Origin of the sequence: Pseudomonas sp. NPDC087639 (genome assembly GCF_044743385.1) — a bacterium.
GTDB lineage: Bacteria > Pseudomonadota > Gammaproteobacteria > Pseudomonadales > Pseudomonadaceae > Aquipseudomonas.
In genome coordinates this window covers 16,590-60,772 of the sequence record NZ_JBIUWI010000033.1, presented here as the reverse complement: position 1 = coordinate 60,772, position 44,183 = coordinate 16,590, and the positions used below count along the sequence as shown (strand labels likewise).

The 44,183-nt window shown below is 59.8% G+C and carries 36 protein-coding genes; 15 read left to right on the top strand and 21 right to left on the bottom strand.

Annotated elements, in window-relative coordinates:
* Positions 1–129: 129 nt before the first annotated feature.
* Both ispA and ACIOVB_RS15590 read right to left on the bottom strand, forming a co-directional pair.
* Complete coding sequence (ispA, locus tag ACIOVB_RS15595; RefSeq protein ID WP_401269078.1) at positions 130–1,017, bottom strand: (2E,6E)-farnesyl diphosphate synthase; 888 nt, start codon at positions 1,015–1,017, stop codon at positions 130–132.
* Positions 1,014–1,256 carry an exodeoxyribonuclease VII small subunit gene (locus ACIOVB_RS15590; protein WP_003228627.1) on the bottom strand — a complete coding sequence of 81 codons (243 nt, stop codon included), beginning with the start codon at positions 1,254–1,256 and terminating at the stop codon, positions 1,014–1,016. The genes ispA and ACIOVB_RS15590 overlap by 4 nt, the downstream gene beginning before the upstream one ends.
* Positions 1,257–1,632: 376 nt before the next feature.
* Between ACIOVB_RS15590 and ACIOVB_RS15585 the strand changes: the two genes are divergently transcribed.
* The 6 genes from ACIOVB_RS15585 to ACIOVB_RS15560 are packed head-to-tail and all read left to right on the top strand — an operon-like array spanning position 1,633 to position 11,818.
* A complete protein-coding gene (locus ACIOVB_RS15585; protein WP_401269076.1) occupies positions 1,633–2,424 on the top strand; it encodes a YfaP family protein in 792 nt (263 codons plus the stop codon).
* A 38-nt stretch (positions 2,425–2,462) separates the two neighbouring features.
* A complete protein-coding gene (locus ACIOVB_RS15580) occupies positions 2,463–4,175 on the top strand; it encodes a DUF2138 domain-containing protein (RefSeq protein ID WP_401269074.1) in 1,713 nt (570 codons plus the stop codon).
* Positions 4,160–4,810, top strand: coding sequence for a DUF1175 domain-containing protein (locus ACIOVB_RS15575; RefSeq protein ID WP_187678839.1), 651 nt, complete (start codon positions 4,160–4,162; stop codon positions 4,808–4,810). The genes ACIOVB_RS15580 and ACIOVB_RS15575 overlap by 16 nt, the downstream gene beginning before the upstream one ends.
* Positions 4,807–9,381, top strand: coding sequence for an alpha-2-macroglobulin family protein (locus ACIOVB_RS15570; RefSeq protein ID WP_401269071.1), 4,575 nt, complete (start codon positions 4,807–4,809; stop codon positions 9,379–9,381). The genes ACIOVB_RS15575 and ACIOVB_RS15570 overlap by 4 nt, the downstream gene beginning before the upstream one ends.
* Position 9,382: 1 nt before the next feature.
* A complete protein-coding gene (locus ACIOVB_RS15565; RefSeq protein ID WP_401269069.1) occupies positions 9,383–11,002 on the top strand; it encodes a DUF2300 domain-containing protein in 1,620 nt (539 codons plus the stop codon).
* Between the two features lie 3 nt (positions 11,003–11,005).
* A complete protein-coding gene (locus ACIOVB_RS15560) occupies positions 11,006–11,818 on the top strand; it encodes a YfaP family protein (RefSeq protein ID WP_401269067.1) in 813 nt (270 codons plus the stop codon).
* Positions 11,819–11,897: 79 nt separating this feature from the next.
* On the opposite strand, the gene ACIOVB_RS15555 is transcribed toward ACIOVB_RS15560, so the two are convergent.
* The 11 genes from ACIOVB_RS15555 to ACIOVB_RS15505 form a co-directional block, all read right to left on the bottom strand.
* Positions 11,898–12,194, bottom strand: a complete 297-nt coding sequence (locus ACIOVB_RS15555; protein WP_401269065.1) for a type II toxin-antitoxin system RelE/ParE family toxin — start codon at positions 12,192–12,194, stop codon at positions 11,898–11,900.
* Complete coding sequence (locus ACIOVB_RS15550; RefSeq protein WP_122608099.1) at positions 12,184–12,423, bottom strand: type II toxin-antitoxin system RelB/DinJ family antitoxin; 240 nt, start codon at positions 12,421–12,423, stop codon at positions 12,184–12,186. The genes ACIOVB_RS15555 and ACIOVB_RS15550 overlap by 11 nt, the downstream gene beginning before the upstream one ends.
* 429 nt (positions 12,424–12,852) lie before the next feature.
* Positions 12,853–13,599, bottom strand: coding sequence for a helix-turn-helix transcriptional regulator (locus tag ACIOVB_RS15545; RefSeq protein ID WP_401269062.1), 747 nt, complete (start codon positions 13,597–13,599; stop codon positions 12,853–12,855).
* A 222-nt stretch (positions 13,600–13,821) separates the two neighbouring features.
* On the bottom strand, positions 13,822–14,349 hold the full coding sequence (gene ppa, locus ACIOVB_RS15540; protein ID WP_045881121.1) for an inorganic diphosphatase: 528 nt from the start codon (positions 14,347–14,349) through the stop codon (positions 13,822–13,824).
* A 112-nt stretch (positions 14,350–14,461) separates the two neighbouring features.
* Positions 14,462–15,274 (bottom strand): zinc-dependent peptidase, encoded by an 813-nt coding sequence (locus ACIOVB_RS15535; RefSeq protein ID WP_401269059.1) that lies wholly within the window; start codon positions 15,272–15,274, stop codon positions 14,462–14,464.
* 4 nt (positions 15,275–15,278) lie between these two features.
* A complete protein-coding gene (locus ACIOVB_RS15530; protein ID WP_187678801.1) occupies positions 15,279–15,929 on the bottom strand; it encodes a DedA family protein in 651 nt (216 codons plus the stop codon).
* Positions 15,930–16,159: 230 nt separating this feature from the next.
* Positions 16,160–16,621 (bottom strand): N-acetyltransferase, encoded by a 462-nt coding sequence (locus tag ACIOVB_RS15525; RefSeq protein ID WP_007910890.1) that lies wholly within the window; start codon positions 16,619–16,621, stop codon positions 16,160–16,162.
* Between the two features lie 115 nt (positions 16,622–16,736).
* Complete coding sequence (gene eutC, locus ACIOVB_RS15520) at positions 16,737–17,570, bottom strand: ethanolamine ammonia-lyase subunit EutC (protein WP_401269057.1); 834 nt, start codon at positions 17,568–17,570, stop codon at positions 16,737–16,739.
* Positions 17,567–18,961 (bottom strand): ethanolamine ammonia-lyase subunit EutB, encoded by a 1,395-nt coding sequence (locus tag ACIOVB_RS15515; protein WP_064392162.1) that lies wholly within the window; start codon positions 18,959–18,961, stop codon positions 17,567–17,569. The genes eutC and ACIOVB_RS15515 overlap by 4 nt, the downstream gene beginning before the upstream one ends.
* Positions 18,962–19,013: 52 nt before the next feature.
* Complete coding sequence (gene eat, locus ACIOVB_RS15510; protein WP_187678803.1) at positions 19,014–20,465, bottom strand: ethanolamine permease; 1,452 nt, start codon at positions 20,463–20,465, stop codon at positions 19,014–19,016.
* A 211-nt stretch (positions 20,466–20,676) separates the two neighbouring features.
* The gene (locus ACIOVB_RS15505; protein ID WP_401269054.1) at positions 20,677–22,197 is read right to left on the bottom strand and encodes an aldehyde dehydrogenase family protein; all 1,521 of its coding nucleotides are present in this window, start codon (positions 22,195–22,197) and stop codon (positions 20,677–20,679) included.
* A 299-nt stretch (positions 22,198–22,496) separates the two neighbouring features.
* On the opposite strand from ACIOVB_RS15505, the gene ACIOVB_RS15500 reads away from it, so the two are divergent.
* From ACIOVB_RS15500 to ACIOVB_RS15485, 4 genes are all read left to right on the top strand, one after another.
* Positions 22,497–24,410, top strand: a complete 1,914-nt coding sequence (locus ACIOVB_RS15500; protein ID WP_401269052.1) for a sigma-54-dependent Fis family transcriptional regulator — start codon at positions 22,497–22,499, stop codon at positions 24,408–24,410.
* 255 nt (positions 24,411–24,665) lie between these two features.
* Positions 24,666–26,015, top strand: coding sequence for a UDP-N-acetylmuramate:L-alanyl-gamma-D-glutamyl-meso-diaminopimelate ligase (mpl, locus tag ACIOVB_RS15495; RefSeq protein WP_187678806.1), 1,350 nt, complete (start codon positions 24,666–24,668; stop codon positions 26,013–26,015).
* On the top strand, positions 26,012–26,659 hold the full coding sequence (ubiX, locus tag ACIOVB_RS15490; RefSeq protein ID WP_187678807.1) for a flavin prenyltransferase UbiX: 648 nt from the start codon (positions 26,012–26,014) through the stop codon (positions 26,657–26,659). Before mpl ends, ubiX begins: the two co-directional genes overlap by 4 nt.
* Entirely contained in the window at positions 26,652–26,936 is a 285-nt protein-coding gene (locus tag ACIOVB_RS15485) for a YceK/YidQ family lipoprotein (RefSeq protein WP_401269049.1), read from the top strand. Before ubiX ends, ACIOVB_RS15485 begins: the two co-directional genes overlap by 8 nt.
* A 61-nt stretch (positions 26,937–26,997) precedes the next feature.
* Here ACIOVB_RS15485 and ACIOVB_RS15480 read toward each other — a convergent pair whose 3' ends face one another.
* From ACIOVB_RS15480 to ACIOVB_RS15470, 3 genes are all read right to left on the bottom strand, one after another.
* On the bottom strand, positions 26,998–27,639 hold the full coding sequence (locus ACIOVB_RS15480; protein ID WP_187678809.1) for an oxidoreductase: 642 nt from the start codon (positions 27,637–27,639) through the stop codon (positions 26,998–27,000).
* Between the two features lie 27 nt (positions 27,640–27,666).
* On the bottom strand, positions 27,667–29,394 hold the full coding sequence (locus ACIOVB_RS15475) for a C13 family peptidase (RefSeq protein WP_401269046.1): 1,728 nt from the start codon (positions 29,392–29,394) through the stop codon (positions 27,667–27,669).
* Positions 29,395–29,505: 111 nt separating this feature from the next.
* Entirely contained in the window at positions 29,506–29,961 is a 456-nt protein-coding gene (locus tag ACIOVB_RS15470) for a MaoC family dehydratase (RefSeq protein ID WP_134828222.1), read from the bottom strand.
* Between the two features lie 193 nt (positions 29,962–30,154).
* On the opposite strand from ACIOVB_RS15470, the gene ACIOVB_RS15465 reads away from it, so the two are divergent.
* Genes ACIOVB_RS15465 through ACIOVB_RS15455 form a run of 3 tightly spaced genes read left to right on the top strand, consistent with a single transcriptional unit; the run spans position 30,155 to position 31,834 of the window.
* Positions 30,155–30,517, top strand: a complete 363-nt coding sequence (locus ACIOVB_RS15465; protein ID WP_401269043.1) for a CidA/LrgA family protein — start codon at positions 30,155–30,157, stop codon at positions 30,515–30,517.
* On the top strand, positions 30,517–31,233 hold the full coding sequence (locus tag ACIOVB_RS15460; RefSeq protein WP_401269040.1) for an LrgB family protein: 717 nt from the start codon (positions 30,517–30,519) through the stop codon (positions 31,231–31,233). The genes ACIOVB_RS15465 and ACIOVB_RS15460 overlap by 1 nt, the downstream gene beginning before the upstream one ends.
* 10 nt (positions 31,234–31,243) lie before the next feature.
* Positions 31,244–31,834 carry an LON peptidase substrate-binding domain-containing protein gene (locus tag ACIOVB_RS15455; RefSeq protein ID WP_401269039.1) on the top strand — a complete coding sequence of 197 codons (591 nt, stop codon included), beginning with the start codon at positions 31,244–31,246 and terminating at the stop codon, positions 31,832–31,834.
* A gap of 250 nt (positions 31,835–32,084) precedes the next feature.
* On the opposite strand, the gene ACIOVB_RS15450 is transcribed toward ACIOVB_RS15455, so the two are convergent.
* The 5 genes from ACIOVB_RS15450 to ACIOVB_RS15430 all read right to left on the bottom strand — a co-directional run bounded on the left by ACIOVB_RS15450 (position 32,085) and on the right by ACIOVB_RS15430 (position 42,254).
* The gene (locus ACIOVB_RS15450) at positions 32,085–34,061 is read right to left on the bottom strand and encodes a hypothetical protein (RefSeq protein WP_401269037.1); all 1,977 of its coding nucleotides are present in this window, start codon (positions 34,059–34,061) and stop codon (positions 32,085–32,087) included.
* Positions 34,062–34,174: 113 nt separating this feature from the next.
* Positions 34,175–37,675, bottom strand: coding sequence for a calcium-binding protein (locus ACIOVB_RS15445; protein WP_401269034.1), 3,501 nt, complete (start codon positions 37,673–37,675; stop codon positions 34,175–34,177).
* Between the two features lie 118 nt (positions 37,676–37,793).
* Positions 37,794–39,848 carry a hypothetical protein gene (locus ACIOVB_RS15440; RefSeq protein WP_401269032.1) on the bottom strand — a complete coding sequence of 685 codons (2,055 nt, stop codon included), beginning with the start codon at positions 39,846–39,848 and terminating at the stop codon, positions 37,794–37,796.
* Positions 39,849–40,200: 352 nt separating this feature from the next.
* The gene (locus ACIOVB_RS15435; RefSeq protein ID WP_401269029.1) at positions 40,201–41,517 is read right to left on the bottom strand and encodes a bifunctional DedA family/phosphatase PAP2 family protein; all 1,317 of its coding nucleotides are present in this window, start codon (positions 41,515–41,517) and stop codon (positions 40,201–40,203) included.
* Between the two features lie 41 nt (positions 41,518–41,558).
* Complete coding sequence (locus ACIOVB_RS15430) at positions 41,559–42,254, bottom strand: DNA-3-methyladenine glycosylase (protein WP_401269079.1); 696 nt, start codon at positions 42,252–42,254, stop codon at positions 41,559–41,561.
* Between the two features lie 178 nt (positions 42,255–42,432).
* On the opposite strand from ACIOVB_RS15430, the gene ACIOVB_RS15425 reads away from it, so the two are divergent.
* Entirely contained in the window at positions 42,433–43,704 is a 1,272-nt protein-coding gene (locus ACIOVB_RS15425) for a glutamate-5-semialdehyde dehydrogenase (protein ID WP_401269028.1), read from the top strand.
* On the top strand, positions 43,673–44,183 hold a 511-nt coding region (nadD, locus tag ACIOVB_RS15420), incomplete at its 3' end, for a nicotinate-nucleotide adenylyltransferase (protein WP_401269026.1). The genes ACIOVB_RS15425 and nadD, both read left to right, overlap by 32 nt.

Genomic DNA, 44,183 nt, shown 5'->3' with positions numbered 1-44,183 from the left:
GGGCGCTTGCGGGGAATCTCATGAAACGTCGTGGGCATCAGGCGAATCGTTATAGGTATAAAAGATGCGGCAGTTTACCTGATGCATCGCCCCCTGCCCACGCGTTGGTCTTTTTTGGCTGAATCGCCGTCAGTTGCGCCGATCGACGATATACCGGGCCAGCTCGCGCAAAGGCTCGGCCGCCGCGTCAAACGGTCGCAGGGCGTGCAGCGCCTGATCGCGCAATTCCAGGGCATAGGCCTTGGCGGCGTCCAGACCCAGCAGGGCCGGGTAGGTTGGCTTGTCGCGGGCGATGTCGGCACCCTGGCGTTTGCCGAGGGTCGCGGTATCGCTTTCGACGTCGAGAATGTCGTCCTGCACCTGAAAGGCCAGGCCAATGGCCTGTGCATAAGTTTGCAGGGCTTTCAGTTCATCCTTTTCGGCACGGCCGCTGGCCAGGGCGCCGAGTTTGACGCTGACTTCGATCAACGCGCCGGTCTTGTGCCGGTGCATCTGTTCGAGGGCTTTCTGATCGAGTTTGAGGCCGACCGAACCGAGATCGATGGCCTGACCACCGACCATACCCGCCGGGCCTGCGGCTTGAGCCAGAGCCGTGACCATTTGCAGACGGATGTCGGCGTCGAGATTACTCAGATGCGGATTAAGCAAGGCGCTGAACGCCAGGCTCTGCAAGCCGTCACCAGCGAGGATTGCGCAGGCTTCATCGAATTTTTTGTGGGTAGTCGGCTGGCCGCGACGCAGATCATCGTCGTCCATCGCCGGCAAATCGTCGTGAACCAACGAATACGCGTGGATCAACTCCACCGCGCACGCTGCGCCGTTGGCTTGCTCAGCCTTGCCACCGAGCGCTTCGCACGCGGCGTAGGCCAGCAGCGGACGCACGCGTTTACCGCCGTTCATCACGCTATAGCGCATGGCCTCGTAGAGACGCGCCAGCTCTGGCAGCGGGGCGTTGAACAGGCTTTCCAGCGCCGCGTTGACTCGGGCCTGGCTGGTCGCCGAATACGCTGCAATCATTCTGGCTGTTCCGCGTCGAAGGGTTCCTCGGCGAGTTCGCCATCACGCTCCAGCAGCACTTGCACCTTCTGCTCGGCCTGGGCCAGCGCTGCCTGGCAATCACGGGTCAGCCCGATGCCCTGCTCGAAAGCGGTCAGCGAGTCTTCCAGCGACAATTCACCGTTCTCCAGACGCTCGACCAATGTTTGCAGGTCGGCGAGGGACTGTTCGAAATCCAGTGCAGCTTTTTTGCGGGCCATGGCGGCAGTTTCCGGTTGACGTTAAACCGGCGCGACACTAGCAGATAGGGGGTTTATGGGCAAATGAGCGGGTCTTGCGGGGATGATTCTCAGGGGCCAAAGATGACCTTGTGCCAATGAGCCAGTAAGCGTGGCGTTTATTCGGCTCATTTTGTGAGCCGAATAAGTCGGCTATTCGGCTCACGCTCAATAAATGTGCGTGATTCTTACCGCAAAAGCAGATGTATCCGATTGTTAAAAAACTGCCAAATCGCTAATCTTCGCGCCTTCTACGACCCGACAGTCACGGGTCTTTCAGACGAAACGCAGTTTCCACCGCTGTGAAGTACCGAGGATCGGGTGCAAGGTTTCGTTCAGGCATGGCAGGAGGCATCACATGCGTTCATTTCTTATGCTGCTGATCGGCCTGGTCTGCGCGCCTGCGCTGCTGGCCGCGCCGACAGCAGAGATGTCGGAGCCGGTGGGCGGCTGGCGCTACCACGGCTTGCTCGATCGCACGGAAAACCCGCAAGTCGCCTATCCCACGCCGCCGATCGATCGCGGCATCCAGCGCAATCGCACGATGATCCAGGGCCAGCTCAAGGCTCTCGGGCATATGCGCCCGCCGCACAGTCTCGCCGTGAACGGCAACCCACTGAATCTGTACACCGACGACCAGGGCCGTTTCGCCCGGCCCTATGCGTTCGGCGCCGGTTCCAACAGCGTCGAGGTGATCAGCGCCGAGGGCCAGTCGCTCAAGCGCGTGCAATTTTATGAAGCAAATAACCTGCGCACGCCGGCGAAAATTCGTCTTGTCTTGGGATGGGACGATCCGAAAGCCGAGCTCGATCTGCACATTGTCACGCCCGATGGCCAGCATGCCTTTTGGGCGCGGCCGGCGCTGAGCAATGGCGGCGGGCTCGACCCGGATGGCGTCGATGGTCCCGGCCCGGAAATGTTCACCATGACCGCGCCGCTGCATGGCACCTATCTGGTTTACGTCAACTATTGGGGCAACTTTGGCAACGGCGGCTATAACTTCGAGGAGACCAGCAACCAGAACGAGGTGATCACCTCGCAAATCACGCTGGTGCTCAACGAAAACACCGTCGACGAAAAACGCGAAACGTTCATCGTGCCCCTGCGGGCGATCGGTGATCTGCTGCTGGTCAAGACTTTCAACTATTAAGCATCCCGCTCCACGGATGAACTTCGGGTTTTGTGAACATGAGTGATAACGCTGCTTCTCCGGCCGTCCCGACACCTGCCGGCAAACCTTCCCGGCGCTGGCCGGTACTGCTGATCGGATTGGTCCTGGTGGCCGGCGTGGCGGGAGGTTTTGGCTGGCTGCTGCTCAAGCCCAAAGCGCCGCCGGCAGAGCTTGCCAGTGACAAACTCGGTCTGAGCCGCCCCGACGCCTTGCTGGAAACGCACTCCCTGAGTCAGTTGCCCAAGGACTTGCTGACGGTGCCGTTCCTCAAGGCCACGCTCACCGAAGATTTCGTCTTCTATTACGAAACCCACGCCGATCGCCTGGGCTTGATCGGCAGTCTGCGCCGGATCATCTACGAGCATGACCTGAAGTTGCAGGACAGCCTGATCGAGCAGCTTTTCGATCAACCGGCAGACGTCGCGCTGTGGCGGGGGGCTGATGGTCGCTTGAAGGATTTCCTGTTGGTGATGGATCGCGGCGGGTTGGCGAAACTGCTGGAGCCGTTGGCGAAAGTGGCGCTGGATGATTCGCAGCTAAGCGTGTTGGGCAATCTCAAAATCGGTAGCGACGAGGTGCCGCTGTACCAGCTCAGCTACAACGCCAGCAAATCGCTGCTGTTCGCTTCGCGCGGCGACAAACTGGTGGTGCTCTCCAATCCGAACAAGTACTACGACTCTGACAGCGGCACCCAAGAGGAGCCGGGCCACGTCTCTTCGCAAGCGCTGGCAGCACTGCTCAACGGCGAAAAACTGTTCCCCGAAGCCTTCGGCCTGCCTGCCAAAACCCCTGAAATCAAACAACGCCTGTCGGTTAATTTCAGCGTCCTCGCCATGGGCTACCAACGCTTCATTCCGAACTTCGCCGGCCTGCGTTTCGACATGGACGACAAGGGCTGGCACAGCTACCTCGCCATGGATGAGCTGGACAACCAGCCGGACTTCGATTTCAAACCGGTCTGGCAAGCCATGCCGCTGGGCGCGAGTGCCTGCGTGACCCTGCCGATAGCAGCCGAACCGCAGAAACCGTTGCTGGTGAAACTCGGTGCCGAAGACGCCGTAGCGCAGACACTCACCGAACACGTGGCCGGCGCGGCCGGGCTGTGCTGGTACGCCGATTCGCGGCTGTACACGCCGTTGCTGGTGGCCAGTCTGAAAGACGAGGACAGCAGTAAACTCGATGGCGATCTCGGCAAACTGTTCGGTTCGATGGTCGGTGCCTTCGAATCCAACGTCGAAGAAAACGTCTTTCCGGTGGTCGAGAAGCAGGAAGGCCAGAGCCACGTCTGGCAGCGCCAGGTCAGCTCCAATTTCGGCCCGTACGCCGCCAAGACTGCCGATAATCCGGACGCCATCAGCGGCAAGGCTTTCATGAAAGTCAGCCTCGCGCGTCACGGTTCGACGTTGCTGTTTTCCCTCGACGACAAATTGGTCGACAAAGCCCTCGGCACCCTCGACAAGCGCTTCCCGCCGATGGCCGACGTACTGCCCAAAGATGTGCTGATGCCGATCTACTTCGGCCCGGATTCCATGGCGCAACTGATGCAGCAGGAAACCCTCGACAGCCTGCCGCAGGACATGGAGCCGGTGTTTTACAACGCCGCGCAAACCTACCTGATCCCGAAACTGCGCACCCTCGGCGGCTACGGCAAATATGCCCTGACCCTGCCTGAGGGCAGCGAGCCGGACGGCCACTGGCAATGGCTGCCGCTGGAATGGAAAGCGCTGTGACGGCACTGATTCGCAGCCTCGGCCTGCTTGCGCTGTTGCTTGGCGCGGGTGCTCGCGCCATGGAAGCCCCGGCGCTCGATCCGGCGCAGTCACAGGTTTTCCGCGCCTGGTTCGTGCGTATCGCCCAGGAGCAACTGAGCCAAGGCCCGAGCCCGCGCTGGTATCAGCAGGATTGCGCCGGGCTGGTGCGTTTCGCCGCCAACGAAGCGCTGAAAGTCCATGACGACAAGTGGCTGCGCAGCAATGGCCTGTCCAATCGCTATCTGCCGCCGGAGCTGTCGCTGAGCGACGATCAGCGCAAGCTCGCCCAGCAATGGCAGCAGGGCGGCGGCAAGGTCGGGCCGTACGTCAACGCGATCAAACTGATTCAGTTCAACAGTCATCTGGTCAGCCGCGACGTGTCGCAGGCGCGGCCCGGTGACCTGATGTTCTTCGATCAGGGCGACGACCAGCACCTGATGATCTGGATGGGCCGTTACATCGCCTATCACACCGGCACCACCACCCCCACTGACAACGGCATGCGTTCGGCAAGCCTGCAGCAACTCATGACATGGAAGGACACCCGATGGATACCCGACGCAGCCAACCCCAACTTCATCGGCGTCTATCGACTGAACTTTCTCTCCCAATGACCGGTGCCCGCATGTTGCGACTCTGCGCAAAAATTCCTCTGTTGCTGGCACTGCTGGTGCCGCTGGCGACTGTTAACGCCGAAGATTCGGTGGAGCCGAGCGGCTACACGCCAGTGTCCGGTGAAAGCTTTTTCCTGCTGGCGGACAGCAGTTTCGCCGCCGACGAACAGGCGATGGTGCGCCTTGAAGCACCTGGCCGCGACTATCGCCGTTTCCGCATGGAGCCTTACGGCGGCGCCGATATTCGCGTGTACCGCATCGACAAGCCATTGGACTTCCTCAAGCGCCAGAAGAACCTGCATCGCGTGGTCAGCGACGGTCAGTTCAAGGGCGAAGGCCTGTCCAACACCCTCGCGTATCTGTGGGACAACTGGTACCGCAAATCCCGTCGGGTGATGCAGCGTGCGTTCTCCTATGAATCGCGCAAACAGGTCACCGAAGAAGTGCCGGAACTGAAGATGGGCGACGCCATCGCCGCACCGACACCGTATGACGCACAGCCTCAATTCGCACTGATTCCGGGTCTGCCGGTGGTCAGCCAGTTCCGATATCCGCTGTGGCAGGCCAAACCGATTCAACCACCGGCCGGGGTCAATCTGGCCGGGTCTTCCAGTGACTTCGTCAGCGTCGCGCCGGGCAACGTCTACATTCCGTTGGGCAACCTGAAACCGGGTCTGTATCTGGTCGAAGCGCTGATCGGCAAGTACCGCGCCACCACCATGGTGTTCGTCTCCAACACCGTGGCGGTGAGCAAGATTGCCGGTGATGAATTGCTGGTCTGGGCCGCGCGCAAACACGAAGGCAGTTCGGTGCCGAAGGTCAATTTGCTGTGGACTGACGGCCTCGGCGTAATGAGCAGCGGTGCCACCGATGCGGACGGTTTGCTGCGTCTGAAACACGTCAGCCCCGAGCGTTCGTTCGTGATTGGCGAGGACGAGGAGGGCGGTGTATTCGTCTCCGAGAACTTCTACTACGACAGCGAAATCTACGACACCAAACTCTACGCTTTCACCGACCGGCCGCTGTATCGCCCGGGGGATTGGGTATCGCTGAAAATCGTCGGTCGCGAGTTCAAGAATGCGCGCGACTCGGTGCTGCCGGGTGCGGCGGATGTCAGCGTCAGCGTGCTCGATGCCACCGGCACCGAACTGCAACACCTCGATCTGAAACTTGATTCGAAGGCCGGTACTCAGGGCCGTTTCCAGTTGCCGGACAACGCCGTGGCGGGTGGGTACGAGATTCGCTTCAACTACAAGGATCAGGCCTACAGCAGCGCCTTCCGTGTGGCGGAATACATCAAGCCGCACTTCGAGATTTCGCTGAACCTGGCCAAGCAGGATTACCGCACCGGCGAGCCGGTCAAAGGCAGTCTGGTGCTGCTGTACCCGGACGGCAAACCGGTGGCCGACGCCAAACTGACCCTGAGCCTGCGTGCCCAGCAATTGTCGATGGTCGACAACGAACTGCAATACCTCGGGCAATTCCCGGTGGAATTGACCAGCACCGAACTGACCACTGACAGCAAGGGCAACGCGACCCTCGATCTGCCGGCCGCCGACAAACCGAGTCGCTACATGCTCACCGTGTTCGCCAGCGATGGTGCGGCGTATCGGGTCAAGACCACCAAGGAAATCCTCATCGACCGTGGTGCCGCGAGCTTCCGCTTGAGCGCGCCGCAACGCTTCAGTGCGGTGAACGACAAGGTCGCGTTCAGCTATGCCAACGAGGGCGGCACCGAGCAAAGCAAAGCGGTCACGCCGAGCAGCTACAGCTGGGTGCGTCTGGAAGATCAGAGCACTGGCGAAGGTAAACTCGCGGCGACGGATAAAGGCTTCAGCCTCGCGTTTGAACGTCCAGGCACCTACAACCTGACTCTGAAGGATCAACACGGCCGTGTCCTCGGTGCCACCGGTCATTCGGTCACTGGCGACGGCGTCAAAGCCGTGCCGGGCACCGTGGAAATCGTCCTCGACAAGCCTGAATACAAGGCCGGTGATGAAGCGCTGGCGCTGATCACGTTCCCCGAACCGGTGAGCGATGCCTTGCTGTCGCTGGAACGCGACAAGGTCGAAGCCACCGCGCTGCTGGCCAAGGGCGGCGACTGGTTGAAACTGGAAAAACTCAGCGACACCCAATACCGCGCGCGCATTCCGGTGAAGGACAACTTCGCGCCGAACCTGACCTTTTCCGTGCTCTACACCAAGGGCGGGCAGTACAGCTTCCAGAACGCCGGGATCAAGGTGATTGCGCCGCAGATCGACGTGGCGATCAGCACTGACAAAGCGGTGTATCTGCCGGGCGATACAGTCACTGTTGATCTGACCACGCAGTTCGCCGGCAAAGCCGTACCGGCGCACCTGACCGTCAGTGTCGTCGACGAAATGGTCTACGCGCTGCAACCGGAAGTCGCGCCGACCATCGACCAGTTCTTCTACCACCCGCGCCGCAACAATGTGCGCACCAGCGCCAGTTTGTCGTTCATCAGTTACGACGTAGCGTTGCCGGGCAGCCCCGGTGCGCCGGGCAAAGCCAATCGCAGCGAACGCGGGGTGAAAGTGCTGGAGCGTCCGCGTCGTGAAGACGTCGATACCGCCGCATGGCAGCCAGAATTGTTGACCGGTGCCGACGGCAAAACCCGTTTCACCTTCAAGATGCCGGACTCGCTGACCCGCTGGCGCATCACCGCGCGGGCGATTGCCGATGACGGTCAGGTCGGGCAGAAGAAACAGTTCGTGCGTTCGGAAAAACCGCTGTACCTGAAGTGGAGCGGGCCGAGCAAGTTCCGCAAGGGCGATCAGCCGCAACTCGGTGTGTTCGCTTTCAGTCAGGCCGAGAAACCGGTCAAGGCTGAACTGGTCACTCACTACGCTGGCGCCGAACAACGCCTGCCGGTGACCCTGAACAACGGCATCAACTATCTGCCGCTGCCAGCATTTGCGCTAGCTTCGGGCGAGTGGACGGCGGAACTGGTGCAGGACGGCAAAACCGCTGATGCCTTGGCCGTGCGCTTGAGCGCGACCGGTGATGGCTGGCAAGTGACGCAGACTCAGAATCTCGATGTGGCAAGCGGCGATACGGCGCTGAGCCTGCCGGCAGACGCCACCAACATTCGTCTGCGTCTGGATGACAGCCCGCAAGCGCTGTTCCGTTCCGCTCTTGATGATCTGCTCAGCTATCCATATGGCGGCGTCGAACAGACAGCCAGCCGTTTGCTGCCGCTGAGCATTGTTTATCCGTCGCTGGCATCGAGCCCGCAGATCCGCGATCGCTTGCGTCTGATCATGCAGAACAGCCGTCTGCGTCTGGTGCAAATGGCCGGGCCGTCCGCGAGCTTCACCTGGTGGGGTTACGACGGTGAGCCGGATGCGTTCCTCACCGCTTACGCCTATTACGCCGACTGGAACGCCAGTCAGGTGCTGGAACTGACCCTGCCGCCGGAGCACTGGCAGCGCGTGCTGGAGGTGTACGCCAAGCAGGCGCCGAACACGCCATTGCTACAACGTGCGCTGATTCTGTCGTTCGCCAAACAGATGCATTTGCCGGTCAACACATTGCTCAGCGGTTTGATGGACGATCTGGCCAAGGCCGGGGAAGGCAATGCTGAAACGCTGATGGACGATGGCGCAGACAGCTTGGTGATGAGCGAGCCGGATTCGGCGCTCGGTCTGGCGGCGGCGAGGGTCTTGACCGCTTCGCTGGCCACTCAGGCAAAAGTCGCGTTGCCGGATGCCTTCAATCGTCAGGTCGGCGCTGCGCAACAGCGTCTGGCAGTGAGCTCGCAGCCGTTTGCCGAGGCGCTGAACCTGTCCCTGCAACCGTTTGATCAGGCGCGTGCGACGGCGTTGTTGCAACGTCTGCTACCACAGCAATCGACCCTCGAACGCGCGCTGGCGCTGACGTGGCTGCAACGCAGCATCGCCCAGGCTTCGCCGACCATCGCGCTGACACCGGGCGATGGCTGGAAGAAAAATTACGGCGCGACCGGTGAGATGTACTGGACGTGGCAGGGCGCGACCCCGGTGCCGAGCGTGTTGACAGTTTCCGGGACTCAGGAGCGTCCGCTGCGTGCGGCGTTGAGCTTCCAGACTCAGCAACCGGCAGTTGATCCGATGGCCGTGACCATCACCCGTCGCCTGTCGCGACTGGTGCCGGGGGATGAAGCATTCACCTTCAAACTGGAGCCGGTCGGCACTAAACCGCTGTCCAGCGACAGCCTGTATCTGGACGAAGTGATCCTCACCAGCAAAGCGCCGAAGCCGCTGCGCTACGGCATGCTCGAAGTGCCGCTGCCACCGGGCGCCGATGTCGAACGCACCACGTGGGGCATCAAGTTGCAGGGCAAGGACGGCACCGAGCCGACCTCGCTGGAGAAGGCGCGTTTCGAGCCGGGGCAACTGGCTTACGCGGTGCCGGTGGATGCGCTGAGCGGCGAATTGCGCCTGCGCCATCTGGTGCGTTTCTCGCAGAAAGGCCAGTTCAATCTGCCGCCAGTGCGTTTCACTCAGGTTTACGCGCCGCAGCATCAGGCCCAGGAAGCGAAAGCCGCTCTCGGTCAGGTCACGGTCAACTGACATGACCCGGCCGCTGCTGTGGCTGCTGATGTGTGTGATTCCTGCGCTGGCGACGGCGCAGGATGAGCCGTTGCGCGTGGCTTACAAGGGTGAGTTGTTGTCGTTGAGTCAGACGCAGATGATCGCTCGCGAACCGTTGCCGTCGTCGTTGGATACGCCACTGGGCAGTCTGTGGAAGCTGTTTGTCTACGCGTGGCTGGTGGATACCGGCGCGCGGGAACCGGCTTATGAATGTCGCGGGCAGTCGAAAGAGGAAGTCTATTGCTGCTCGGCGGGCGGCAAGATCGAGCGTGATCAGGCGCTGGTGAAGTCGTGCGGGTTGTATTTCGAGCCTGCGCGACTGGGGATTTCTGCCAGCGAATGGCGCACTTACTGGCAGGCGCGAAAGGCGCCGTCGTGGTTGCTGGATTTGCCGTCGGTGCAACCGGCCACGCGGGTTCCTGTCGCTGACTTGCTAACGGTTTTGTCTGCGCTTCCCGCTCAAGATCAGATGCGCCGTGTGCTGCTCGACGTGGTGTTGAACGCCGCCGACGGTAATGTCGTCGGTGAGCTCGGCGGTCGCCTGCGGGTGAAAACCTGGAGCTGGCTCGGCGATCAGGACCCGCAATCGCGGCAGGGCGGGTTTGCCGGTTGGACGGCGGACGGTTCGCCTGTGTGGGCGGGTGGGCGTGGCACCAGTCAGATGGTCTTGCGTCATTACGGTGCTGCACTGGCGACGGTGTTACCGGCGGCGTGGCCGTCAGATACGGGGCGTTGCGTTGAGGTCGGCCTGTTCTCGCGCTATCCGGTCGTGCGGGTTTTGGCTGGTGACCGTGCGGTGACTTCCGGCCCGCTGCAGGGCGACTACCGCGTCGAATTCGCCAACGGCAATGCGCTGGATATCCACAGCGACGGCGAACTGTTTCTGCTCAACGACAAACTCGTCGCAAGGCTTGATCGCGAAGAATACGTCGCCCGTGTCCTTGAGCGCGAAGCCAAACCCGAACCTGCTGAAGCCGCGAAGGCCCTCGCCGTGGCGATCCGCACCTACCTGCTGCAAAACGCCACACGCAACGGCGACTGCCTGAGCATCGACGACAGCAGCAATCGCCAGCGGGTCGCACCGCGTCCGGCGTCCAGCGAATCACGCAACATCGCCGCATGGACCGCGGATCTGGTCCTTGCCGGCAGCACCGTCACCTATCACTCCGATCAACCCGGCCCGGACAAACTGGCGTGGCAACAAGCTGTCGAACAAGCCAACGCCGGCCAACGCTACGACGCAATCCTGCTGCACGCCTATCCACGCGCCAGCCTCAGCCGCTGGGACAACCCGGTCGCCTCCTGCGAAGCGCTGCCCGCCGCGCAAGACTGGCTGCAGAAGCAGCGTCGCGGCTGGCGCCCGAAGCTCGAAAGCGAAACTGGCTACAACGAAGTCAGCACGTTCGCGGTGTGCAAACTCGCTTTTGGCCGACCTTTCGTCGACCGCGAACGCCAGCGCATTTACGTGCGCGGCGTGCTGACCCTGCAGGATCGCCTCGACCTGACTCACGAATATTTGCACCTGGCCTTTGAAGCACATCCCAACGGCCAGGATGAAACCTACATCGAAGGGCTCGCCCGTCACCTCTTGCTGGAATAGACCATGACACTCCGTTATCCACAGGTCTTGCTGCTGCTCTGCACGTTGACCGCGCTATCGCCGGCAATCGCCGCTGACAGCGTCAAACTCGACACCCCGGTCGGCGGCTGGCGCAGCGGAGCCCCCGAAGGCGAGGGCGAAAGCTTCCGCCAGGCCGTCAACTACCCGGCCTCATCGGTAAACACCCCGATCGGCCAGGCCAACACCGCACGCATCAGCGGCGAAATCAAAGCCACACCCAAGAGCAATGAACCCGGTCGCCTGATCGTCAACGGCGTCAGCATGCCGCTGAAAATCGACGACAGCGGCCGCTTCGACCGCCCGTTCTCCTTCCCCAACGGCAGCAACAGCGTCGAAGTCCGCAGCCCAGACGGCAAGCAACGCCACCGCACCCAATTCCTTAACACCAGCGGCGGCGCCACCCCGGCCAAACTGCGCGTCCTGCTGGCCTGGGACAGCGACGGCACCGACCTCGACCTGCACCTCGTCACCCCCGACGGCGCCCACATCTGGTACGGCAACCGCACCGCCGCCAACGGCGCCGCCCTCGACGTCGACGTCACCACCGGCTACGGCCCGGAAATCTTCGCCATGCCGGCGCCTATCAAGGGGCAGTATCTGGTGTATGTGAATTACTTCGGTGGTGGTTATCGCGGGGACGATGAGGGTGGGGATGAGGCGGTGCAGGCGCTGACGACGGCGCAGGTGACGGTGATTACTGAAGAGGGGACACCGAGCGAGAAAATGGAGACGTTTTTGATCCCGATGCGGGCGGTGGGGGAGTTGACGTTGGTGAAGGCGTTTAGTTATCCGTGAGGGGGCGAGGCGTTCTGAACAAATGAATAGGTCAGCAGGCTGCTGACCAATTTCAGAGCATCTCAGTCATTGAGTTGCCTCAACTCTGGGGTGACAGTCGGTCTTGCGCAACCTCGTAAGCAGCCTCTCGCTCTCTCTTCCCGATAGCGACTACGAACACCACGATCTCCTGGTCAAGCACCTGATAGATCAATCGATAGCCAGCGCTTTTCAGCTTCACTTTGTAGCAGTCCGGCAGCTCGCGAAGTCGATTGGCTTCTATTCGAGGATTCTTCATTATCTCAGCCAGCTTCTTCTTGAACTGTTGGCGAACCGTATCGCCCAGTTTGTTCCACTCCTTTAACGCACGACGATCAAATTCAAGGTTATAGGTCATCCAGACTTACCTTGACTCGCTGAGGAGCGGCGAGACGTTCGGTGACTACGGCGATGAGAGCTTCATCTTCCTCGCTGATTAATGCCGCTTTGAACGGCAGCTTGCCCCGCTCGGCGACGTATTGAAGTGTCTGGCGCAGAAGCTCTGACGGAGTTACGCCGAGCTTTTCCAGCTCGGCGAAGGAGCGCTGTTTCAGCTCATCGTCGATGCGGATATTGATGGAGGCCATGATGAGATACCTGTAATGACGTTTGTCGTTACGGTAGCAAGGTGCTTCCCTATTCGACAAGCGCGAATTCACGTTTCAGACGGCAGGACAGGTTTATTTCAGGCATTAAAAAGCCGGCTTGTGGCCGGCTTCTCGGGGACTGGCTTGGTTCATTTTTGGTAAACCGCGCCAGCCTTCAAAATGTACACCCGGATCTGCGTCCGGCTGTGGGACTTGGCAGACGTTGGTCTGCCGCGTCGGGCGTCATCTGAGCCGCGGGAGCGGGTCGATGCGCGAATGTGGGGCGCAGGATACTGAGTTTTGCTTTGGATTCCCAGTGTGAAGTGCGGGTTAGAGCGATCTCACTGGCCAAAATCCGAGATTTGTACTGTCTATCCGGGCCTCATCGCGAGCAGGCTCATTCCTACGGGGGAGGAGCAAGCCTTCGGGTTAGAGAAACGGTACCACCGGCCGTCTCTTGCTCAGCGTCGACCACCAGAACACCCAGCCCAATATATGAATCCGCTGCTCTTCAATCTGTGCTGGGCGAAAGACTTCGTCCGGGTATTCGGCGCTGTTGTGGCTGCGCAGGCGCAGGCCGTTGCCGGGCATGCGATGCAGGTATTTGATGCGCAGCATGCCGTCGTGTTCGATGGCGTAGATCTCGCCGTCGACGACCTGGGTCAGGCCGCGGTCGATGGCGAGTATCGAGCCGTCTTCGATGCGCTCGGCCATGCTGTTGCCGATCATGTGGGCGCAGATGGCATCGCTGTGGCGCACTTCCAGTTGGTCGAGGTGGGCGCGGGGCAGGCGGATGGTTTGATCCGGATCGAGGATGACGTGGGTTTTGCCGGAGTCTTTGGTGAGCGGCGTTTCCTTGAAGAACGCCAGGTCGATGTCGTTGGGGTCGATAACGGTGTACGCGCCGCGGATGGCGTGGGCGTCAAAGGTGTCACCATTGCTGGCAGGCGGCGTCAGGCTCGGCGCCTCTTTGGTGCCTTCGCCGGTTTTCAGCCATTCGCTGTTGACGGACAGCAGGCGTGAGACTTCTTCCATGCGATACGCCGGGACGCCCCGGGTGTACCAGTTGTGGACATTTTGGGCTTCCGTGCCCCAGAACTTTGCGAAACCCGTGGTAGAGATGTTCGCTTTTTCCAGGAGTGCCTTGAATCTTGGACCGCTAGTGTTCTTTCTCATAAACACGGAGTCTACGGCCGTGCCAGAGCGGTTTGAATAAACCGGGCGTTCAAAAACGGGCTGAATTTTGCGACGGGATGTAAGACGTTCTTGTGGGAAATTAAACAAGTTAAAACCGCGTCGCGCGGATTTTAAACGTCCTGTTTAAGGAAGCTGATTTCGCGCATAAAAAACCCCGGATCAACCGGGGTTTTCTGCAAGCATCACGCAGGTCGCAAGCGCTTAGCCTTTGTAGGCAGCAACCGACTTGGTGATCGCTTCGCGGGCGGCGTCTGCACCGGCCCAGCCTTCGATCTTGACCCACTTGCCTTTTTCGAGATCTTTGTAGTTCGCGAAGAAGTGCTCGATCTGCTGGATCAGCAGAGGAGGCAGGTCAGTGTATTCCTTCACGTCGACGTACAGCTGGGACAGCTTGTCGTGTGGCACTGCGATGACTTTGGCATCGCCGCCGCCGTCGTCGGTCATGTTCAGGACGCCGACTGGACGCGCGCGGATCACCGAGCCTGGTGCAACCGGGTAAGGGGTCACAACCAGCACGTCGAGGGGATCACCGTCGTCAGCCAGGGTGTTCGGGATGAAACCGTAGTTGGCCGGGTAGAACATTGGGGTGGCCATGAAACGGTCAACGAACAGGCAATCGCTGTCTTTGTCGATTTCGTATTTGATCGGCGCGTGGTTGGCCGGGATCTCGATCGCGACGTAGATGTCGTTCGGCAGGTCTTTGCCAGCCGGAATCTTGCTGTAGCTCATTGGGCGTTGCCCCCGTAGTTGACCAAAAACACTTGGCCGGATTGACCAAAAAGTGGCGGCGATTATAGGCATATTCTGCAGCCTACGCCATGTACTGAGCGTCGTTCGGCGCTCAGTCTTGCGCCTGATAGACCGGGTCTGTGGCCTGAAGTTGCTGCAACCTGCCCAACGGATCCTGCCGGTAGAAACGCTTGAGTTGCAAGTAGACCTGTGGATAAGCCTCGTACAGCAGATCCGGTGCGCTGAAGAAATACTCGCTGGTGACGGCAAAGAACTCGGCCGGGTTCTCGGCGGCGTAGGGATCGATGGCGGTTTCGGCGTCAGGGTTGTCATCGAGTTGCAGATTGAGGTCGTCGTAGGCCTTTTGCATCACCTCGGCCCAGTCGCTGACGCGCATGTCGGCGTGCAGCGGCGGCAGGCCGTTGGCATCGCCATTGAGCATGTCGAGTTTGTGCGCAAGTTCGTGAATCACCAGGTTGTAGCCTTCCCAGCCACCACTGGCCATCACGCCTGGCCAGGCCAGAATGATCGGCCCCTGCTGCCAGGCTTCGCCGCTGTGTTCGCCATCCCATTCATGCTCGACGCCGCTGGCATCGCGATGGCGCTGCGGGCTGAGGAAGTCGTCGGGATAGAGGACGATCTCGTGAAAGCCCTGATACCAGTTCAAGTCGCCCAAGTGCAGAAGGGGTAATTGCGCTTGTGCGGCGAGCAGCAGGCGTTGTTCCTGATGCAGTTCGACGCCGGGCAGGGCGCTCAGGTGTTTGTCGTCGAGGAACAAGACGCAGGCCTCGCGCAGCCACTGGTCTTCGGCGGCCGTGATGCCGTCAAGAAAACTCAGGTGATGGCGCACCCGTTGCCACAGGTCGTCGGCAATCGGGTGCTTCGCCAGAATGCGCCGGCGTCGCCAGGCGCTGAGCGACCACACAGGCTTAGTGCGATTGGGCTTTGGTGCCGCCGAAACGGCTGCGAACCACGCCGATGATCATCGGCACCAGCGACAGCAGAATGATCGCGACCACCAGCAATGAAAGGTTCTTCTTGATGAACGGTACATTGCCGAAGAAATACCCCAGCGTTACCAGGCCGCCAACCCAGAGAATGGTGCCCAGGACGCTGAAACCGAAAAAGCGCGGGTAGGGCATCCTCGCAACGCCGGCGACGAATGGAGCAAAGGTGCGGATGATCGGCAGGAAGCGCGCGAGGGTTACGGTTTTACCGCCGTGCTTGTCATAGAAATCGTGAGTTTTCTGCAGATAGTCGCGGCGGAAGATTTTCGAGTTCGGATTGCTGAACAATTTTTCCCCGGCCGTTCGTCCGATCACGTAGTTGGTGCTGTCACCCAGGATCGCCGCGAGCATCAGCAGACCGGCCAGCAACACCGGGTCCATGCCACCGCCAGCCGCAACGGCGCCAGCGATGAACAGTAGCGAGTCGCCCGGCAGGAACGGCATCACCACCAGACCGGTTTCACAGAAAATCACCAGAAACAGGATGGCGTAGATCCATGGCCCATAGTTGTTCACCAGCAAATCGAGGTAGACGTCGAGATGCAGGATAAGGTCGAGCGGGTTGAAATCCATGGAGGCACCTGTGGTGATGGCCCAGCTCTGCAGGCCCGTGCGAATGACTTCGTGTAAGCCTACAAGCAGGTGTAGTTTTTCTTACAAGCCGGAAAGCTCGGGATTATACGGTCTGAAGGATGAAACGCGCGTTGGTTTTGTAGCGAGGAATGTCGGGGTGTGAACAATTGTCAGGTAGGCATTCTTTGTGGCGAGGGAGCTTGCTCCCTCATCACAGACTGCCAACGCCGTCAGAGCTCTTCGCTGATCGGCAACACGTAGTTCTTGAACTCGGTGTCTTCCTTGAATCCGATGGACTCATAGGTTTTCTGCGCGACTTCATTGTTACTGCTGGTGGAAACGCGCATGCGCACGGCCTGGGTTTCCTTGGCCATTTTCTTCGCGGTGCGGATCAGGTTGTCGGCGACCAATTGGCGTCGGGCATCTTCGGCGACATAGATGTCGTTGAGGATCCACACGCGTTTGAGTGACAGCGAGGAGAAGCTTGGATACAGCTGACAGAAACCCATGAGTTTCTTGTCGTCATCATCGGCCAGGGCCAGATAGATCACCGACTCTTTGCGGCGCAGGCGTTTTTCGAGGAACGCGCGGGAAGAATCCGGGTAAGGCAGGGAACCGTAGAACTCGCGATACTTGACGAACAACGGGGTCAACAAATCCAGATGTTCGAGGGTCGCTTGAATAATCCGCATGATAGGTCTCGTCTTCAAGTGGCTGTCTTCAACTGCTCTGACGGCGATGGGAAACCCTGGCGGCCGTGCATCGATCCTGCCTGAAACCTTCGCAGAAACGCAATGCGGAAACGGTTCAGGTTGGGGGCGGACCGAGTAGGAAGTTTCCTTTCATGTCCGCCCCTGCGTCCGACTCCAACGTCTGAACCTGTGCTTCGTCCTTCAGGTTGACTCCCGACAGCTGCCGCCGACAGGCTTCGCGCATCAGATACAGCAAGCGATGCGCCGCCATGCCGTAGCTCAAGCCCTCTAGCCGCACGTTGGAAATGCAATTGCGGTAGGCATCGGTCAGTCCGATTTTTGGATTGTAGGTGAAATATAAACCGAGGCTGTCTGGCGAACTCAGGCCAGGGCGCTCTCCAATCAGCATCACGACCATTTTTGCGCCGAGCAGTTGACCGATTTCATCACCGACGGCGACCCGTCCCTGTTCCACCAGAACGACGGGCGCAATGGACCAGCCGTCAGCACTCATCTGATCTTCCATGCGAGTGAGAAACGGCAACGTATGCCGATGCACCGCCAGTGCTGACAAACCGTCGGCCACGACAATCGCCAGATCGACGCCGCCCGGATGCGCGGCTGCGTAATCGTGCAAGGTCTGCGCTGACTCGTCACTGAGCTTGCGCCCCAGATCCGGACGTTGCAGGTAACTGTTGCGATCCACCGCTGCGCTGTGCAAAAGCAGGCTTTCACGCCCGCGTTCACTGAGTTGCGCGCTGAGTTCTGCATGATCGAACGGCAGATGCACCGCATCCCGCGCCTGTGCGTGGGCAAACTGAAAATCAAGCTGGGCGCTGGTCGGCAAACTGGTGCCGGTGCGGCCAAGAGCGATCCGTGCCGGGGTCAGGCGGCGCAGTTCCAGCCATGGGTTTTGCGGGTCGACGGGCGGTTTTTCCATAAGGCTCATCCCAGTTGCGCCAGGGCCTGGCGGAAGGCCGGCGGCAGGTTGTTGCCGAAGCGGACCTTGCCGTCAGCCTGAGTGAAGATGCCCATGTTGGCCAGCCATTGTTCGAACTCAGGTGCCGGTTTCAAGCCCAGAGTCTGGCGTGCGTAGAGGGCGTCGTGGAACGAAGTGGTCTGGTAGTTGAGCATGATGTCGTCGGAACCGGGGATGCCCATGATGAAGTTGATCCCGGCCACACCTAATAGGGTCAGCAGGGTATCCATGTCGTCCTGATCGGCTTCGGCGTGGTTGGTGTAGCAGATGTCGCAGCCCATCGGCACGCCGAGCAACTTGCCGCAGAAGTGGTCTTCGAGGCCGGCGCGAATGATCTGTTTGCCGTTGTAGAGGTATTCCGGGCCGATAAATCCTACGACGGTGTTCACCAGGAACGGCTTGAAATGTCGCGCCACGGCGTAAGCCCGCGTCTCGCAGGTCTGCTGATCGACGCCGTGGTGAGCGTTGGCCGACAGCGCGCTGCCCTGGCCGGTTTCGAAATACATCAGGTTCTGCCCGAGGGTGCCGCGATTCAGGCTCAACCCGGCGTCATAGCCTTCCTGCAAGACATTCAGGTTGATGCCGAAACTGGCGTTGGCCGCTTCGGTGCCAGCAATCGACTGGAACACCAGGTCCAGCGGCACGCCACGGTTGATCGCTTCGATGGAGGTGGTGACGTGGGTCAGCACGCAGGCCTGGGTCGGGATGTCGTAGCGCTGGATGATCGCGTCGAGCATTTCCAGCATCGCGCAGATCGAGGCGATGCTGTCGGTGGCCGGGTTGATGCCGATCATTGCGTCGCCGTTGCCGTAGAGCAGGCCGTCGAGAATGCTCGCGGCGATGCCGGACGGCTCGTCGGTCGGGTGGTTCGGTTGCAGTCGGGTCGACAGGCGTCCACGCAGCCCAAGGGTGCCGCGAAATTTTGTGACGACGCGGATTTTCTGCGCGACCAGCACCAGATCCTGCACGCGCATGATCTTCGATACAGCAGCGACCATTTCCGGGGTCAGGCCGGGGGCGAGGGCGCGCAGGCTGGTTTCATCGGCGGCGTCGCTGAGCAGCCAGTCGCGGAAACCGCCGACGGTGAGGTGGCTCACTACGGCGAAGGCTTGTTTGTCGTGGGTGTCGATGATCAGGCGGGTGACTTCATCGGACTCATAAGGGATCAGCGCTTCTTGCAGGAAATGCGTGAGCGGGATGTCGGCCAGCGCCATTTGCGCGGCCACGCGCTCGCCGTCATTGAGCGCGGCAACCCCGGCGAGAAAATCCCCCGAACGTGCTGGGCTGGCCTTGGCCATGACGTCCTTGAGGCTGTCGAAGCGGTAGGTCTGGGCGCCGACCGTGTGAGCGAAACTCGCCATACAGAATTCTCCGTGACGGCGCAGGCGAGGCCTGCGCCGTGGTTTTCGACCGTCAGTGCAGGGCTTTTTCAGCGTTCTGAATCGCCGCGAATTCCTCTTCCGGCGTACCTGCTACCAAGTGATGTCGACTGTAGAAAGCAAAGTAAGCAATTAACACTCCATAGATGATAGCGGCGCCGATCACGACCCGCGGATCGACCAGGAAACCCGCAATCACGGCGATGCAGGCCAGCACCAGCGCAACACCCGAGGTGAAGATGCCGCCGGGCGTACGGTACGGACGATCCATTTTGGGGCGGCGGATGCGCAGGGTGATGTGCGCGGCCATCATCAGCACATAGGAAATGGTCGCGCCGAACACCGCCACCAGAATCAGCAAGTCGCCCTGGCCGGTCAGCGACAACCCGAAACCGATGATCCCCGGAATCACCAGCGCCAGCACCGGTGCCTTGCTTTTGTTGGTCTCGGACAATTTGCGCGGCAGGTAGCCTGCGCGGGACAAGGCGAAAATCTGCCGCGAATAGGCGTAGATGATCGAGAAGAAACTGGCGATCAACCCGGCCAGGCCCACGAGATTGACGAAACCGCCCATCCAGGTCGAGCCGCCGTAGGCTTTGCTCAACGCTTCAACCAGCGGGTTGCCCGACGTCAGCAGCGAGTTGGCACCTGCGCCGCCCGGCCCGACGATCAAAATCAGCAGGGCAAACGCCAGCAGCACCAGCATCGCGCCGATGAGCCCGCGTGGCAGGTCGCGCTTGGGGTTTTTGGTTTCTTCTGCGGCCAGCGGCACACCTTCCACCGCGAGGAAGAACCAGATCGCGTAAGGAATCGCCGCCCACACGCCGACATAGCCGAACGGCAGGAAACTGCTGGCGCCGGTAGCGTTGCTCACTGGGATGTCGAGCAAATTGGCGACGTCAAAGTGCGGCACCATGGCCACCAGAAATACGCCGAGCGCCAGAGCAGCAATGGCCGTGATGACGAACATCAGCTTCAACGCTTCGCCCACCCCGAAAATGTGGATGGCGATAAAAATGATGTAGAACGCCAGATAAATCATCCAGCCGCCGATGCCAAACAACGATTCGCAATAAGCGCCGATGAACACGGCAATCGCAGCAGGGGCGATGGCGTATTCGATAAGGATCGCGGTTCCGGTCAGGAAGCCGCCCCACGGGCCGAAGGCACTGCGGGCAAATCCGTAACCGCCACCGGCAGTAGGAATCATCGAGGACAGTTCGGCCAGGGAAAAGCACATGCACAAATACATGGTGGCCATCAGCAGTGTCGCGAGGAACATGCCGCCCCACCCGCCCTGAGCGAGGCCGAAGTTCCAGCCGGCATAATCGCCGGAGATCACATAAGCGACCCCAAGCCCCACCAGCAGCACCCAGCCGGCGGCGCCTTTTTTCAGTTCGCGTTGTTGGAAGTAGTCCGAACCGACTTTTTCGAAGTCGACGGAAGAGCCAGTCGCCGGAGCGCCAGCAGGGGATTCGCTAGGCATAGGGTTCACCATTCTTATTGTTTTATTGGCCCAGTTGCGGGGCCGGGGACCATTGGGTTGAATCGCACATCGCTTTCGCGAGCAGGCTCGCTCCCACATTGGATGTGTGTCGAGTCGAGCATTGCGGGGGCACGCAGTCCCTGTGGGAGCGAGCCTGCTCGCGAAAGCGGTCGAAAGGGCGAGGCAGAAATATCTGCCTCGCCCCTATGCTTTAGAAGAAGCCCAACGGATTGATGTCGTAGCTCACCAGCAGGTTTTTGGTCTGCTGATAGTGGTCGAGCATCATCTTGTGGGTTTCACGGCCGACGCCGGACTTCTTGTACCCCCCGAACGCGGCATGCGCCGGGTACAGGTGGTAGCAGTTGGTCCACACGCGACCGGCCTTGATCGCGCGGCCCATGCGGTAGGCGCGGTTGATGTCGCGGGTCCACAGGCCGGCGCCAAGGCCGAACTCGGTGTCGTTGGCGATGGCCAGGGCTTCGGCTTCGTCCTTGAACGTGGTGATGCTCACCACCGGGCCAAAGATTTCTTCCTGGAACACGCGCATCTTGTTGGTGCCCTTGAGCAGGGTCGGCTGGATGTAATAGCCGGTCGACAGGTTGCCCTCGAGTTTTTCCACCTTGCCGCCGGTCAGCAGCTCTGCGCCTTCGCCCTTGGCGATTTCCAGGTAGGACAGGATCTTGTCGAATTGCTGCTCGGACGCCTGAGCGCCAACCATGGTGTCGGTGTCCAGCGGATCGCCACGTTTGATTTGCAGGACTTTCTTCATGACCACGGCCATGAATTCGTCGTAGATCGATTCCTGAACCAGTGCGCGGGACGGGCAGGTGCAGACTTCGCCCTGGTTGAAGAACGCCAGCACCAGACCTTCGGCAGCTTTCTCGATGAAAGTTGGCTCGGCCTGCATGATGTCTTCGAAGAAGATGTTCGGCGATTTTCCGCCCAGTTCCACGGTGGACGGGATGATGTTTTCGGCAGCGCATTTCATGATGTGCGAGCCGACCGGGGTTGACCCGGTGAAGGCAATCTTGGCGATGCGTTTGCTGGTCGCCAGCGCTTCGCCGGCTTCTTTGCCGTAGCCTTGAACAACGTTCAGCACGCCCGGCGGCAGCAGGTCGCCGATCAGTTCGACCAGCACGGAAATACCCAGCGGAGTTTGCTCGGCAGGTTTGAGCACCACGCAGTTACCGGCGGCCAGGGCTGGCGCAAGTTTCCACGCGGCCATCAGGATCGGGAAGTTCCACGGGATGATCTGGCCGACCACGCCCAGCGGTTCATGAATGTGATAAGCCACGGTGTTGCCGTCGATTTCGGCAGCGCTGCCTTCTTGGGCGCGGATGCAACCGGCGTAGTAGCGGAAGTGGTCGGCGGCGAGCGGGATGTCGGCGTTGAGGGTTTCGCGGATGGCTTTGCCATTGTCCCAGGTTTCGGTGATCGCCAGCAGTTCGAGGTTGGCTTCGATGCGGTCGGCGATTTTCAACAGGATCAGCGAGCGCGCCTGCACGGAGGTCGCGCCCCACGCATCGGCGGCAGCGTGGGCGGCGTCCAGTGCCTTGTCGATGTCTTCGGCAGTGGAGCGGGGGAATTCGGCAATTGGCTGGCCGTTGACCGGCGAAGTATTGGTGAAGTACTGACCTTTGACAGGCGCGACGAACTCGCCGCCGATGTAGTTACCGTACTTGCTCTTGAACGAGACTTTGGCGCCTTCAGTACCGGGGTGAGCGTAACGCATGATGTTCTCCTTGGCTTTGTACTTATTAGAGAAACGCGCAAGTGCGCTTGCTATAAGCGTAGAGCAAAGGTCGGGCCACCGCCGTGCAGGTCAGGTAAATCAAGGCCTTGCGCGGTTTGTGTCGGACGGGTGGATGAAGGCTGTGACGGTTTCGGTACAGATGCGGTGACAGTTTGTACCGCTTTTGGCACAGTCAGTGACCGGGCAGTCTTGCCAGCATTGCAATGCGCCGGTGGCTGGAGGATGCTGGGCGTCACCTCAAGCATTGGGCCACCGAGCCTCGGGGAGAACAATAAGAAATGCACGACAACCATTTGAGTCGCCATGCCCAACAGGTTCTCACCGCCACCCAGGGCAAACCTCACCTGCACGGGCCCGGAGCTGATCCGTCAATCGCCCGCTCATGGCTGCGCTGTCTTGAGGATTATCATCTCGACCCCGCGTTGAGCATGGCGCCCACCGTGCTTGAACACGGGCGCGTCCTCGAAAGCCGCGAACGTCTGCAGCAGGTCTTGCAGATTGCCGGCAATGAAATGAGCAGCCTGCATCAACAACTCTCCGGCGCCGGCCACGCGGTGCTGCTGACCGACGCGCGCGGGGTGATCCTCAATTGCGTCACCGCGCCGGCCGAACGCAAGATTTTCGAACGCGCCGGCCTCTGGCTCGGTGCCGACTGGAGCGAAGCCTGTGAAGGCACCAACGGCATCGGCACCTGTCTGGTCGAGCGTCAGGCGCTGACCATTCACCAGGACGAACACTTTCGAGGGCGCCATACGGGCCTGACTTGTTCGGCGAGTCCGGTGTTCGATCCGCACGGCGAGTTGCTGGCCGTGCTCGATGTGTCCTCGGCGCGCCACGACGTCTCGCGCCAGAGCCAGTTCCACACCATGGCGCTGGTCAATCTGTCGGCGAAGATGATCGAGAGCTGCTACTTCCTGCGTTGCTTCGATAACCAATGGCTGCTGCGTTTCCACCTCCAGGCCGAATCCGTAGGGCTGTTCAGCGAAGGGTTGTTGGCGTTTGACGGGGAAGGGCGGATCAGTGCGGTCAACCAGAGTGCGCTGAACCTGCTCGGACATATCCGCGGTGGCTTGCTCGGCAAACCGGTGGAGGCGTTTTTCGACTGTTCACTGGACGAGCTGCTTGCTCGCGCCAGTGCCCATGCCAGCGCCAGTTGGCCGTTGCGCACCCGCGATGGCCGGCAGCTGTTTGCCGTGTTGCGTGGCGAATCGCGCAAGCCGCCGCCGATCATGCGTTCGCCAGTTGTCACCGAGGCACCACGCTTGTCGGGCATCTGCCTCGGTGATGCGACGCTGCAAGCGAACTTCCGCAAAGCCCTGCGCGTTTTCGAGCGTGATGTGCCGCTGTTGATCAATGGCGAAACGGGCTCCGGCAAAGAAGCTTTCGCCAAAGCGGTGCATCAAGCCAGTCAGCGGTCGAACAAGGCGTTCGTCGCACTCAACTGTGCAGCAATCCCCGAGAGCCTGATCGAAAGCGAGCTGTTCGGCTATCGCGGCGGTAGCTTCACTGGTGCTCGCAAGGACGGCATGCGCGGCAAGTTGCAGCAGGCCGATGGTGGCACGCTGTTCCTCGATGAAATCGGCGACATGCCGCTGGCCTTGCAGACTCGCTTGCTGCGGGTGCTGGAAGATCGGCAAGTGGTGCCGATTGGCGGGGAACCGGAAGCGGTTAATGTGCGGATCATCAGTGCGACCCACCGCAATCTGCTGGAGCGGGTTGCGGACGGCAGCTTCCGTGAGGATCTGTATTACCGGCTCAATGGGCTGGAAGTGGCGTTGCCGGCGTTGCGTGAGCGCAGTGATAAATCGCAACTGTTGGACTTCCTGCTGGCCGAGGAGGCTGGCGGCGAAACGATATTGATTGAACAACCTGCGCGTGAGGCGCTGCTGGCGTTCAACTGGCCGGGCAATGTGCGGCAGTTGCGCAATGTGCTGCGCACGTTGGCGGCATTGTGTGATGAAGGGCGGATCGGGGTGGAGGATTTGCCGGCGATGATTCGGCAGGCGCGGGTGGCGGTTTTGCAACCTGATGTATCTGAGCATCCATTGGAAGATGCTGAGCGGGTTGCGCTGCTTAAAACGCTGGAACAGACGCGGTGGCATATGACGCATACGGCTGAGCAGTTGGGGGTTAGTCGTAATACGCTTTACAGGAAGCTGCGTAAACATGGCATTGAGCGGCGGGTCAGTTAGAGCCCTCACCCTAGCCCTTTCCCAGAGGGAGAGGGGACTGACCGAGGTGTTCTGGCGATTTACGCCGACCTGAATCATCGACCTGAACTCAGCATTTGAAAGCAACCGAGATCGGCTCCCTCTCCCTCGGGAGAGGGCTGGGGTGAGGGGCGACAATCCACAGCCGAACACAAATGCCATTCCCGCCCCATCACCTAAAGAGTGCGAATTCCCCCTCCCTACGCTAACCTGCGGCCATGTTTTACGAGGTCGACTATGCACATTCATATTCTGGGTATCTGCGGGACTTTCATGGGCTCGATGGCGGTTCTGGCCAAAGAGCTGGGCCACCACGTGACCGGTTCCGACGCCAACGTCTATCCGCCGATGAGCACGCAGCTTGAAGCCCAGGGCATTCAGCTGACGCAGGGTTACGACCCGGCTCAGCTCGATCCGGCGCCGGATCTGGTGGTGATCGGCAACGCCATGTCCCGCGGCAATCCGGCGGTGGAATATGTGCTGAACAAAGGCCTGCCGTACGTTTCCGGCCCGCAGTGGCTGGCCGATCACGTGCTGCAAGGTCGCTGGGTGCTGGCCGTCGCCGGTACCCACGGCAAAACCACCACCAGCAGCATGCTCGCCTGGGTGCTGGAACACGCCGGCATGAGCCCAGGCTTCCTGATCGGCGGCGTGCCGCAGAATTTCTCGGTGTCGGCGCGTCTGGGCGGCACGCCGTTCTTTGTGATCGAAGCTGACGAGTACGACAGCGCGTTTTTCGACAAACGTTCGAAATTCGTTCACTACCGCCCACGCACCGCGATCCTCAACAATCTTGAGTTCGATCACGCGGACATCTTCCCGGACCTGCCGGCGATCGAGCGACAATTCCACCATTTGGTGCGCACGATTCCGAGCGAAGGCCTGGTGATCCACCCGACAACGGAGCCTGCGTTGCAGCGAGTGATCGAAATGGGCTGCTGGACTCCGGTGCAGACCACCGGGGCCGGCGGTCAGTGGCAGGTCAAATTGCTTAGCGAAGACGGTTCGGCATTTGAAGTGATGTTCGAAGGCGTATCCCAAGGCACGGTCGAGTGGGAGCTGACCGGTCAGCACAACGTCGCCAACGCCTTGGCCGCGCTGGCGGCAGCGCGTCATGTCGGCGTGGTGCCGTCGATGGGCATTGCCGGGTTGAGTGCGTTCAAGAACGTCAAACGTCGCATGGAGAAAGTCGCTGAGGTTCGCGGTATCACCATTTACGACGACTTCGCCCATCACCCGACGGCGATTGCTACCACCCTCGACGGTCTACGCAAACGCATCGGCGATGCACCGCTGATTGCGATCATCGAACCGCGTTCCAACTCGATGAAGCTCGGCGCGCACCGCGACGGTTTGCCAGCCAGCGTGGTCGATGCCGATCAGGTGATCTGGTACGCCCCGGCCAACCTCGGCTGGGATCTGGGCGCGACCGCTGCGCTGTGCACCGTGCCGTCGATTGTCAGCGATTCGCTGGAAGGCATCATCGAACGCGTGAAGAGCCAGGCTCAGCCCGGCACTCACGTGGTCATCATGAGCAACGGCGGCTTCGGCGGCCTGCACGGAAAACTCGCCGAGGCGCTGCAATGAACACTCGTCTGGAGAGCAATGGCCCCGAACGCATCACGCTGGCGATGACCGGCGCTTCAGGCGCGCAGTACGGTTTGCGCCTGCTCGATTGTCTGGTGCGTGAAGATCGCGAGGTGCACTTCCTGATCTCCAAGGCTGCGCAACTGGTGATGGCCACCGAGACCGATGTCACGCTGCCGCCCAAGCCACAGATGATGCAGGCGTTCCTGACCGAATACACCGGAGCTGCCGCCGGGCAGATCCGCGTGTACGGCAAGGAAGACTGGATGTCTCCGGTGGCTTCAGGCTCCGGCGCACCAGCGGCGATGGTCGTGGTGCCGTGCTCCACTGGCACGCTGTCGGCGATTGCCACCGGCGCCTGCAACAACCTGATCGAACGCGCCGCCGACGTGACGTTGAAGGAGCGTCGCCAGTTGATTCTGGTGCCACGCGAGGCGCCGTATTCGAGCATTCATCTGGAGCACATGCTCAAGCTGTCGAACATGGGCGTGACCATCCTTCCTGCGTCGCCGGGTTTCTATCACCAGCCGCAGACCATCGATGATCTGATCGATTTCGTTGTCGCGCGGATTCTCAATCTGCTGGGCATTCCTCAGGACATGCTGCCGCGTTGGGGCGAGCATCATCTGAGCAGCGATGAATAAGCTGCTGGTGATTTGTCTGGCGCTGCAACTGAGCGGGTGCGCCACTGCGCGCACGCTCGATGCGGCGAAGCCTGGGGCGCCAGTGGTGTATTCGGGGACGCGGCTGGATTTGTATGCGCTGAATGGCGGGTGTTGTGCGATGGATCGGTTTGGCGCTGAAGCGCCGAGCTATCCGGGGGTGGATCTGCCGGCGAGTGCTTTGCTCGATACGCTGCTTTTACCGTTGTCGTTGCTGACGGTGATTGGCGTGGGGTTTCAGGCGACTGGCGGATTGTAGTCGGGTGTTCTGATCGTTCCCACGCTCTGCGTGGGAACGATCAATTCCAGACACCGCTGGATTATTTACCGAGTTTCCTCAAATCATCCGACTCGATCACCCGGACCCCATCCTGTTCTTCCAGCGCCAGCCGCCACATCGCCCGGGCCAGTTGGCAGGCCTCGATGCCGCGATACTTACCGGGAATCAATTTTGAAAACGGTGCTGCTAGCTGCTCGCCCAGACGCGGCTCGGTACGTTCCCCAAGCAACAGCGACGGCCGGCAGATGGTCAGTTGCGGCCAGTCCTGCGCGCGCAATGCCTGTTCCATTTCCCCTTTGACCCGGTTGTAAAAAACCGAAGATTTCGGATCGGCCCCGATTGCACTGATCACGATCAGATGCCGCGCACCCATTTCCCGCGCACGTTTGGCGAACGCCACGACCATGTCCAGATCCACCGCGCGAAACGCAGCTTCGGAGCCGGCCTGTTTGATCGTCGTGCCGAGGCAGCAATAGGCGATGTCGACGCGACCGCTGAGTTGCGGCAGAAACGCCTGTGGGTCGCCAACCGGGTTTTCCAGATGTGGATGCTCGGCCAATGGTCGACGGGAGGGGGCGAGCACGCGGGTAATCGTTGGCTCGTTGAGCAAACGGTCGAGTAGATGTTCACCGGTCAAACCGGTGGCTCCGGCAAGCAATACGTGCTGAGGCGTCAAGTACATAGTGTCTCTCCCTTGATACTGTTCAGCTTAGTTGCTCTTTATCGCTCCGTCGTTCAACGCAGCACTTTGCAAAGCTTTTCTCGCTTGCTGTTTACGCAGCAGTTGCCAGTGCGACAGCACGGTTTTCGGCGCCCAGATCTGCGGCTCCGAGGCTTCGAAATTATCCGCCAGTTCGCGCTCGGCAACGGTAGCCTTGGCCAGTTTGAAAGCTTGTTCGAGATCGTCGGTCTGGTTCAGCGCCTGGGCGAACAGTGCGTCACCGAAGTAGGTGAAGTTGGCCTCTTCCGAGCAGCCGAAGGACACCCGGTCGGCGCGCGACGCGGTCATGATCAGCGTGCGTTCGTCTTTGAGCGCCGGGATGAAACCGCCGGAGTAGCACGACGAAATCACGATGATCTTGTCGCGGTTTTTCAACGGCGCCAGCACCGCGGCGAGTTCGTCGGCGGGCAGGTCGGCCAGCTCCATGCGCGGCTGGTCGAGCACCAGTTCGTGTTCGGCGGTGCCGTGGCTGGTCAGATAGATGAACAACAAGTCTTCCGGGCCGCTGCGTTCAGCCAGGGTTTGCGCGGCGCGGCGCAGGTTCTCGCGGGTGGCCATCGGCCGGTCGCCGAGGTGGTCGCGGTGGTTGACCAGACGGATCTGGCCATAGGCGCCGAAGCGGGTGTTGAGCATGTTGGCGACGTAGTCCGACTCGCGCAGGAACACGCTCTGCTTGCCGTCGCCGCCGAGGGTCAGGGTGTACAGCTCAACGGCCGGGGTCGAAGCCGGGATCGCGGCCAGTGCGTCGTCGAGTAGACGACCCTGAGCGAGCAAACCGAGTTCCAGAGTGTCGGGCAGCAACTTGCCGTCGGCATCGCGCACGCGCTGGCCGTTGATCCAGGTGCCGCTCATCACGCTGCCATCGGTGAGCACCAGTGTGCCGCGTCCCGAATAACTGTCGCTGTCGAATCCACCGACATAGAAGCTGCCATCGGACAAATTCAAACGGCCCTGACCGCTGAAACGCCAGTCGCTGAAGGTGCCGACGTAGTGGCTGCCGTCGGCGCCGATCAGTTCGCCCTTGCCGGTCAGCGCGCCTTCCTTGAACTGGCCGAGCCAGACGTCGCCGTCAGCGTTTTCGTAGCGGCCCTTGCCGTGCAACTGATTGTTCTTGAAACCGCCGACATAGATGTCGCCGTCCGCGCTGTTGAAGGTGCCGTTGCCTTCCAGTTGGCCGTTGACGAAATGGCCGGTGAACGAATTGCCACTGGAGTCGCCGCGCTGGCCTTCGCCATTCGGTTTGCCGTGGGCGAACTGGCCTTGATAGGAACTGCCGTCATCCATTTCCAGACGGCCGAGCCCGGAATATTGATCAGCCTTGAATTCGCCACGGTAAGTCATGGCGTTTTCTTTCAGGGTGCCTTCGCCATCGCGTCGGCCCTGCTTGAAGCTGCCGGTGTAACTGCTGGCATTGGTAGTCAGGCTGCCCTGACCCTCGAACAGCCCTTGCTGGAACTGGCCGCGATAGATCTCGCCATTACTGCCATGCCATTCGCCCTGACCATGCCACTGCCCCTTGTCGAACTGCCCGGCGTACCAACTGCCATTGGGATAGTCGACCCGTCCCTGACCTTGCAGCAAGCCATCGACCAGTTCGCCGCGATAGCGTCCGCCATCCGGCAGTCGCGCATCGGGAGGCAGCAGCGATTCGCCGTCGCCGCAAGCGGCAAGCATCAGGGTCAAGGCAAGGGGTGCAAGACAGGCGAGTGAGCGCATAGCGGGATCCGGGCAATTAGGCGACCGAGTATGCCGCAGCTATGTGACCTTATACAGCCGCTGGAACGGGAGTGGATGCGAAACAGCGTGCGCTGCTTCGCATCCCGGCGCTTAAACGAAGCAGAGCGACAGTGGCTCGGCGATATAGGCCGGTTTATCCGAGCCTTCTATCTCAAGTGTTGCGGTGGCTTTGAGCAGCCATTGGCCCGGTTTTTTCTCGGTCACTTCGCCCAGATCGACCTTCAGGCGCACTCTGGAATTGACCTTCACCGGCTGGATGAAACGCACGCTGTCGAGGCCGTAGTTGACGACCATCTTCACGCCTTGCGGCAGGATCAGGATGTCTTCCATCAATTTGGGGATCAGCGACAACGACAGGAAACCGTGGGCAATGGTGCTGCCAAATGGCGTTTGCGCGGCTTTGACCGGGTCGACATGAATGAACTGATAATCACCGGTGGCTTCGGCGAACAGGTTGATGCGTTCCTGATCGATGGTGAGCCATTCGGAACGTCCGAGTTCCTTGCCGACATAATCTTTGAGCTCTGCAACTGGAACATAGGGCATTGAGACTCTCCTTGGGTTCATCGGTTTTATAGTTTTTCAGGTGGGGGATATGACCGCCCTGCGAACCACTGTAGATCATCATGGCGAATTGCTCCGGTCAACCGACCATGCTTTTGGCGAATGCCGATCCATAGCGCAGGCGTGCTTATAATGCCGTCCACTTGCAGGGTGAAAAGTAAGACGGAGATGTCGGATGTTGCTACGTGGCCTGACCATGCTGGTGCTGTTTCAATTGCTCGGCACTGCGCTCAATCATTTGCTATTGCCAGTGCTGCCGGGGCCGATCATCGGCCTGCTGTTGTTGCTGGTGTTCCTGATCATTCGCGGCGAAGTCGGCGAGCCGTTGAACCAGGCGGCCAGTAGCTTGCTGCGCTATCTGCCGTTGCTGCTGGTGCCACCGGCGGTGGGCGTGATGGTTTATGCCACGGCTATTGCCGCCGATTTCTGGGCGATTGTCGGCGCCCTCGTGGTGTCGCTGATTCTGTCGATGGCCTTCGCCGGCGTGCTGATGCAGCGCCTGGTCAAGCGTCACGCGCCACCGTCGGAGGAATCCTGATGCTCTTCGATTGGCACGGCGCCTGGACGTCGGTGATTCACCATCCGCTGTTCGGCATCGGTATCACCCTCGGCGCTTATCAGTTGGTGCTGGCCGCGTTCGAGAAAACCCGCTGGATCTTTCTGCAACCGGTGCTGGTCTCCATGCTGTTGGTGATTGGCGTGCTGGTCGGCTGCGGCCTGACGTACGCCGAGTACCGCAAGAGCACCGAGATCCTCAGCATCCTGCTCGGCCCGGCGACCGTCGCCTTGGCGGTGCCGCTATATTTGAACTTGCGGCGTATTCGCCAATTGTTTTGGCCGATTTTTACTACGCTGGTGATAGGCGGAGTGGTCGCCACCGGCATGGGCGTGGCGCTGGGCTGGTGGTTCGGTGCCGATCACATGATTTTGATGACCATGGCGCCGAAATCGGTGACTTCGCCGATCGCCATGCTGGTGGCCGAACAGATCGGTGGCGTCGCGGCGCTTGCGGCGGTTTTCGTGCTGATCACCGGGGTGATTGGTGCGATCTTCGGCCCGACGCTGTTGACCCGTCTCGGCGTGCACAGTCCCGAAGCGCGCGGCATGGCGCTGGGCATGACCGCCCACGCGGTCGGCACGGCGGTGGCGATGCAGGAAAGTGAGGAGTGCGGCGCCTTCGCGGCGCTGGCGATGAGTCTGATGGGCGTAGCCACGGCGGTGTTCCTGCCGTTGGCGGTGTCGATGGTGGTGTAAGGAAATGACTATGAGTCTGCCGCTTTTCCCGCTGAACACGGTGCTGTTTCCCGGCTGCAACCTCGACTTGCAGATCTTCGAGGCGCGGTATCTGGACATGATCGGCCGCTGTATGAAACAGGGCGGCGGCTTTGGCGTGGTGTGCATCCTCGACGGCCATGAAGTCGGCGTCGCCCCTGAGGGTTTTGCCCTGGTCGGCTGCGAAGCGCGTATCACCGATTTCCAGCAACAGGACAACGGACTGCTCGGTATTCGCGTGCAGGGCGGCCGGCGCTTCAATGTGCTGCGCACGGAAGTGCAGCGCGACCAGTTGATGCTCGCCGACGTCGACTGGCTGGACGATGAGCCCGAGCAGCCGTTGCAGGACGAAGACGCCGACCTGGTGGCGCTGCTCAAGGCGCTCGCCGAGCATCCGATGGTCGAGGCGCTGAACATGGGCACTGATGCGCTCGGCCAGCAATCGTTGGCGAATCAGTTGGCTTATCTGCTGCCATTCGCTGAAGAAGACAAGATCGACCTTTTGCAGCTCGATGACCCGCAGCAGCGTCTCGATGCCATTCAGGCATTGCTCGACGAATTGCAGGGCGAACTGTTCGCCTAGTTTTACTTTGAATTAACTCGGGGCGCTTGCCAGCCTTGTTTTGATTTTTTTCTTTGGCATAACTTCAAGTTGTCCGCAGGACGCGGGTAACTTGAATAATGATAAGGAAAATCATGACTGTTTATGAAGATGAATGGGCGTTTTTGGATGATGGAGGGGACGAAATTATCGCTCAGATGAGCTTGATGTCAGACGCCATTCATTTGTGAAATGAATGGCGTGATTCAAGTCTTAAAGGGGTTGTGGCGGGTCACGGTCTGTAATGTTCGGGGACGGGCCACACAATGTCATTGGCAAATGTATGTTCGCCTTTTTGTAAATCCAGTATCACTCCCCCGGTATCGGCAACTCGATTGATCAACTCGTCGTAAGGGGTGTAGCCGTAGCGCCACATAGCGCTGGCGTCAGTGCCTGCCCAGGTTGCTTTTTCGATTCCATCGGCGTCTTCGTCGGCTTCACGAAAGATATCTTCAACCCGGGCAGCCCGTTTTAAGTCCGATTGCACCAGCCAGATCCTCTCGGCGCTGATACCTCGCGTAGGCATTGATATCCGGCCTTCCAGTGTGTCCCCGAGAAAATGCATGTTGTTCAGATAAATGTTTTCCGCTTGAGGGACCACCTCGATGCCGCGGGTGTCGATGACATAAAGGAAGCCAAGTTTCTGTTCGCGCCGCAGTAATGGATAGTCTCGCGAGTCGTCCATCTCAAACGACGTATCAGATTCCCCATCCGTGCTATGTCGACGTCCGCTAGACGAATCGCTGTCACTCAAATGCCCTGGATACCGGTTGGCCTGGCTGTTGTAGTGCCGTGGATTGGAATAGTAGTTAAATCCCATGTAGTTCAAGCCATCGGCCAGACTAAATGTCGCACTGAACGCCCGTTTGGTCGTGGAGTCGGACGGGTTGCCTCGTAATTTCACCAGGCGTTCGTCCCGAGCCAGTTCAAAAGGCGTGCGCAGATCGGCCCGGAACATGGCAGGGATGTCGGTTCGGTATATGAAGCCGTGTACATTGCGTTTGTAACCTGCATGTTCCAGATAGCGGTTAAGAAACTCGCTTTCATATCGCTCTTCAACGTCGGGTAATGAGTCGCGCAGACGCTCGCCCTCATTTCTCAGTCTGAGAATGTACGGCTCCAGTTCTTCAGCGATTTGCTTGAATCGCTGATCGTCATTGCTCTGGGTCAATCGCTTGTGCTGTTCGGCCCATTCGGGGAATACGCCGTCTTCCATATCCGCTCGCAGGCGATTCTGTTGAGCGATGCTTAAATTGTAGGTTCGCAAGATATCTGCGCGTTCGGTCAGGGATTTTTGCGGATGAGACCATCGCAAAGAGTCGGTCAGGTACTTGTGGATGTTCGGCTCATCGAAACGTCTGGCCCAGTCAGGTGCCCGACCATGAGCGTCTGCCTCGCTACGGAAGACCAATGCCTCCGTCTCCCGCAGGCGGTACACGTTCCAGATATCGCCATCAGTCCAATGCGCAAGTTTCAACGGCAAGGAGGTATCTCCGCGAGCCATAAGTGGGTCGACCCGGATCAACCTGTCACGTTCATCCTTGACGGCGAAACCGACATCTCTGTTCTCGTAACTATGAGGTGGTAAACCGGCGATCTCATTGGGCCATGTAACTTTTTCGTGAACGGCATAGTAGCCTCGGGTATCCGGAGCATAAGACGAGGTGTACCGAGGGTAGTCGTAGTACTCGATCGGCTTTTGCAAACTCCAGGTGTTGCTTTCGGCGATACGATAAAGCGGTGGCCCGGAAGGCTTGCGTTCTGCAGGCAGCTTTGCCCGATAGGCCTTCATCGCCTCATCGAACTCCACCATCACCGTTTGTATGCCGCTTTCTGGCGTCTCGTCTGCAACGTCCAAAAACTTTTTGTTCTTGTACAACCTCAGTCCGGCCGCATCGGGTGCGGATAATTCGCTCCCGGGATGTTGTACATAGCGTTCCAGTGGAGAGGTTGTGGTGGTGCGCTGCGTCGTGGCGATATCCGCTATCGGCGATACCGTGACGGCAGGCTCCGGGTGCAGTGTTCCTCCCGTTGTTGTTTCGACTCTCACGCCTGACGTGGTCTCGCTTGAGCCGTCCGGCCTGATTCGACCGGGCAGGTTGAAACTCAGATCGTCCGACCCGTTGTCCGGCGTGGTTGAGCGGGGCGTCGAGATGCCGGATGTATCGCCCGTGGTCGATTGTCGAGTGGCTTTGGGTTTGTTGCGCATTAAGGGTGACTCCATGTGGGTAAGTCAGCCGATCCGTCGGCTGATTGAGACTGGCACCGGTGTGACGATGAACATCACACCGGGCGCCTGACGTTAAGCGGGTTCAGTCAGGATCAAGAAATGTTGGCCGATGCGATAACCAGGTCTTCGGGTTTGATCCGGTACGTCGGTTGCTGGTCGATTCCCCAGTAGTCTTTTGTCGAGTTGTAATACACCGTGCCGTCCATTTTCGGTACCACGCCAATGTTCTGGACAATGACTCGAGCCGCCAGCTCATTGCGCTGCTTGTGCAGGCGCATGTCGGCCAGGAGGGCATTGACGCTGGAGTAGCTCTGCGCATTGATCAGGTACAGCTGCAGCAACTCAAACAGAAATGCCACCTCATAGATGTTGCCGGAGCGGGTCACCACGCTGACAGACTCGACCGGTGCGTCATCTTCTATGCTCGGCAGCTCGATCAATGCGCTGCCAACATTCAAGCGTTGGCCTTCGAGTTGAATATCGTTGCGGGTGATCACTTCAGTCATTTGCCCGGTGTAGAGGCTCCAGGTTGAGGCATCGGCAATTTTTGCCGTGGCACCTGGGGTCGTCAGGTGAATGATTGTGTTGCTCGTAAGGTAGATATCGTAAGTCGAGCTTTCGCCCTTCAGTACATAGATACCGTTGTGCGAGGTCGCCTCGATATCAACCCGGCTGGGCTTGGCGGGCAGCGCAATGTTGCGCGCGACTTTGGGGCTGGAAAACAGATAGTTTCCGTTACGAAACTTCAGGCAGCTTCGTGCGCTGCGGATCTTGTCGCCGGGTTCATTGGCGTCTGACAAATACGGCATGTCGGGCATTTGCAGTCGATACGAGATACCGTCCTGCATGATCAGAACAATGTCTTGGGCCAGGCGCGGAGTCGTGACCTTCAGGCTGTTTCGACCGCTGTAGCCGTTGGCTTGTGGGGCGACCTGGATGACGCCTTTGAACGTCACGATCTTCGAGGCAAGCAGCAACGAAATGTCGATGTTGCGGTAGATCAAGTGGGCGTTACCCGATACGCCATCGCGCTTTTCGACCTGGTAATTGACGATGACGTCGGCAATTTCAGCGCCCTTGAAGTCAAGGAAGATGACACGGGATGTTTCGGCCAGATCGCTGCGGGCAACAAACTCCACCCGACGGTTGGTCCGTGCCACAAAGTGCCGTTTCGATCCCTGCGTGGTGAGCGGAGCCGTGCCGCCATTGATGATCTCGGGGCTGACGGACGGTTTGCCCATTACGCTGATCACGACTTCAACATCTGGATCGTCAGATCCATTTATCTGTGGGGGCAGGAGAAGCACCAGCTCGTAGCCGTCCTGGGTTTTGAACAGCAGTTGGTCATTTTTCAGGTGACGCTGACCTTCGACCCACTGGTAGACATTTTCGAGGGTCAGGACATGCTCGGGATCTTCACCGTCCTTGCCGCGCAAAGAGTTGACGATCAACGAGGTGCCGACGATTTGCCAGCGTTGAATCCTTTCGATGGGCCAACCGAACTCGATGGTGCTCGATTGTTGGCCATCTTCGATAAGCGTGACCAAAGCCGAGGTATCGGCGATGTAGTAGCGATCCTGGCCGGGGCCGCCATCGACACGGCAATCCGCGCCGCGGATGGCGATGGTGTCATCGCCCGCACCGGTCGCGATGTGATCGTTGCCATTGGCCGAAATTCGATTGGCATGATCGTCCCCAGTGACCCGGCTGACGCCGTTTGGCAATGTCGAGATATTTTCGATGGCCTGGATCTGCGCCAGCTCGACCGCTTCCGTAGCGGGTGTGTGGCTGCGCAACGCCAACTTTCCGCTGTGCAGATTGATGTCGTAACCGATGTGGCGGGTATCCGTGAAAGGGCGGCGGCCTTCGAAGGCCAGGGTGTCGGAACCTTTGCCGCCATCAAGCGTGCTGGCAAGCGCTGGGGCTGTCACCTGGTTGAGTACGTTCTCGGTGGTCTCAAAGTAAAACTCATCGGCTTTATCGCCGCCCGTCAGGTTTTTTGGCCCCTCCCGATAACTGAAGAGATTGGGCTTGTCCTTGACGCCAACGACTTGATCGTTACCGTCATCGATTCGCCAAAGCACCCCTTTGTCATCGCCGGGCGCGCCTTTGACGCTGCCCTTGAGGCTTGGCGGTATGCCGTCGCGTGCATCGATGATGTCATCGCCGCCGACGATGACAGGTTCACTGTCGAGCTTGAACGCTGACTCCCCGGCATGCTCGTTCCACTCATGACGCCAGACTTTCAAAGGCTTGAGTTCAACGCTGAAACTGCCGTTCACCACATATTCCACAAAATTTTTGTACGCACCCTCCAGCAAGGTTTTTGCCGAACTCTCCAGTTGCTTGGTGTGATCGCTGAAGGCTTTGGAGATTTTGAAGCGATCCAGCACTTCTTTATCCAGTTCCTTCCCGGTGAAGGCGAACCAGCCGGAGCGTATGCGTTCGTGAGTGCTCAGTTCGATGTAGTCGTCAATGTCGTCCACGACGCGGGCGGCCTGGTAGATCATCGAGCCGAGGATAAGAATGGCCGCCGCAGCAAGTCCCAGTGGGCCGGCGACACTGCCGAAACCGGCCAGTGCCGCCACGCCCAGCGCCAGACTGATACCGGCGCCCGCTACGCTCAGGCCACCGCTGACATAGTGATCCTGAGCCTCCTTGCCGCTGGTCGCTGCGCCAGCATTGAAAGACTTGACGGCATCATTGATGTCGAACGGCAGGGTGATCGCACTGGCAAACAGGCCGGCGCCCCGACTCAGGAATTTGCCTGCCGACGTCAGCGGGAATCGGCCAAAGGCCTGCGAGCCGTTTCTGAGCATCGTTTCGCCGGTTTTGGTCAGGCCTCGCTCGATAATCAGCGAGCCGACTTCGGCGGCGATCGATCCGCCCTGATATGCCGCCTCCAGCGAGTCGCCTTGCTTTATCGCGTCCATCATCCCCCTGTAACCGCTGTAAATGCCGAACGCTTGCAGCCCTACGCCGGCACCGCTCATCAGGTAACTTTTGGATCTGCTTATCCAGCCCGGTGCGTCGTCGAGGGAGTCGACCCGATGAATATCCAGTTTTTGCGCGGCGTTGCTCAGTTGGTTGAGACGATCCATCCCGCTGCCGGGGGGCAACGGTTTGGCGCTGACGAACAAGGGGGGCGCATCGACCGAGCGCTTGCAGGCAATTTCAAAGAAGAGGGTGGCCACGACACCGCTGTCGGAGATGTCTGCGTGCTTCAGGCGGGTGTCGACGGTCGCCGAATCAAAGTTCAGCGCGTTCAGAAAGGCCTGATCCGATGTTTTCATATTGGCGCTCGACGGGCTTAAGGCCTGACCGTTGACGGTGGCGCCCAACGCGTTGAGTTCCACGCGAGTGACCCAGATTTCGCCAATGCGCAAAGGCCCGAAATGTTTGTCGAGGGATTTAAGCGTATGTCGGGAAGTGTCAACCGCGGGCGCGGCGTCCGCTGTCGAAGTCGATGTATCGGATGCTAATTCGACTCTTCCTGGCTGCGGCGCGTGGATGTTGGCCGAAGTGCTGATCTGCGTTACCTGAATGATGTTGTCGGTTGAAACTGTAATAGCCGGTTCAATAAGTTTTGACACGATTCAATCCTTTGAAAATAAGCGTGATTGCGCCCCGGTGTCCGTACCGGTTTGCTGATTGCCGAGTTGTGTTGTCTGAACAATAAAACTGGGTGTAACCAAATGCACTTAATCGTTTTTATTCAGGCCAGGTTATGTCATCCCCAAACTCGTTTTTATTACCGGAAAGTTTAAGTATGGGTTTGCCCGCTGCTTCCACGGCATCGATCAACCGATCGTATTCATATCGGTTGGAGCGCCCTGCGTGAGTCACCGCTTCAATACGGTCAGCGTCAGCACCGGCCTGGTCGTGGATGTCGTGCACTTTCGCTGCTTTTGTCAGCGTGGAATCCAGCAACCAGATCCGGTCAGCGTCCAGACCCTTTTGAGTCACGGAAATCAGGCCTTCATGGTCATCGGAGGGAAACCAGGTGTCTGGGTTGTCCCGGGCGGATGAATTGAACATATGGTTTTGTTCATGCGGGACCACTTCCAGTTGGCGGGTGTCCAGGACATACAGAAACATCTCCGTCTGGCGTTCTCGAATCCGTTCGTAGTTGCGTTCGCGATCCATCGCGACTGGGCTCCCAGGGTCGGACCATGCAGAGGAGGTGCTGCTGTCGCTATCGCTGCCGTCGCTGGCATCGCTGTTCGGGGGCGAATCGTCAGCAGCCCTGCCGGGATATTTGTTGGTTTGGCTGTTGAAGCGCAGATACTCGGGGTCTGGCGCGCTGGCGTACATTTGCCCCTCCTTGAGGCTGAACGTGGCGCTCATCGGTTTGTGCGTGGTGGCACCGCGTCTGTGGGCATAACGGGGCAGCATGGCGTCGTCTTTTGCCAGCTCGAACGGGGTGCGTTCATCGCCCCTGAACAGCGCCGGAATATCGGTTCGATAAAGGCAGTTTTGCGCGTTGCGCCGATAACCCATTTTGGCCAGCAGGGCTTCGCGCAATTCAACGGTCAGGCTGCTTTCCGGGTCGTACCAGTCATGCCGGGCCTCACGTTTGAGATTCAATTCCTGGATTGCATCCAGGCTGTATTGGTCGAGCCGGTGCGGGTTGTCGACCTCTTCCATCAGGCGCTTATGCACCGTTGCCCACTCCGGCATCGTCAGCGCTGTCTTCATGTGTTGTTGCAGTCGGGTCAGTTGGCTCGGTAACAGGTTGTAAGTTTGCAAGAACGTCTCGCGTTCCTTCGCGGTCATGGACGGATGCAGCCAGCGCAGGGAGTCACGCATCAATACATCGAGCGGATTTCCTGTTTCCCGGGGGGTGGCCCATTGCGGTGGTTTACCGGACGCTTGAGCCTGAAGACGAAAGCGCTCTATGTCCTGGCCTTGAATCGCGAAGGCCTCCCAAATCTCCTGATCGGTCCATTGCGTCAAATGTGTGGGATGCGAACCGAAGCCTGCGCTGGGCGGGTCGACCTGAATCCATCGAGCGTATTGATCCTTGAAGGCAAACAATGTGTCCGTTTCCTTCATCCCAAGCCTTGGCTTGAGTTCGTAATAACCCTGGGTGTCCGGAGAACGGTGCGAAGGACTGTAACGGTTGGGGTCGATGAACATCGGCTCTTCGGCCGGGCGAGGCTTTTTAACGGCGGGGGGGTGATCAGCTTGTTCGCCCACGGAGGTATTGGGCCGCTTGGGTGCGGCGTCGCTGACGTTCTGTGGTGCAGGGCTGACAGCGGGCCTTTGGCTTTCGTTGAGGGTCAGGCGCCAGGTTGGCCGGCCATCGTTTTTATAGATGATCGGGCCGAGCGCATGCCGGTCTTTCAGCGTCTTCAACCGATAGACGTTGAGGTTTGCATCGTAGTCGGCGTGAGCGGTACACAGGGCACCCTCATATTCGACGTCGACGAATCTGCGCCCGACGATAAAACGCCAGCCGTCAGCGTCCGCTTCCTGCATGCCCCGCAGAAAACTGTCGGGGAACCAGTATTTATCGATAGAGGTTTCGCTCGCGCGGTCCACGGGAGTGCGCGTCGGCATTTCGGTGACCTGCACCGCAGGGTGCCGGGTGTGATCGGTTGCTGAGTGGGGAGCGGGTGGTTGATTCGGGGTGATCGTAAACGGGTTGTCGACAGCCCCGGGCATTCGTGTCGATGTGGCGTCGGTTTGTCGCGGCAAAGAAGTATTAGGTTCAGTTGTTTGTGTTGTCGGCGTGGGCGGTTTGCGCGTTATTTTTGGACTCATGGATTGCTCTGTGTCGATAGCATTTATGGGTATTTGAATGTCGTGATTTTGTATTGGACATATTTATTCAATGACGCTGAATGTTGGCGTTTGTATTTAACTTGATGAATTGAATGTTGATGAGGGTGGTGCGGGTTGAATGTAAATGATTTTTCGAGCAGTGATAGGCGAGAGTTTGTGGTGGTGCAATTAAATATGTAACTTAAGTTAATTATTTGGGTGTTGTGTAAGTTGTTGGTGTTTTTAAGTTGGGAATAATTACCGCGAGGTAAAAAACAGACGTAGGGCGGGAGCGCCACTCTTGTCGGAATAGTCCTCAAAGAGTGGCGTGGGAAGGGAAGGGCAGCCGAATCTAGTAGGCGTAACGCAGCAGCGTGTGAGGCAGGTGGCGAAAGACGAAGAAGCTGAACAGCACCACCAGCGCCGGCAGGATCAGCCACCAGACTTTGAAGGGCATGGCATTGAGCGGTGTCTGGCGCTGACTCAGCCACAGGGCCGCAGCGCATACGCCCGATGCCAGCATCGCGCCGGCCAGCACATCGGTCGGCCAGTGCGCCCCCAGATAAACCCGCGACAGGGCAATGGACAGGGCCGGAATACAGCCGACCAGCAGCCACGTCAGGCGCATGCGTGGCGGTTGCCCGCGTCCGGCAAGTACAGCCAGAGTCAGAAACAGCGCGAACGACCCCGAGGCATGGCCGCTGGGCATGCTGTAGCTGGTGATCGGATCGGTCAGTACTTCCGGGCGGACCCGGGCGAAAAACAGTTTGGTCCCCGTGTTCGCCAGCGCGGTGACGAGGAGGGTGCCGCCGGCGAAAACCGCGTGACGCCACTGCCGGCACAGCAACAGCAGGCCGGTCAGGAGGATGCTGAACAGCAGCATGTTGCGGAACTCGCCGATCAGGGTCAGCGTGACCGCGATTTCATCCAGCACGGGTTGGCGATGTTCTTGCACTAGCGTCATCACGCCTTGGTCGAGTGCCGTCAGGTACGGGTATCCGATAAACAGACCAATCAGGATCAGCAAGCTCATGCTGCTGATCCAGATAGTCGCGCGGCGGTGGCGGCGCATGCTGCTGTTCACACTCAGGCCGACCATTACCGCGATGCTGCCAGCAACGATCCCCGCCTCCGGCCAGAAACCTTCCGGCAACGGCAGGCGGAAGGCGGCACCCGTGGCCCAGCCCGGCAACAGATAGGCCAGACTCCAACCAGCGGCGGCGAGCAGGCTGACGGCGGCAAAGCGCGGGAAGGGCATGTCGCACATGCCGGCAACCATCGGCAGCATCGGGCGTAGCGGGCCGATGAAGCGTCCGACCAACAGACTGGCAATGCCGTAGCGCTGGAAATAGCTTTCGGCGCCGGCCATCCATTCCGGATGATGGCGCAGGCCCGGCAGTCTTCGGATGTTCTGGTGAAAGTGGCGACCGAGGAAGTACGAGATCAAATCGCCGAGGATGCCGCCGAGAAAACCCAGCAACAGGGTTTCACTCAACGACAGCGCGCCGCTGCCGGCCAGCACCGCCACGGCAAACAGCAACACGGTGCCGGGCACAATCAGTCCGGCAATCGCCAGGCATTCGACAAGGGCAACAATGAACACCGCCACGGCCAGCCACTGAGGGTTGGCCGCCAGCCAGCCGGTAACGCTATCGAGCCATGGGCCCATACAAACCACTCCATTTCATTGATCACCCCGTAAGGGTGTGTTCACAGCAGAAAATAATCGCGACCTTCGACCTGGCCCCGGCGCAGCGGGTTCCGCGTACACCATTGCGCATAAGCGGCGTCGACGAAGCGGTACATCAGGTGTTCGTCCCGGCCGTGGGGGATGCCCAGGCGGGTGGTTTGAATGATGTGCGAGGGCGCAGGTCCGGCCTCTTCCACCAGCAAAAGGTCATGATCGAAGCGCTTGGCGTCCCACACCGGCACTTTCAGTCCCAGCGCCTTGCAGAGCAAGGTCTGGCCGGCGCAGAGCTTCTGCGGCGGGCGCGGGCGACCTTGAGCATCAGGGTTGTTCAGCAGCATTTGCGCCAGACTGTCCGGGCCGCTGATCTCATCAACCCACGGATAGGCGGATTTGATCAACACCGCATTGCCCGGCCCTTGCGCGCTGAAGTTCAGCGAATCGCCGCCACGGGCGTAATACATATAGATGTGGCCGCCATCCAGAAACAAAGCCTTACGCTTTTCTGTGTAGCCAAGGGACGCGTGGCTGCCTTTTTCCGCGCAGTAATAGGCTTCGGTTTCGATGATTCGGGCGCTGAGCCACAAATCGCCGACCCGGTGGCGGATGACTTTGCCCAGCAGATCCTGCGCTAACACTTGGGCGTCACGGTCGAAAAAAGCGTCCGGAAGTCCCAGTGGCAGGCGCTCGTCACGGGTGCGAACGGTGAGGTTGGACATGGCAGGCAAGGTTTATCCAGGCTGAATGAGGTCGAGATGATAACAATTTGAGGCTTAATCCCGGCTGAACATCGGCAATTTGTAGTCCATTTCGACCATCCGCCCGTCACCGCTGTTAGTCCCGGGACGCGACAGCTATAATCTGCCGCTTTCCTCTTTGCCAAGACCCCAGCAGACCATGACTGAGTCCGTTCTTGACTACATGACCCGATTGGGTCGCGCCGCCCGCGAAGCTTCCCGGGTCATTGGCCGTGCCAGCACCGCGCAGAAAAACCGCGCCTTGCAGGCTGCTGCCAATGCCTTGGACGCCGCTCGCACGGAGCTGGCGGTAGCCAACGAACGGGATCTGGCTGTCGGTCGCGCCAATGGTCTGGAGCCTGCGTTGCTTGAACGTCTGGAACTGACTCCGGCGCGTATCGACGGCATGATCGTCGGCCTGCGCCAGGTCGCGGCGCTGCCGGATCCGGTCGGCTCCATCCGTGACATGAGCTTCCGCCCGTCGGGGATTCAGGTCGGCAAGATGCGCGTACCGCTGGGCGTGATCGGGATCATTTACGAGTCCCGGCCCAACGTGACCATCGACGCCGCCAGCCTTTGCCTGAAATCCGGCAACGCGACCATCCTGCGCGGCGGTTCCGAGGCGATTCATTCCAACCGGGCGATTGCCGCGTGCATTCAGCGCGGTCTGGCCGAGGCCGAGTTGCCAGCAGCCGTGGTGCAAGTTGTCGAAACCACCGACCGCGCCGCCGTTGGCGCGATGATCACCATGCCCGAGTACGTCGATGTGATCGTGCCGCGCGGTGGCCGTGGCCTGATCGAACGTATCAGCCGTGATGCCCGCGTGCCGGTGATCAAGCATCTGGACGGCATCTGCCACGTTTATGTCAGTGAGCACGCCGACCTCCCGAAGGCCCAGCGTATCGCCTTCAATGCCAAGACTTACCGTTATGGCATCTGCGGTGCGATGGAGACCTTGCTGGTCGATCAAACGGTTGCGAAGGATTTCCTGCCGTCGATGGCAGCCCAGTTCCGCGAAAAAGGCGTCGAGCTGCGTGGTTGCGAGCGCACCCGGGCAATCATCGAAGCCGTCGCGGCCAGCGAAGACGACTGGAACACCGAGTATCTGGCGCCGATCCTGTCGATCCGCGTGGTCGACGGTCTGGATCAGGCTATTGAGCACATCAACCATTACGGCTCCCACCACACCGACTCGATCGTCAGCGAAAACCTCGCCGACACCCGCCGGTTCGTAGCGGAAGTCGACTCGGCGTCGGTGATGATCAACACCCCGACCTGCTTCGCCGATGGATTTGAATACGGATTGGGTGCCGAGATCGGCATTTCTACTGATAAGCTGCACGCCCGCGGCCCGGTGGGCCTCGAAGGACTGACCTGCGAGAAGTACATCGTGGTCGGTGATGGCCAGTTGCGCGGCCAGGCGACGGTCTGACTTGACCGACCTCGACCTGACAGCGCCGCAGCCCGGCAGCGAGTCCCGCCCACGACGCATCGGCATCCTGGGCGGAACGTTCGACCCGGTGCACATCGGCCATTTGCGCGGAGGCCTGGAAGTGGCCGAAGCGCTGGCACTGGATGAACTGCGCCTGACGCCCAGCGCGCGACCGCCACACCGCGATACGCCGCAGGTGTCGGCGCAGGATCGGTTGGCGATGGTGGAGTGCGCGGTGGCCGGAGTGCCGCCGCTGGTGGTAGACGCCCGCGAATTGCAGCGGGACAAACCGTCTTACACTATTGATACCCTGGAGTTGATGCGTGCCGAAATGGCCGCCGAGACCCAGGTTTTTCTGCTTTTGGGCTGGGACGCATTTTGCGGCCTGCCCACTTGGCACCGCTGGGAAGAGTTGCTCCAGCATTGCCACATCCTGGTGCTACAGCGCCCGGACGCCGACAGCGAACCGCCGGATGCCT

Bases quoted from the DNA above. Each gene is read 5' to 3' on its own strand.
- ACIOVB_RS15430 (WP_401269079.1), bottom strand. From the start codon at position 42,254: ATGTCCAACCTCACCGTTCGCACCCGTGACGAGCGCCTGCCACTGGGA.
- ACIOVB_RS15500 (WP_401269052.1), top strand. From the start codon at position 22,497: ATGCACGACAACCATTTGAGTCGCCATGCCCAACAGGTTCTCACCGCC.
- ACIOVB_RS15470 (WP_134828222.1), bottom strand. From the start codon at position 29,961: ATGCCCTATGTTCCAGTTGCAGAGCTCAAAGATTATGTCGGCAAGGAA.
- ACIOVB_RS15575 (WP_187678839.1), top strand. From the start codon at position 4,160: ATGGAAAGCGCTGTGACGGCACTGATTCGCAGCCTCGGCCTGCTTGCG.
- eutC (WP_401269057.1), bottom strand. From the start codon at position 17,570: ATGAGCCTTATGGAAAAACCGCCCGTCGACCCGCAAAACCCATGGCTG.
- ACIOVB_RS15545 (WP_401269062.1), bottom strand. From the start codon at position 13,599: ATGAGAAAGAACACTAGCGGTCCAAGATTCAAGGCACTCCTGGAAAAA.
- ACIOVB_RS15585 (WP_401269076.1), top strand. From the start codon at position 1,633: ATGCGTTCATTTCTTATGCTGCTGATCGGCCTGGTCTGCGCGCCTGCG.
- ACIOVB_RS15485 (WP_401269049.1), top strand. From the start codon at position 26,652: ATGAATAAGCTGCTGGTGATTTGTCTGGCGCTGCAACTGAGCGGGTGC.
- ACIOVB_RS15435 (WP_401269029.1), bottom strand. From the start codon at position 41,517: ATGGGCCCATGGCTCGATAGCGTTACCGGCTGGCTGGCGGCCAACCCT.
- ACIOVB_RS15515 (WP_064392162.1), bottom strand. From the start codon at position 18,961: ATGGCGAGTTTCGCTCACACGGTCGGCGCCCAGACCTACCGCTTCGAC.
- ACIOVB_RS15565 (WP_401269069.1), top strand. From the start codon at position 9,383: ATGACCCGGCCGCTGCTGTGGCTGCTGATGTGTGTGATTCCTGCGCTG.
- ACIOVB_RS15455 (WP_401269039.1), top strand. From the start codon at position 31,244: ATGAGTCTGCCGCTTTTCCCGCTGAACACGGTGCTGTTTCCCGGCTGC.
- mpl (WP_187678806.1), top strand. From the start codon at position 24,666: ATGCACATTCATATTCTGGGTATCTGCGGGACTTTCATGGGCTCGATG.
- ACIOVB_RS15440 (WP_401269032.1), bottom strand. From the start codon at position 39,848: ATGAGTCCAAAAATAACGCGCAAACCGCCCACGCCGACAACACAAACA.
- ppa (WP_045881121.1), bottom strand. From the start codon at position 14,349: ATGAGCTACAGCAAGATTCCGGCTGGCAAAGACCTGCCGAACGACATC.
- ACIOVB_RS15505 (WP_401269054.1), bottom strand. From the start codon at position 22,197: ATGCGTTACGCTCACCCCGGTACTGAAGGCGCCAAAGTCTCGTTCAAG.
- ACIOVB_RS15525 (WP_007910890.1), bottom strand. From the start codon at position 16,621: ATGCGGATTATTCAAGCGACCCTCGAACATCTGGATTTGTTGACCCCG.
- ACIOVB_RS15450 (WP_401269037.1), bottom strand. From the start codon at position 34,061: ATGCGCAACAAACCCAAAGCCACTCGACAATCGACCACGGGCGATACA.
- ACIOVB_RS15425 (WP_401269028.1), top strand. From the start codon at position 42,433: ATGACTGAGTCCGTTCTTGACTACATGACCCGATTGGGTCGCGCCGCC.
- ACIOVB_RS15530 (WP_187678801.1), bottom strand. From the start codon at position 15,929: ATGGATTTCAACCCGCTCGACCTTATCCTGCATCTCGACGTCTACCTC.
- ACIOVB_RS15465 (WP_401269043.1), top strand. From the start codon at position 30,155: ATGTTGCTACGTGGCCTGACCATGCTGGTGCTGTTTCAATTGCTCGGC.
- ubiX (WP_187678807.1), top strand. From the start codon at position 26,012: ATGAACACTCGTCTGGAGAGCAATGGCCCCGAACGCATCACGCTGGCG.
- eat (WP_187678803.1), bottom strand. From the start codon at position 20,465: ATGCCTAGCGAATCCCCTGCTGGCGCTCCGGCGACTGGCTCTTCCGTC.
- ACIOVB_RS15480 (WP_187678809.1), bottom strand. From the start codon at position 27,639: ATGTACTTGACGCCTCAGCACGTATTGCTTGCCGGAGCCACCGGTTTG.
- ACIOVB_RS15550 (WP_122608099.1), bottom strand. From the start codon at position 12,423: ATGGCCTCCATCAATATCCGCATCGACGATGAGCTGAAACAGCGCTCC.
- ACIOVB_RS15580 (WP_401269074.1), top strand. From the start codon at position 2,463: ATGAGTGATAACGCTGCTTCTCCGGCCGTCCCGACACCTGCCGGCAAA.
- ACIOVB_RS15570 (WP_401269071.1), top strand. From the start codon at position 4,807: ATGACCGGTGCCCGCATGTTGCGACTCTGCGCAAAAATTCCTCTGTTG.
- ACIOVB_RS15555 (WP_401269065.1), bottom strand. From the start codon at position 12,194: ATGACCTATAACCTTGAATTTGATCGTCGTGCGTTAAAGGAGTGGAAC.
- ACIOVB_RS15475 (WP_401269046.1), bottom strand. From the start codon at position 29,394: ATGCGCTCACTCGCCTGTCTTGCACCCCTTGCCTTGACCCTGATGCTT.
- ACIOVB_RS15590 (WP_003228627.1), bottom strand. From the start codon at position 1,256: ATGGCCCGCAAAAAAGCTGCACTGGATTTCGAACAGTCCCTCGCCGAC.
- ACIOVB_RS15560 (WP_401269067.1), top strand. From the start codon at position 11,006: ATGACACTCCGTTATCCACAGGTCTTGCTGCTGCTCTGCACGTTGACC.
- ACIOVB_RS15460 (WP_401269040.1), top strand. From the start codon at position 30,517: ATGCTCTTCGATTGGCACGGCGCCTGGACGTCGGTGATTCACCATCCG.
- ispA (WP_401269078.1), bottom strand. From the start codon at position 1,017: ATGATTGCAGCGTATTCGGCGACCAGCCAGGCCCGAGTCAACGCGGCG.